A 57,671-nucleotide genomic window follows, 5' to 3' on the forward strand; every position below is an offset into this window, starting at 1 on the left:
ACATTCAGCAATCGCCAATGCTAAAGGATTTCTCCAGAACAAAGGACTTCGTCGCCAGCAGCGCCGCCGCCCTCGTCAGTGACACGGCTTATAGAAGCTACCCCAAGATGAAGTCAACAGAATTGAATCAGAAAAAATGAAAAATCTTACAAGATACTGAAAAATTTGGCGAATTAGAAATTTGCGCCGCATTCCAACCGTTAACGGAAGTTAACAGTCTGGCAGCGGGACCCACCCCTGTCGCTGGATGGAGAAATTGAAGCGGCAAGCTGTAACGTGCGGCCGTTCTTGTGCCGCCGCGTCAAAACATGCGATAGCGAAAGGACTGCGAAAACTCTCAGGAAAGTGGTTTCCCGTGCGCGTTCTTACCGATGCCTTCATTCCCGAACTGCCGAACCATTACCGCGGCAAGGTGCGGGAGAATTACGATCTGCCAGACGGCCGGCGCATCATCATCGCCACGGATCGCCTGAGCGCTTTCGATCGCATCCTGACATCGATCCCCGACAAGGGCCAGGTGCTGACCCAGACCGCACGCTACTGGTTCGAGGCGACTGGCGACATCTGCCCGAATCATGTGCTCACCTATCCCGATCCGAATGTGGTCGTGGGCAAACGGCTTGATATCCTGCCGGTCGAGATCGTCGTCCGGGGCTATCTTGCAGGCACAACGGGCACGTCGCTACTGACCCTCTACAAGAAAGGTGAGCGCGCCATGTACGGGCTCCACCTTCCGGACGGATTGAGGGATAATCAGGTTCTTCCCGGACCGGTGATCACGCCGACCAGCAAGGCCTTTGACGGTGGCCATGACGAACCGCTGACGCCGAAGGAAATCGTCGACCGCGGTCTTCTGACGGTGGAGCAATGGAGAACCCTGTCCCGATACGCGCTTGCGCTCTTCGACCGCGGCCAGGAACTGGCGGAAAAACGCGGCCTCATCCTCGTCGACACCAAATACGAATTCGGCACGGATGTCGACGGCAACATCATCCTCGCAGATGAGATCCATACACCGGACTCGAGCCGCTACTGGATCGCCGACAGCTATCGGGAGGCTTTTGAGAACGGCACCCGGCCAAGGAGTTTCGACAAGGACTTTATCCGAGCCTGGGTGGTCGAACGTTGCGACCCATACAAGGACGAGATCCCGCCGATTCCGACCGAACTGATCGAGGAGACCGCCAGGGTCTACCGCTCAGCTTACGAGACGATCACGGGAAACACCTTCGTTGCGGACACCGACAGTGCGACAGTGCTTGATCGGGTCCGGAAAAACTTGGAGCCCTATTTCAGCACGCGTTGATCGGGAAATCCGTCCGATTTTTTAAAGAGGTGAGAGTGCGAAGGCCAAGGCGCAAAGCGGAAGAGACGCGGGAGGATATCCTCAACACGGCAGAAATCCTTTTCCGTGAACGCGGCATCGCCAAATGCTCGATCGCCGATGTCGCCCAGGCGCTTTCGATGTCGCCGGCCAATATCTTCAAGCATTTTCACTCGAAGGCAGCCCTGGCGGATGCCATCTGCGACCGGCATATCAGCCGCATGATCGGGCGATTCGGGACGCTTGACGAACCCGCTCCAGCGCCCGAGCGGCTTGCGATCGTCGTGCGCAAGCTGATGGAGGCACATCTTCAGGACATCCGCGAAAACCCTTTCCTGTTCGAGATGATCTTTCTGATGTCCGAAGCCGATCTGCCAAGCGGGCGGCATTACAAGGAACTGATCGAGTCCCTCTTTACCGATCTCATCCGCCAGGGCGTAGAAAGCGGTGCGTACAAATGTACCGACCCGCACGCAATAAGCCGGCATGTGGCAGCCGCTTTTGCGAGCGTGCTCCATCCTGTTCTTCTGGCCAAGGCCGACGAGGGCGAACTTTATGACCGATGTGACGGCCTTACTGGACTTGTGAATGCTGCGTTGCAAAATCCGCTTGTAAAGTGACGATTTTTAACTTACGTCACTTCCCCACCGCGGACTGTTGGCCGAACTCTTCTTTCGACCACCACTGTTCCGACCGCTCAAGACGGGGTACCTTCTCCGTCCTTCGCCCCGGCACATATCGTCTGCCGTGGCGATTACCCAAACGCCTTGCCTTGGATGACGCCATGATCGGACGCAAACTGATTCTACCACTGCTGTTTTCTGCAGCTCTTGCGGCTTGCAGCGATTCTGGCCAACAGCAATCCGCAGGCGGAGCTCCGCAACGGCCGCCGCAGCCGGTCAGCGTCGTGACCCTGCAGAAATCCGAACAGCCGCTCACGACGGTTCTTTCAGGGCGTGCGGAAGCCTTCCAGTCGGCCGACATCCGGCCGCGCGTCGGCGGGGTGATCAAGCAGATTGCGGTGAAGGAAGGCAGCTTCGTGAAAGCGGGCGATCTTCTCTACAAGATCGAGGACGACACCTATCTCGCCTCGGCAGCCGAGGCCCAGGCCGCATTGGAGCGTTCGGAGGTGAGCGTACCGGCGGCCGAGGCCAATCTTCAACGTTACGAGCGGCTGGCCAATAGCGGTGCCTCGCAAAAGGAATATGAGGACGCCCGGACGACCCTGCTTCAAGCAAGGGCCTCTGTTTCAGAGGCTCGCGCGGCTCTGCAGACAGCTCAGATCAATCTCGGCCTGACCGAAGTCCGTGCGCCTTTCGACGGGGTCACCTCGGCCACCCGATTCTCGGTCGGCAACGTCGTCACGGCGAGCCAGACCGATGCTTTGATGACTCTGCGCCAAATCAACCCGATCTATATAGAGCTGAACGAATCAAGTGTGAATCTGCTGCGTCTGAGGACAGCCATCGCCGCCGGAAACCATGATCGCAGGGAAAATGACGAGATAACCCAAATCCGCCTTACCTTGGAGGACGGCTCCGATTATCCCCATATCGGCAAGCTCGATATGTCCGAAATGGCGGTCAGCACCACCACCGGCACCGTTTCCATCCGCACCCTCTTCGATAATCCCGACAATCTCATCCTGCCGGGCATGTTTGTGCGCGCCACCATCACCGTTGGCAGGGAAACGGGTTATCTCATTCCCCAGCGCGCGGCCAGCCGGAACGCCAATGGCGAACTCACGGCGCAGTTCGTGACTGCCGACAACAAGGTCGAAACGCGCACTTTCCGCAGCAGCCAGCTTTCCGGCAACAACTGGCTGGTCACCGACGGCGTGAGCGACGGAGACAAGCTCATCGTTGATGGCCTCCAGTGGATCACCGATAACGCCACCGTCAATCCCGTTCCTGCGGAGATCGATTCCAAGGGCTTCGTCATAGAGAAACCGGTCGTCGGCGATGCCCCGACGCCGAAGTCGTGATGTCTCGCGGCTTGTTCGGCAACATCGGGATCAGGAACTAGATCATGTCCCTTTTTTTTATTCGGCGGCCGATCTTCGCATGGGTCATCTCCATCGTCATCATGCTCGGCGGCGTTCTCGCCATCAATACCTTGTCGATTTCACAATATCCGGAAATCGCCCCGCCAACCGTGCGCATCTCCGCTTCCTATACGGGCGCCAGTGCCGACACGGTTAAGAAAACGGTGACGCAGATCATCGAGGACGGCATGACTGGCCTGGATGGTCTCACCTATATGACCTCCTCCTCCACGACCGGGCAGGCCAGCATATCGCTGACCTTCGACAACAGTGTCGATGCCGACATTGCCCAGGTGCAGGTCCAGAACAAGCTGCAGCTCGTGACGTCGCAACTGCCGTCCATCGTCCAGGATCTGGGTATCGAGGTCACCAAGTCGACATCCAGTATTCTGCTCGTCGGTGCACTCGTTTCCACCGATGGCAAGCGATCTTCCGCCGATTTGGGCGATATCTTCTCGACCCAGATCGAAGATCAGGTGAAACGCCTGGAAGGTGTCGGCAGCATCAACTCCTTTGGTTCGGCCTATTCGATGCGAATCTGGCTCGACCCGTTCAAGCTCAGAAAATTCCAGCTGACGCCCGCAGACGTCACGTCGGCCATCCAGATCCAGAACACTCAGGTCTCGGTAGGGTCGGTAGGTGGCTTGCCGTCCGTCGAAGGCCAGCAGATCAACGTCACCATGACGGCCCAGAGCCAGCTGACCACCGTGCCGGAATTCGAACGAATCATCCTCAAGGTCGACACCAGTGGCGCCAACGTGCGCCTCAGTGATGTGGCGCGCGTCGAGATTGGCCAGGAGAGCTACTCCTCCAGTTCCCGCTCCAATCGCCAGCCCGCTTCGGGTTTCGCAGTCAACCTGGCAACGGGCGCGAATGCGCTTGATACGGCGGACCGCGTCAAGGCCAAGCTCGCCGAGATCGCACCGGCTCTCCCGCAAAGTGTGAAGATCATCTATCCCTACGACACCACGCCTTTCGTATCGCTGTCCATTGAAAAGGTGGTCCACACGCTGATCGAGGCTATTGTGCTCGTCTTCGTGGTCCTACTGGTATTTCTGCAGAATCTCCGGGCAACCTTCATTCCGATGATCGCTGTACCGGTCGTCTTGCTGGGAACCTTCGGCATTCTGGCGTTGACAGGATACTCGATCAATACCTTGACCATGTTTGCCATGGTCCTCGCCATCGGTCTTCTGGTGGACGACGCCATCGTGGTGGTGGAAAACGTCGAACGAATCATGGCGGAGGAAGGCCTCGGGCCGCTCGAAGCCACCGAGAAATCGATGGGGGAAATCACCGGCGCGATCATAGGCATTGCGCTCGTGCTGACCGCCGTTTTCATCCCCATGGCATTTTTCGGCGGTTCCACCGGCATCATTTACCGGCAGTTCTCCGTGACGATTGTGTCGGCGATGCTCCTGTCGGCTGTGGTCGCCATTGTGCTCACGCCCGCCCTCTGCGCGACGATGCTGAAACCGATCGACCACGATAAGAAGGGACGAGGGATCGGCGCCTGGTTCAACCGGGGCTTCGACCGGACCACGCATGGCTATGTGGGCTCCGTGGGTTACCTCCTGAAGCGTCCGCTGCGCGTGATGATCATGTTCGCCATCGTGATCGGGGGATGTGCCTGGTTCTTCACGCGACTTCCCTCCTCCTTCCTCCCACAGGAAGACCAGGGCGTGTTGATGACAATCATCCAACTGCCGAATGGCGCAACCAGTGCCCAGACGGCTGAGGTGATCGAGAAGGTCGAAAACTATTATCTCGACCAGGAAAAGGAAGGCGTCCAAGACGTCTTCGCCGTAAACGGCTTCAGCTTCACGGGCGCCGGCCAGAACAACGCCCTTGTTTTTGCGAGCCTTCGGGATTTCGACGAACGTCAGGACCCGAAGCTGGCTGCAGGCGCCATCGTTCAGCGCGCCATGCGCAATTTCTTCACGATCCGCGAAGCGCAGGTCTTCCCGCTGCTTCCTCCGGCAATTCAGGGCATGGGCAATTCCAGCGGCTTCTCCATGTATCTGGTCGATAGCGGCAATCACGGCTCGCAAGCCCTCGTGACGGCGTCCAAACAACTTGTGCAGGCCGCCAACAGCGGCAACAAGATCACCGCCATGCGCAGCAACGACCGCGATCAGGAAAGCCAGGTAAAGCTCCTGCTGGACCAGGAGAAGCTGAGCGCCATGGGAGTTTCGATTTCCGACGCCAATTCCATGCTGACGACCATTTTCGCCGGCAGCCGGGTGAACGACTTCACGCTGAACAACAAGATCAAGAAGGTCTACGTGCAAGCGGATGCGCCTTACCGCATGCAGGCGGAGGATCTGAAATACTGGAATGCCCGCAATTCCGGCAACGAGATGGTTCCGTTTTCCTCCTTCACGGAAGCAACCTGGGTCAACGGCCTGCCTTCCATTTCCGCCTTCAATGCCGTCACGGGGTTCTCCATGGAGGGGTCGGCCGCACCGGGTGTGAGCTCGGGCGACGCCATGAACGAAGTGGAACGCCTGGTATCCGAGATGGGGGGCGGCTATTCGGTAGCATGGCAGGGAATTTCCTATCAGGAGCGGCTTTCTGGCTCGCAGGCGCCGATGCTTTACGCGCTGTCGGTCCTGATCGTCTTTCTTTGCCTCGCAGCGCTCTACGAAAGCTGGTCGATCCCCTTCTCGGTTATCCTCGCGGTTCCGATCGGCGTGCTCGGGGCACTGACCGCGGCGCACTTCCTCGGGCAGTCGAACGACGTTTACTTCAAGGTCGGTCTTCTGACGACCATCGGTCTGGCGGCGAAGAATGCGATTCTGATCGTTGAATTTGCCAAGGATCGACAACAGGGGGGCATGGGCCTTATGGAAGCGACACTCGAAGCGGCTCGCCTGCGTCTGAGGCCGATCATCATGACGTCGCTTGCTTTCATTCTGGGTGTTGTCCCGCTCGCCATAGCCACCGGCGCCGGCTCCGCGGCGCAGAACGCGATCGGCGTCGGGGTGCTGGGTGGTATGCTTTCTGCAACACTCCTCGGAATTTTCTTCGTTCCCTCCTTCTTTGTTGTCGTTAGACGGTTATCAAACCGTGAAAAAGCGTAGCATAAGGATTATGTCGTTAACGGATTTGGTCTTCTAATACCGTCAGGAACAATCGAATCGCTCCTGACGGAGCAATCGGAAGCGGCATGAATGTCTGACTTCCAAGCGTTTAGGGCACTGGGACAGAAAAATGCTATCCACTCGAGTTGTTGCTCCTCTTATCACCGCGCTTCTGCTTTCGGGTTGCGTCGTCGGTCCCGATCACACGCCGCCGGAAATCTCCCTGCCGGGAAAGTTCGCCGAGGCCGGCGCTGCCAGCAACGGTGACGTGTCGCAGGTTGCCTGGTGGACCGCCTTCAATGACAGCCGCCTGAATGGCTATATCCAGACGGGCCTTGGGCAGAACCTCGACGTTCTCCAGGCTCTGGAACGAATCAATGCTGCACAGGCCAATGTCATCGTTGCAGGTGCCGGCGGGCTGCCTGCCCTGGACCTTGGAGCCTCTGCAAGCCGAAGCGGCAGCGAGGACATTGGAGGGCCTCTCAGCCCGTCGTCGTCCGGTCCTCAGACGACGGCTGGAGGCGATTTGACTGCGTCCTGGTTCCTCGATCTTTTCGGCCTTTATCGCCGCTCCAAGGAATCGGCGCTCGCAAGTCTCGACGCTGCCTATGCCAGCGCAGACGTGGCGAGACTGACGCTTCTGTCACAGGTCGCGTCTGCCTATATCGACGTCCGCTATTATCAGGAGCGCATCGCGATCGCTCGGCAGAACCTCGATTCGCGGCGGGAAACATTGAACCTCACCAAGCTTCAGCTCGAAGCCGGGGCGGCCTCCAGACTCGACGTTGTCCAATCGGAAGGTCTCGTCAATTCGACGATCGCGGAAATCCCGGGCCTCGAGACCCAGTTCCGCCGCGCCACCCATCGCATCGCCACGTTGCTTGGATTGCCGGCATCCTCCCTCGTTGCTGAACTTCAAAAAGGTGCCCGTCAGCCGGTCGCCCGCTTCAATGCAAGAGCAGGCATCCCCGCTGATCTTATCCGCAACCGCCCGGACATTCGCGCTGCAGAACGGCAGCTCGCCTCGGCCGTTGCCGAGATTGGCGTGGCCGAAGCGCAGCTTTATCCGTCCATCACGCTCGGCGGTTCGATCACTCCGTCCTACACCAGAATCTCCGCCGGTGAGAGCGGCGTTCTCGGCTGGTCCTTCGGTCCGCAGCTCAGCCTGCCGATCTTTGACGGCGGCCGCCTGAGGGGCAATGTGAAGATCGCCGAATCGTCGGCACGAGAATCCTATCTTGTCTGGAAGCAGACCGTTCTCGATGCAGTTGAAGAGGTCGAGAACGCGCTTGCCGCCGTGGCTCGCGACCGCCGCACGGTCGAAGCCTACCAGGCGACGGTGAAGTCTTATCAGGAAGCGTTGCAACTCGCGACTGCAAGCTATCGTGACGGCGCATCCTCGCTGCTCGACGTACTCGACGCGCAGCGCGAGGTCTCGACCGCGCAGGCAAGCCTTGCCCAGGCCGTGCAGCAGGTCGCACAGGACTATGTCACCCTCAACGTCGCGATCGGCGGCGGCTATGCCTTCGGCAAGACGGATGCCAAGGTCGCCTCTGTTGTCGTGAAGAAATAGATTCCACTGATATCCTGATAACAACAAAAAACCTCCGGAGCACTGCTCCGGAGGTTTATTATCATGTGCTGACAGGCCGGGGACGATCAGCTCTTGGCGCGTTCGACGTAGGAATTGTCTTCCGTCGCGATGACCACGCGGGTGCCAGCATCGATATGCGGAGGGACCATGGTACGGACGCCGTTGGAAAGAATGGCCGGCTTATAGGACGACGAGGCCGTCTGACCCTTCACGACCGGCTCGGTTTCAACAATCTCGAGCGTGACGTGGCGCGGCAGCTGCAGAGCCAGCGCCACGCCTTCATGCATGGAAAGGATGCAGGTCATGCCTTCCTGGAGATAAGCTTTCTGATCGCCCATCGTCTCCGCATCGACCACGACTTGATCATAGGTCTCCGGGTTCATGAAGTGGAAGCCTTCGCCGTCTTCGTAGAGATACTGAAAGTTCACATCTTCCACGAAGGCGCGCTCGACCTGCTCGGTGGTCCGCCAGCGCTCCGACACCTTCACGCCATCGACGATGCGGCGCATGTCGACCTGGGTGACGGGCGTGCCCTTGCCGGGATGGAAGTTCTGGGCGGTAAGAACGACATAGAGCTTGCCGTCGACTTCGAGGACGTTGCCCTTGCGGACGGAGGAGGCGATGACCTTGACCATGATATTCCTTATGGTGCGTACTGGCTTGTAACTGCCGAAAATGCATCGTAGAGGACCGGGCGGTAACTAGCCCGCAAGACGGCCCTCGTGATCGAGTATCTGTTTTCCGGCCGGAACTACTCCAAAACCGCGCAAAGTGGAAGCCTTGCCGGGAAGAACCGGCGAAGAAAGCCGTAAATGAGCTCATCCAGACCCGCCATATCCCGCTCGCCCTGGTGGACGCCGGCAAACCACGCGGATCGCCGGCCCTTCCTGATGGGACGCAATGCGATCCAGGTGGCGCTGCGCGGATTTTTCAGCGAACGGGATTTCGTCGAAGTCGATGCGGCCACGCTGCAGATCTCGCCGGGCAACGAGACACATCTGCATGCTTTCGCCACGGAGGCAATCGCGATCGACGGCGCACGGGCATCGCTCTACCTGCACACCTCGCCCGAATTCGCTTGCAAGAAGCTGTTGGCGGCCGGCGAGAAGCGGATCTTCACCTTCGCACATGTCTACCGTAACCGCGAGCGTGGGGCCTTGCATCACCCGGAATTCACCATGCTGGAATGGTACCGCGCCGGCGAGAGCTACGAACAGCTCATGGCCGACTGCGCCGACATGCTGGCTCTTGCCGCGGAGACCACCGGGACGGATCGTTTCGTCTTCCGGGGCATGGAGGTCGATCCCTTTGCCGAGCCGGAGCGCCTGTCGCTCGCCGAGGCGTTCGAGCGATATGCGGGCATAGACCTCCTCGCCTCCGTCACCGCAAGTGGCGAAGCCGACCGCGGTCTGCTGGCGGCTGGTTTGAAGCGGACCGGAATTCGCTTTGCCGAAGACGACACCTGGGCCGATCTCTTCAGCAAGGTGCTGGTGGAGAAGATCGAACCGCATCTGGGACAGAGCCGGGCGACGATCCTTTGCGAATATCCGGTTTCGGAAGCGGCACTCGCCCGCCCCTCCGCCCGTGATCCGCGCGTGGCGGAACGTTTCGAACTCTATGCCTGCGGTGTCGAGCTTGCCAATGCCTTCGGCGAGTTGACGGATGCCGGCGAACAGCGCCGCCGCTTCGAGCATGAGATGGCCGAGAAGTCCCGCATCTATGGCGAGCGCTATCCGATCGACGAGGATTTCCTCGACGCGCTGGCGACCATGCCGGACGCAAGCGGCGCGGCCCTCGGCTTCGACCGGCTCGCCATGCTGGCAACGGGCGCCACCCGCATCGACCAGGTGATGTGGGCGCCGGTCGCGGAGGTCTTTTCGTGACAGCAGCCCGCTCATTGAAAACGCCGGAAGAGCTGATGGCCACCGGCCTGGTCGAGCCCGGAAAGCTCGACGGCATCCGCGCCGTTGCGGACCGCTACGCGATCGCGCTGACGCCGACCCTGGTATCGCTGATCGACAGGGCTGATCCGAACGATCCGATTGCCCGGCAGTTCGTTCCCGATCCCGACGAATTGCTCGCGACGCCGGAAGAACGCGCCGACCCGATCGGCGACCACGCGCATAGCCCGGTCAAGGGTATCGTGCATCGCTATCCGGACCGCGTGCTCCTGAAGGCGGTGCATATCTGCCCGGTCTATTGCCGTTTCTGTTTCCGCCGTGAAATGGTCGGCCCCGAGGGCGACGGCACGCTTTCGCCGGAGAAACTGGCGGCAGCGCTTGGCTATATCCGCGAGCACACAGAAATCTGGGAAGTGATCCTCACCGGCGGCGACCCGCTGGTGCTTTCGCCACGCCGGCTTGCCGCCATCATGCGGGGGCTTGCCGACATTGCGCATGTGAAGATCGTCCGCTTCCACACCCGCGTGCCGGTTGTCGAACCGGACCGCGTGGACCGGGAACTGATCGAAGCGCTGAAGGGCAGCGGCAAGGTGGTCTATGTGGCGCTGCATGCCAATCATCCGCGCGAGATGACGCAGCCCGCCCGCGCCGCCTGCGCGCGGCTGGTTGATGCGGGCTTTCCGATGGTAAGCCAGACGGTGCTTCTGCGCGGCGTCAACGACGATCCGGCGGTGCTGGGCGAGTTGATGAAAGCCTTCGTCGAGACGCGGATAAAACCCTACTACCTGCACCATCCCGACCTTGCGCCGGGCACCGGCCATTTCCGGCTGGATATCGCGGAAGGGCAGAAGATCGTTGCAGCCTTGCGCGGAAAGATTTCGGGCCTCTGCCAGCCGACCTATGTGCTCGACATTCCGGGCGGCCACGGCAAGGCCGTCATCGGCGAAAATGCTATCCACCGGCAAGGCGGCTGCTATTCCGTCAGCGATTTCCGCGGCGAGGAGCATGCCTATCCTCCAAGATGACACGGCTCATCCTTCACGCGACCGATTCTGCCCGTGTCCTGAGATCTCGGAGAGCCCACACGAATGCGGAACCTCAAGTAATTTAATATGTGGCTCCGCATTCGCGTGGCCTTCGGCGTTCTTTCGGGGTGTCCAGCCCCTACAGGTGATCCTCTCGCCTCGCTGCGTGGTCTTGTTTACGACTTCCTTTCGGGAAGTCTCACCACTTGCACGGCTCAACCGAACCGGACATGGCTGCCCGGGGGAGGCTTGATAGGAGCGCCCGCCTTTCGACGAACTCTCCATGGCTTTCACCTCTTCCACCTTCCCGCACGTTACGGTTCCAATGGAAGCGCCGGCTCCCGCCTGCCCGCGAACGTCTCGCGAAACACTCCGGCGACGGAAGCAGGGCAATTGTAGGCATAGGATCGCAAGGCGGGGATACGGAAAGGGTTACGTGATTGATGGAACTGAGCCGAGCCTATGTTTTCTCCACCAACTTCTGTCGAGGCGGACCATATCCCCCCTGGCCTGCCGGCCAGGGGGCAGGTTCGTGCTGTCTGGCTTGTGCTTGGATCTCGAGTCAAGCACAGACGAGAATACCTCTGCCGGAAGACCGGCAGAAGCTTTGATGCATCAATCCTTTCCGACCGGCATGTAGAGATCGCCGCCGTCACGGTATTTCGCGGCCATGGCCTCCAGCCCCTCCTTCTGCGCCTCGGCGCGGATGTCGTGCGAAATCCGCATGGAGCAGAATTTCGGGCCGCACATGGAGCAGAAATGCGCCACCTTGTGCGCCTCCTTCGGCAGCGTCTCGTCATGGAAATTGCGCGCCGTTTCCGGATCGAGCGACAGGTTGAACTGGTCCTCCCAGCGGAACTCGAACCGGGCGCGCGACAGCGCATCGTCGCGGATGCGGGCGGCCGGATGCCCCTTGGCGAGATCGGCCGCATGCGCCGCAATCTTGTAGGTGACGACGCCGATCTTCACGTCGTCGCGGTCCGGCAGGCCGAGATGTTCCTTCGGCGTGACATAGCAGAGCATGGCCGTGCCGAACCAGCCGATCATCGCCGCCCCGATGCCGGAGGTAATGTGGTCGTAGCCCGGTGCGATATCGGTCGTCAGCGGCCCCAGCGTGTAGAAAGGCGCCTCGCCGCAAACCTTGAGCTGCTTGTCCATGTTCTCCTTGATCTTGTGCATCGGCACATGGCCGGGGCCCTCGATCATCACCTGGCAGTCCTTCGCCCAGGCGATCTGCGTCAATTCGCCGAGCGTTTCCAGCTCCGCGAACTGCGCCGCATCATTGGCGTCCGCGATCGAGCCGGGACGCAATCCGTCACCGAGCGAGAAGGAGACATCATAGGCGCGGCAGATGTCGCAGATTTCCTCGAAATGCTCGTAGAGAAAGCTTTCCTTGTGGTGATGCAGACACCACTTGGCCATGATCGAGCCGCCGCGCGAGACAATGCCGGTGACGCGGTCGACCGTGAGCGGAATGTAGGCAAGCCGAACGCCGGCATGGATAGTGAAGTAGTCGACGCCCTGTTCGGCCTGTTCGATCAGCGTGTCGCGAAAAACTTCCCAGGTGAGGTCTTCGGCAATGCCGTTCACCTTTTCGAGCGCCTGGTAGAGCGGCACGGTGCCGATCGGGACCGGCGAATTGCGGATGATCCATTCGCGGATATTGTGGATGTTGCGGCCGGTCGAGAGGTCCATGACCGTATCGGCACCCCAGCGGATCGCCCAGACCATTTTCTCGACCTCTTCCGCCATCGACGAGGTGACGGCCGAATTGCCGATATTGGCGTTGATCTTCACCAGGAAGTTCCGGCCGATAATCATCGGTTCGGTCTCCGGATGGTTGATATTGGCGGGGATGATCGCCCGGCCGGCTGCGACTTCCTGGCGCACGAATTCCGGCGTCACAAAGTCTGGCACGTGCGCGCCAAAACTTTCGCCATCGCGGGCAAGTGCTTCCTTGGCGGCCTGCCGTCCGAGATTTTCCCGGATCGCGATGAACTCCATTTCCGGCGTGATGATGCCGGCCCGCGCATAGGCAAGCTGGGTGACGGCCAGGCCCGCTTTCGCCTTCAACGGCGCATTGCGGACCGGGAATTCCGGTGTCAGGCGATCGCCGGTGACAAAGCCGTTGTCCTCCGGCTTGACGACGCGTCCCTCATAGATCTCCACGTCGCCGCGGGCCTTGATCCAGCTTTCGCGAAGACGTGGCAGGCCGGATTCAATGCTGATCGTCGCGCCTTCGGCCGTATAAGGACCAGATGAGTCATAGACCGTCACCGGCGGTTCGCCAGAGGTGGGGTGCAGCGCGATCTCGCGCATCGGCACGCGGATGTCGGGATGAAGGGCTCCGGGCTTCAGGACCTTCTTCGAGGCGGGAAGCGGGCCGGTGGTGACGACCGGGGTAAGCTTGGTGGTCGCGATATTCATGGTTGAGGCTCCAAGGTTTGACGTTTGGAGACCCAGTCCGGTGTTGGAATGATGGAAGAACGCCTTGAGCCGGAGCGGGAATCCCGCCATTGAGCCGTGAGTGTCCGCACCGTCCCTACGCCAGTATGAACTGGATCAGGTTCAACGGGTCACTGCGCCACAATCGGCAAAGCCGTATTGCCCAGCAGTATCTCAGCCCCTTGCCGGGACCCCCCTGGTGAATCCGGACATCAGAAACCGGAGCCGCCCTCCTGTCAAGTCAGTTCGGACAGATGCCGATCGATTGGATTTTAGCGAATCCCGCTGCCTGATTTTTAGGATGTTTCTTACCGGAATCTTATGCTTTCCAGCCTAAACCTCCCACCAGCGATGAACGCTTGAGTTCCAATTATCGGGAGACGTCGAGATGAACGAGACCATTCGCGAACTGCTGGCCAAACTGGGCAATCTGCCGGTCGCCGTGACCGAGCTGGAAGATGGCGCCGATCTTTATGCGGCGGGCCTTTCTTCCTTTGCATCGGTGCAGCTCATGCTGGGCCTCGAAGAGGCCTTCGACATCGAGTTTCCGGACAACCTGTTGAACCGCAAGTCCTTTGCCAGCATCTCGGCGATCGAGCAGACGGTATCCCACATCCTGAAAGCCAAAGAGGCCGCGTGATGAGCCTTGCCGCTGTCGCAACCGATATGAGCCTCGGCGCACGCGCCCATCGCGTGGCGAGGGTGGCCGCCGATTTCGCCGATTCCGTCGACCGCGAAGGCCGCTTCCCGAAGGAAGCCGTTGATGCCATGAAGGCCGAACGCCTGCTTGGCATCCAGATCCCCGCAGCCTTCGGCGGCGAGAGTGCAACAACGCAGGAGCTCGCGGAGGTCTGCTCCATTCTGGGGCAAGCCTGCGCCGCGAGCGCCATGGTCTTCGCCATGCACCAGATCAAGGTTTCGAGCCTTGTCGAACACGGCGCCGAAAGCGAGTGGCACAGGGATTTCATGCGCGAGCTTTGCGCCCGCCAGTTTCTCGTCGCCTCGGCAACGACGGAGGCGGGCATCGGCGGGAACTTGCGCAATTCCATCTGCGCCATCGAGATCGACGGCGACACCTGCCGGCTCGAAAAGGATGCGACGGTGATTTCCTACGGGGCGCACGCCGACGCAATCATGGTCACCTCCCGCGCCCGTGCCGATGCCGCCCCGGGCGACCAAGTGATGACCGTCTTCAGGAAGAGCCAGTATACGCTCGAAAAGACCGTCGACTGGGATACGCTCGGCATGCGTGGCACCTGCTCGGATGGTTTCATCTTCAAGGGCGAGGCGCCCGCGGCACAGGTCTTTCCGAAGCCTTTCGCCGAAATCGCCGCACAGTCCATGCTCGCAAGCTCCCACCTGCTGTGGAGCGCCGTCTGGTACGGTATCGCCGCCGATGCGGTGCTTCGCGCCCAGGCCTTCGTGCGCGCCGCCGCCCGCAAGGCGGGCGGCTCACAGCCGCCCGGCGCGCTGCGGCTCGCAGAAACCTCGAACCTGCTGCAACTCCTGAAGGCCAACATCCTCTCGGGCCTCAGAGCCTACGAGGATGCCAAGGCGGACCCGGACCAGCTTTCCTCCATGGCGTTCTCGATCGCCATGAACAACGTCAAGCTCGCCTCCTCCGAGACGATCCTGACGATCATCAACCAGGCGATGATCATCTGCGGCATCATGGGCTACAAGAACGGCACGCCCTACAGCCTCGGCAGGCATCTGCGCGATGCCCATTCCGCCCAGTTGATGATCTCCAACGACCGCATCCTCGGCAACACGTCGACCATGCTGCTCGTGCAGAAACCGGACACCAGCCTTCTCGGCTGACGCCCACTTCGTCAAATGAATTGCCCTTCAAATGAATTGATTGAGGTGAAGCCAATGGACATGCAAGTTTCCTTTCTCGACCGCCTGTTCGATGCAGGCCTTCTGATCGAGACCGGCGTCGATGGTCTTTACGGCCGCAGCGGCCAGTTTGAGGACGTCATCGCCGCTTTCGAGCGCCTAATCGACAGGGTGGGTGGCGCCGATGGCGCCGAGGCCATGCGCTTTCCGCCGGGCATGAACCGCGAATTCTTCGAAACCAGCGGTTACATGAAGAGCTTCCCGCAGCTTGCCGGCACGGTGCATTCCTTCTGCGGCAGCGAGCTCGACCACATGAGCCTCCTGAAATGCATGGAAGTCGGCGACGACTGGACCAAGGGTCAGGAAGCGACCGATATCGTGCTGACGCCGGCCGCCTGCTACCCGCTCTACCCGACGGTCGCACGCCGCGGCAAGCTGCCGAAATCCGGTGGCCTCTACGACCTGCAGAGCTATTGCTTCCGCCACGAACCCTCCAAGGATCCGGCCCGCCAGCAGCTTTTCCGCATGCGCGAATATGTCTGCATGGGGACCGAACAGCATGTGACGGACTTCCGCCAGCGCTGGATGGACCGCGGCGTCGAGATGATGAAGTCGGTGGGCCTCGACGTGGCGATCGACATCGCCAACGACCCGTTCTTCGGTCGCGCCGGCAAGATGCTGGCAAACAACCAGCGCGACCAGAACCTGAAGTTCGAGCTGCTGATCCCGATCACCTCGACCGCCAAACCGACCGCCTGCATGAGCTTCAACTACCATCAGGACGCGTTCGGCACGAAATGGGGCCTCTACCTGGAAGACGGCTCGACGGCGCACACCGCCTGTGTCGGCTTCGGCCTGGAGCGCATCGCGCTCGCGCTCTTCCACACCCACGGCCTCGACGTGAAGGCGTGGCCGGAAAGCGTTCGCGCCGTCCTGTGGGGTTGACGCGATGACATCGGTCTTTCCCGGCCTCGACCCGGTCAGCTACGTGCCACATGCGCTCCACTCGGCGGAACGCATGTGGCCGGAAACCAATTGCTACGTCGACCTCTGGATCGAAGTGCTTTCGGCGCAAAATCTTCCGCCGGAAGCCATGCTGGGCTTCACCCTGACCCAGGATTTCGAAGGCGACCAGTTCACCTTCTTCAAGGTGCCGCTGGAGGACCTTGAAACGCTCTACGGCATACGGGTGACCGAGCTGGCGATCTTCGACCGGCCGGAACGGCATGTGGCGGAGCAGATTGCCAGAGGTCGACTGGCGCTGATGGAGCTCGACAGCTACTACCTGCCGGACACGCGCGGCGTGACCTACCGCCAGGAGCACGGCAAGACCACGGTGGCGATCAACCGGCTCGATCTCGAAAATCGCGAACTTGACTATTTTCACAATGGCGGCTTCTTCACGCTCGGCGGCGAGGATCTCGAAGGCCTGTTCCAGATGGGTGCCGGGACTGACCCGCTTCTCTTCCTGCCCTACACGGAATTTGCCAAGTTTCCCGCGGCCTACCCCGATATCCGGGATACCCGCGAAACGGCGTGGAAGCTGCTGCGCCATCACTACGCACGCCGGCCGGATGAAAACCCGATCCTTGCCTTCGCGGATGTCTTCCCGGCGCAGGTGGAGCGTGTGGCAGAGCGCGACTTCGGCTTCTTCCACAAATACGCCTTCAACACGCTGAGGCAGGTGGGTGCGAATTTCGAGTTGCTGGCGAGCCACCTGGATTGGCTGAATGGCCGGGCCTTTGCAGAAGCCCGAGAACAGGCGCTGAAGATCGCGCAAGTTGCGAAATCGACCCAGTTCCAGCTTGCCCGCGCGGTGACCCGCAAGAAGTTCTCGCCGCTCGCAACCGCGCTCGACCCGGCTATCGAGGCCTGGGACGTGCTGATGGCTGATCTGGCGCTGACGGCAACCGAGAACCGCGAGGCGGCGTGAACACTCTTTCGCTGATCGGTGCTGAAACCAGTCTTCTTGACGAAGGCTGGTCGCTGGTTGTGACCGAGTCCGGCGCTCATACGCTGCCGGGCGAGCTTCCGTTCATGTTCGAAGACATTCCGGCAATCGTGCCGGGCACGGCGGCCGCGGCCTTGGAGGCGGCCGGGCGTTTCGACAGCGACAACCCCGCGCCGCTGTTCGACAAGGATATCTGGTATCGCCGCTCCCTGGCGGGAGAAACACCGGGGCCTGTAATTTTGCGCTTCGCCGGTCTTGCGACCGTGGCCGAGGTTTTCCTCGACGATCGCCTGATCCTGTCTTCTCAAAGCATGTTCGAAAGCCATGACGTGCCGGTGAACCTTGCGGGCCGCGAAACGCTGTTTATCTGTTTTCGGGCGCTGAAACCGCATCTGGAAAAGAGCGGTCCCCGCGCCCGCTGGCGGCCACGGCTGATGAACAGCCAGGGCTTGCGCCTCACCCGCACCACCGCGCTCGGCTTCATGCCCGGCTGGTGCCCGCAAGTGCAGGCGCTCGGCCCCTGGCGGCCGGTTTCATTGATAACACCGGGCAGGACGCGGATTTCCGATCTCGGTTTCTCAGCTGGGCTCCGGGATGGCGAAGGCGTTCTCAAAGTCAGCTTTGCCTACGAGGGCCTGGCGCGTGATTTCCGCCTGGTCTGCGACGGCCGGGAAGCATCCTTCGTGTTCGCTGAAGGAAAATATTCCGCCGAACTACGCCTGCCCGGCATAGAGCCCTGGTGGCCGCACACGCATGGCGAGCCTGCGCTGCATGACGTGACACTACAGATTGACGGCGAGAGATTTCCGCTTGCCCGGACCGGTTTCCGGACTGTTTCCGTCGATCGTGGCGAAGACGGCAACGACCTGGCACTGATCGTCAATGGAGAGAAAATCTTCTGCCGCGGCGCGGTCTGGACGTCCGCGGATATCGTGAAACTGCCGGGCGACCGCGAAAGCTATGAGCCTTGGCTCAGGCTCGCCAAGGACGCGGGCATGAACATGATCCGCATTCCCGGTATCGCGACCTACGAAAGCCCGGATTTCTTCGCGCTTTGCGACGAACTGGGACTGATGGTCTGGCAGGACTTCATGTTCGCCAACTTCGATTATCCGGCCGGTGATCCCGATTTCGTGATTCACGTGAAAAAGGAAGTGGAGCAGTTCCTTCACGTGACACAGGCATCGCCCTCGCTTGCTGCGCTTTGCGGCGGCAGCGAGATCTATCAGCAGGGCGCTATGCTGGGACTGCCGGAGCGCATCTGGAAAGGCCCGCTTTGCGAGGAAACCCTGGCGGACCTCGCCGTCGAACATAGACCCGACCTGCCCTATGTCGCCAATTCTCCGTCCGGCGGCGCACTGCCCTTCTTTCCCGATGCGGGTGTAGCGCATTATTATGGCGTCGGTGCCTACAAGCGCCCGCTGGAAGATGCACGCCGGGCAAATGTCCGTTTTGCGGCCGAATGCCTCGCCTTCTCCAATCTTTCCGCCACGGAAACGCTCCAAGACGGCAAGGCCGGCATTCCGCGCGATGCCGGCGCCGACTGGGATTTCGAGGATGTACGCGACCATTATCTTTGCGAGCTTTACGGCGTCGATCCACAAAAGCTCCGGTGCGATGATTTCGATCGCTATCTAGCGCTTTCCCGCGCCGTGACCGGTGAGGTGATGGAGGCGACCTTTGCCGAATGGCGGCGGCCGGGTTCCACCTGCAACGGCGCGCTCGTCTTCACCCTCCAGGACGTCATGCACGGACCGGGTTGGGGCGTGGCCGACGTCGACGGACTGCCGAAACCCGCCTGGCATGCGCTGAAACGCGCCTTCCGGCCGGTACAGATCATGTTCGCCGACGAGGGCACCAACGGGCTGGACATGCATCTGTTAAATGAAACCGGCGGTACCCTGCCGGTCGTGCTCGAAGTCACCTGCCTGCGCGACGGCAGGATGCAGGTGGTCACCGGCCGGCGTGAGCTGATCCTTTACGCCCGGCAGGCCGAAAGCATCGCCTGCACCGATCTCTTCGGCGCCTTCTTCGATGCCAATTATGCCTATCGTTTCGGCCCGCCCTCCCATGACGTGACCGTTGCTCGGCTCAAACATGCCGAAACAAGCGAATTGATCGCCGAGGCCTTTCATTTTCCGCTGGGACGCGCGAAGGCGCTGCATGATGCCGGCATTTCAGTATCGCTGGAGGAGGAGGATGGTGCCTTCTGGCTGCAGCTTTCGACGGATTGCTTTGCACAGTCGGTCAGTATCGATGCCCTGGGCTGCCGTGCCGGCGACAACTGGTTCCATCTTGCGCCGAACGCACCGAAACAAGTGCGGCTTGAAGCCTTGCCCGGGGCCACCGGCCGGCCGGGCGGCACGGTCCGCTCACTCGGCAGCAACCGCGTCGCGCGTTTCTGACCGGTTGGTATCGACCGCCGGAGCGAAGCGAAAAGCCATCTTCCTCAACATGTCGAGATAGATCTCGCGAGCGTGATCCGGCGTCAGGTTGTGATCCGCGTCGGGAATGATCGTCGACGACACATTCGGGAAGCGCGAGAGACCCGACCCGTCACGATCGAAATAGAAATCGTATTGCTCGAGGCCAAGATCGTTCTCACTGTAGATCAGTGAAACCGGCATGCCACGCTGGTGAAGCGCACGAAAAGCGCCATAGATCGCCCGCCCCTCGGGGAGAACGGCGCGGAAAACATGCAGGAGCTTGCTCCTGATCCGGTTGCCGATACCTTTGGCGATATTACGGGCCGCGGCCGGGACATCGACCTCGCCCTTCAGGATTCGCCTGAACGTTTCGGTCCGGAACGCGCGCTTGCCATAATCGTCAAGACTGCGCGTGCCGTTGATGATCGCATCCTCGACCGACCGGCCGGGACGCCAGCGAAAGACGGCCGGATTGACCGAGACGTTGCCGGCAATACGCGGCTCGACAAGCGATGCCTGGAAACCGAGATAGGCGCCGCTGCAGCGGCCGGATGTCACGACCGGCGTCAACTCGCGGGCTTCGAGGAAGTCGATCGCTTCCGATACATCGGCATTCTGGCTTGGATGATAGAGCACCTGTTCCGGCCGTCCGGGCACGGGCGGGCTGTCGCCTGCACCGGCGGTGTCGAAACGCAGCGACGCGATGCCGGACCGGGCAAGCGTCCGGGCCATCATAGCGGTCATGCGCCCCCAGCCGGCATGCCGGTCATAGGCCGAGGTGAGAAAGAGTACCGTCGCGCCCGCACGACCGTGCAGCGGCTCGCAAAGAACCCCGGATAGCCGGCTGTTGGAACCGAACCGGACGGGCGTTTCGGCAAAGCCGTCGCCGGCAAGCGGCGCAATTGCCGCCCTTTGGCTTTCTCTCACGGAATGCGGCTCGACGGGAAGCGCGGCGATCCAGTCGACCAGGTTCTCCGCAACCGGCAGCGGTAGTTTAGAAATCGCCGGATTGGAGACCAGTCTCTCGTAACCTTGGAATACCTGCTCGATCACATCGGCGCCGAGCCCGCGAAGATGAGTCGCGAAGTCGTGGTCCGCAGGCCGATCGGCCCTTCCGACAACCAGTGTGCACAGGGCCGGCACCCGGTCAATCGTCATCAGATTGACCTTGCGAACCTCCTCGGCGACCTCGGCCGGCATCGTCAACGATGCAATCGAGACGCCCGCCTTCTGTCGCTGCTCCTCGGGAAGGCCCAGATTCTCGTCCACCACCCTGGACCAGACGGCAAGTTCGCGGACATGCAACCGACCGGACACGACCGGCGCAAGATAGGCAATGGCTTCGAGACCTTCGATCTCTTCAGCGGCCTTCGTGGCGACGACTGCACCGAGACCTTGCGAAACGACGACAATGCGCTCGCAGCCGGAGAGAGCCTTCAGATGAGCGCTCGCCGCGACGAGGCCGTCGGACCAGACGCCAAGACCATTCTTGAAATCCACGCCATCCAGCGCGTCACCCGTGCCGGGATAGTCGAAGCGAAGGCTGGGGATGCCGCGATCGGCAAGCTTTTCGGAGATGATCCGCCAGAACTTGCGCGTGCACATTTCCTCCAATCCCCAGGGGCTGGCGAAGAGCACGGCGAGACCGGACGGCTTGGTGCCGGCGCAAGCAGGCGCGAAAAGTCCGATCGTGCCGCCAAAGGTCAGCGGCTCGGAGGCTGGGCGTGGAATGAGACCTGATGCTTCCCGAGCAGGTCGGGATTTCAGTCGAGCGTCCGTCATGGTCGTGCCGGTAATTGAATCACTGCCGGCAGCAATACGCTGAGCCTCCCTTGCGAAGCCTTAAGGAATTTCTTGCAATTTTATCGATTGCCGACGGAATGTACCGAAAAGAGGCTGTCGAGCAGGCGTCCGCGACCTGCTCCGTGGCCTTCAGCACAGTCAATAGCTCTCCGAATAGGTCCGGGCGGCGACAATACGCGCTCGGACGGCGCAAAAGGAATGGAATTTTGACCAGCTGTCCCTAAGGTCGGCGTTATGACAAACGCCTATAAAAAAAGCCGAGACATGGAACGAATGAAGCGGGCACCTGTACACACACGGACATCGATCATCAGCTCATCTTGTCATTTTTCCCTTTCATTTTGGTCTAGGTATTGTCCTGCACCATCATTATGTATACACGAACTAGCCATTGATGGCGGAGGAGGGAGATTTTAGATGAAGAACTATGTCCTGACGGTCACCTGCAGATCCACGCGCGGGATTGTTGCTGCGATATCCGGTTTCCTTGCCGAAAAGGGTTGCAACATCATCGACAGTTCGCAGTTCGACGACCTCGACACCGGCAAGTTCTTCATGCGCGTCAGTTTCCTTTCCGAAGAGGGGGCTGAACGGCCGGCCCTCGTCGAGGAGTTCAAGTCGGTTGCCGACAGGTTCGCGATGGACTGGGACATCTTCGATGCCGAGGACCGCATGAAGGTGCTGCTGATGGTCTCCCGCTTCGGCCATTGCCTCAACGACCTGCTCTACCGCTGGAAGATCGGCGCGCTGCCGATCGACATCGTCGGCGTCGTGTCGAACCATTTCGACTACCAGAAACTGGTGGTCAACAACGACATCCCCTTCCACCACATCAAGGTGACGAAGGAGAACAAGCCGCAGGCGGAAGCGCAGTTGATGGACGTGGTCGAGTCGAGCGGCACCGAGCTGATCGTACTCGCCCGCTACATGCAGGTTCTGTCAGACAGTCTGTGCAGCAAGATGTCGGGCAGGATCATCAACATCCACCATTCCTTCCTGCCGTCCTTCAAGGGTGCCAACCCATATAAGCAGGCCTACCAGCGCGGCGTGAAGCTGATCGGCGCGACGGCCCATTATGTCACCGCCGATCTCGACGAAGGTCCGATCATCGAGCAGGACACGGTGCGCATCACCCATGCGCAGTCGCCGGACGACTATGTGTCGCTCGGTCGGGACGTCGAAAGCCAGGTGCTGGCCCGCGCCATCCATGCGCATATCCACCACCGCACCTTCATCAACGGCAACCGCACCGTCGTCTTCCCCCCAAGCCCAGGCTCCTATGCATCCGAGCGCATGGGATAAGCTCGGACAAAGCCCTATGGACGTGCGGTTCTGCCGCACTATCCTCTTCGGAAGCGCCATTTCCGGAGAGGTTCATGTCCGACGTCATGCCCGACCTCATCGATGTTTCGTCAACCGGTCCGTCGATCGATGCGGTGGAGGAGATTCTCCGCGAGCAATATGGGCTTTCAGGGCAGGTTTTTCCGATCGAGGGGCGGAAGAATCCTTACTTTCTGATCGACAACGGCCACATGCGCTACCTCCTGAAGGTGGCACCCGCCGACTGGCCTCTCGATAAGATCGAGACCGAACATGCCCTGATGCGCCATATCCTGCGCGAGCCGGACGGGCCGCGTGTTCCCGAGCCCGTCTCCACCAAGGATGGAAGCGACACGGTCGTCCTGCCGCTTGCCGGCGAGGACCGACGCATCCGCCTTCTGACCTTTCTCGATGGCACCTCGCCACAGGCAGACGAGAAACTGTCGGATGAGGCGATTGCGGCCTTCGGTGCGATCTCTGCCTCGCTTGCAAAGAGCCTCGAAGACTTCGAACATTCAACCCTGGAACAGGAGCCGGAAAGCGACCTGCGCAAGGCCGGTCCGCAAACTGTATCGCTCTTGTCCGCAGTCGCCGACCAGGAGACGCGCGACATCATCGCCAAGGCCATGGTGACGGCATTGCGGCGCATACAGCCGCTCGCTCCGGGTTTGCGCACCGCTGTCACACACCAGAACCTCGACGCCGATGCCGTCATCGGCGAGGTGACCGATGGCGTCTGGCTTCCGACAGGCCTGACGGACTTCACCGGCCTTTCCAACGGCTGGCTCGTCGCCAGCCTTGCCAATAGCTGCGCCTATATGCTCGCAAACCGCGACGGTGACTCCTCTGCCCTCCTGCCGGCAATCCGCGCCTATCATGACATCTATCCACTGACGCTCGCAGAGCTTGAGGCGCTCTGGCCGCTCATCGTCGCCCGGACCGGAATCCTTGCAGCCAAAGCCGAGAATAGGCGGGTGCAATCCCCGGACGATCAACTGGTGCAAGAGGATGCGGAAAAGCGCCGCGCCGTTCTCCATGCGGCGACCTCCGTTTCCCCTTCATGGATGTTTGCGGCCATACTCGATGTGACGGAAATGACGAAACCTCTGCCGGAGATCGGCCGCCTTTTGCCGGACATCGATCCGGATATGCTCCGGCTCGTCGACCTCAGCGTTACAAGCCCGCTGCTTTATGGCGGCAACTGGACCGATCCGGAAAACGATTGGAGACTGCTGGCTCGCGTCGCGTGGGAAACCGGTCGCGGAAGCACGCGCTACGGCGAATATCGCCTTTCGAAAAGCTCGACCGACCCTCTGCAGGAACCGGAGAGCTTTGCACTGCATATCGACGCATGCGTGCCGGCCGGGACAACAGCGGTGGCACCTTTTGCAGGAACGGTGAAACGCGCTGGCCCGCGGCTTGTCTTTTCCGGCCTTGAGCTGACACTGCATGTCGAAGGTCTCGAATGCGAAATTGCCGAAGAGACCAAGCTTGACGCAGGCGAACCGCTTGGAGCGGTCGCCGGGGCGGAAAATTCCGTCGGCGGGGTACGTCTGCGCTTCTGCCGGGATCCGGATCTTGTGCCGCCGCACTTCTGTATTCCCGGCAAGGCGGGAACATGGTCCCATCTATGCCCGTCCCCGGCAGCCCTGCTCGGCACCGATGCCGATGCGCCGGACCCGAAGCATCCAGACCAGCCCGTTCGAGGCTGGAAGGAGTATCTCTTCGATGGCACCGGGCGTAGTCTGCTGGACCTCACCGGCAACGCCCCTTTGATGGGTCACGGTCATCCGGGCGTGGCGGCTGCAGCCTACCGGCAGCTCCTGCTTCTGAACACCCCGCCCTCCGGCCCATCGGAAGCAGAACAGCATCTCTCCCAGCGCCTCGAGGATCTGGCGCCTGAGGGGCTCATGACCGTGCTTGTCCTCCCCAGCCATCGCGATGCGCTCGATCATGCTCTGAACGTCGTCCGTGCCCATACCGGCAGGCACGACATCGTCGGTGTCGTCGGCCTGGTGCCTGAAGACGCTGATGATGCGATGCTCCTTTGTACCAACAGCAGGGAAGAAGCCGCGGCGGCGCTGGAAGAGGACGGCAAGGCCGGGCTGCTGCTGACCGGCTTTCCTCATCCGGCCGACAGCCTCTCGGAAATATTGAACGCACTGGCCCGCAACGAAGGTCTCCTCGTCATCGATGAGACCAGCACGGGCTGGGGAAGGTTGGGCCACCATGCTTGGGGTTTTGAAGCATCCGGCCTCCGGCCCGACCTCGTCATTGCCGGCCTTCCCGGAGAAGATATCGCGGTTCTTTTCATGCGCGAGACGATCGCCACGTCCCTGGAACTCACGGCGGGCCGGGTCAGTCCGGTCGCCTGCACGACGGCCGCAACGGCTCTCGAGATCAGCGAGGAAGAGGCGCTTCGAGAAAACGCTCGGCTCGTCGGCGATCATCTGAAAACGGCGCTGCAGGAACTCGCCGCCCATTATCCGGCGATTCGCGCGCTGCAGGGCATGGGACTGTGCCTGGTCCTTGTATTCGAGGATGACGCCAAGGCCAAGGCAATCGGCCAAGGCTTGCGAAAAGACGGCATTCTGACCGCTTCGAACGGCCGCGTCGAACTCGTGATAGCCCCGCCGCTGTGCTTCAGCCGCGAAAGTGCCGATCTCCTGGCTGCTCGTCTGAAGGCGCTCCTCTCGGAAAGTTGAGCCTTTCGCGGACCGGAAATTCCCGAACCTGGTTCTTGCGTGAGCCGGAAGGCTTCCTATTTAAACGGTGACGGACGATGGCCGTGGAGTTGCGAATGAAATTTCACAATTCCGCCCTTTTCCTGTCATGAGTCGGAAAAAAATTCTAGTTACACTGATTTTTGTTGATAGCGCTGTGGGACTCACCTACAGTCAATCATCATCCGGTCGGGTGAGCCTGATCGGTTTTTCACGCAACACCAAAAGGGAGAGTGACATGCTTATACCTGTTTTCGTCGCCGCCTTGGGTGAAGGTGCGTCCAAAATGATCGGCACGGATCGCCGCTCCCTTCCGTGCTGTCGAATGTAACGCTTTCGGTTCAATCGTTCCTGAAAATTTTCATTCGCCAGAGCTGTATTTAAGCAGCCACTGCGGGAGTCTGCCATGCAGAAGCAAGTTATTGAATTCGGCGGGGAACCCGTCGGTATCGTCATTCCGGATGAGGATCGGCTGAAGTTCATCGCCGTGAAGTTTCACGTCATCGATCTCGATGAGCAGCGCTTCAACTCTGCGGACGAAGTGCGCCTCGCGATTCGCGATCTTGTCCGTTCGCGCAACTTGGCGCCAACGGCACATGTCTGAGATCCTATTGATATTTCGGCAAAAGGCCGCCTTCGGGCGGCTTTTTTTGTTTCCCTATCAGAAAGCAGTGAAGGTGATCGTCGTAAGCGAACGCTCGATGCCGGGAATGGATGCGACCTTTTCGTTGACGAACCGGCCGATCTCATCGCTGTCCTTGATGTAGATCTTCAGAAGCAGGTCCCAATCGCCGCTGGTGGAATAGAGTTCGGAAACGAGTTCGGTCTTGTAGATGGCATCGGCGACTTCATAGGTCTTGCCGGGCTTGCAGCGAAGCTGGACGAAAATGGGTTTCATGGACGTCTTCCCGTCGGTCGGATCGCCTGCGCGATCAATGATGGACATACCCGACTATTGGCCGATGCGTCCGCCGTTCGCAAGCATATCCTGCTCGACCTCCTGGATGATCCAATCCCGGAAGGCAGCAAGTGGCGGATAAGTGGCGCGATCGGGCGGGTAGGCAAGGTGGTATTGCCCGGTTTCCATGATCTGCCCTTCCACAGCCGCTACCAACAGCCCCTGATCCAGTTCCCGGCTGATCAGGAAACGCGGCAGGAGCGCTGCGCCAAGCCCCGCGGCAGCCGCTTCGACCATGGTCATGAACTGGTCAAGCAGCATGCCATGCAGCGCATCGAACGGGACCTTGTTTTTCGTGAACCACAACTCCCAGGCATCTGGCCGCGTATTGAGATGCAGGAGCGGCGCCTTCAACACATCCGCCGGGGTTTTAAGACTATGCCGCTTCTTGAAATCAGGGCTGCAGGCCGGCAGCACTTCTTCTTCCATCAGGAAGGTGAGCGCCGCGCCTGGCCAGCGGGCCGCGCCGAAATGGATGGCAGCATCGAGCGTATCGAAGCGAAAATCGAACGGCTCCAGCCGGGTGATGAGATTCACCACAATGCCCGGATGCGCATCGAGAAAATGCTTGATCCGGGGCGTCAGCCAGCGCGTACCGAAGAACGGCAGGATGGCAAGGTTCAGCGTTCCGCCGGAAGGGTTGGCCTTGAGATTGAGCGAGGCATTGGAAATGCGCCTCAACGCCTCCCGCACCTCGCGGGCATAGCCGTCGCCTGCGAGCGTCAGCCGGATCGTCTGCCGTTCGCGCAGGAAAAGCGCCACGCCGAGCTGATTTTCCAAGGCCGAGATCTGGCGGCTGACGGCACTCTGGGTGAGGCCGAGTTCATTCGCCGCCGCCGTGACGCTGCCGGTACGCGCTGCCGCTTCAAAAGCCGAAAGCAGCGAAAATGAGGGAAGGAAGCGCCGAGGCGGCAGCATGTCATTCCTCCAGCGAATGACCTGTTGAGAACATGTCGATATTCATCGATAACAGCTCTCTGTAAAGAGGGGGTGAGTGACGCCTCCGGACAATCCATCATGCTGAACGATCCCCGCTCTCACGGCCTCTGGGAAAAGACCGCGCCCTATCCGCCCCTTACGCCACGGCTGGAAGAAGCCGTCTCCACCGACGTGGCGATTGTCGGTGGCGGCTATACCGGCCTCTCGGCTGCGCTGCATCTGGCCGAGGCTGGAGTGAATGTCCGGCTGCTCGAGGCAACCGAGATCGGTTTTGGCGGTGCGGGTCGCAATGTCGGCCTTATCAATGCCGGCATGTGGGTCATGCCGGACGACTTTTTGAAGGAACTCGGGCCTGCCTATGGCGACAAGGCGCTCGAACTGCTTGGCAACGGTCCCTACCTCGTTCGGGAACTGATCGAGAGGCACGGCATCGCCTGCGAACTGGAAAAGAACGGTACATTGCATTGCGCCGTAGGCCCGGACGGTATGAAGGAGCTGGAGGAACGCGCCCGGCAATGGCAGAAACGCGGCGCGCCGGTGACCCTGCTCGATGCTACTGAGACGGAACGGCGCATCGGTACGAAAGCCTATGCCGGATCGCTCCTCGATATGCGCGCCGGCACGCTGCAACCGCTCGCCTATGTGCGGGGATTGGCGCATGCGGCGGTGAAAGCCGGTGCGAAGCTCCATACCGGCAGTGCCGTCATCAAAACCGGCGAGGCGAATGGCAAGAAGATCCTCAAGACTGAACGGGGTGAGGTATCTGCCGATTGGATCATCGTGGCGACCGACGCCTACAGCACCGGCCCCTGGGAACAGGTGCGCCGTGAGCAGGTGCATCTGCCCTATTTCAATCTCGCTACCACGCCGCTCAGTGACAGTCTTCGCCGCTCCATTCTGCCCGGCCGCGAAGGCTGCTGGGACACCAGGGAAATCCTCTCCTCCTTCCGCATGGATCAGGCCGGCCGGCTGGTCTTCGGCTCGGTCGGCGCGTTGCGCGGCACCGGTATCGCCGTTCACAAAGCATGGGCGAAGCGCTCGCTTGCACGCCTCTTCCCACAGATTGGCGAGGTGGAGTTCGAAGCGGAATGGTACGGTCAGATCGGCATGACCGACAATGCACTGCCGCGTTTCCACAAATTCAACCACAACGTGATCGGTTTTTCCGGCTACAATGGCCGCGGCATCGCGCCCGGCACCACTTTCGGAAAACTGCTTGCCCGGCATATTCTCGGCGAGGTTTCCGAAGCCGACCTCCCACTGCCGCTGACCGAACCGAAAGAACCGGGCTTTCGCGCGCTGAAGGAAGCCTATTACGAGGCGGGCGCGCAAATCGCCCATTTCGCCGGCGAACGCTTCTGATTGCCAAACCGCCGCCGATTTCTAAGATTGACCGAAATTCGATTCCGGAGACTGACATGACCCTTGCCACTCTCGATCTCGCTGCTGAGGTAAAAACCATCTTGGGCGATCTCGGCGTAAAAGCCGAAAATTATACCGGCGGCACCCTTGCCGTCCGTTCGCCGATCACCGGCGCCGAAATCGGCAAGCTGCCGGAAGAGACACCTGCCAGCGCAAGACAAGCCATCGAAGCCGCCCATAAGGCTTTCCTCGAATGGCGGCTGGTGCCGGCTCCGAAGCGCGGCGAGCTGATACGTCTCCTCGGCGAGGAATTGCGCGCAACCAAGACCGCGCTGGGCCGGCTGGTTTCGATCGAGGTCGGCAAGGTGATTTCCGAAGGCCTGGGCGAAGTGCAGGAAATGATCGACATTTGCGATTTCGCGGTCGGCCTCTCCCGCCAGCTCTACGGCCTCACTATCGCCACCGAACGCGCCGACCACCGCATGATGGAAACCTGGCATCCGCTGGGCGCGATCGGCATCATTTCCGCCTTCAACTTCCCCGTCGCCGTCTGGTCCTGGAACGCGGCGCTCGCCATCGTCTGCGGCAATTCCACCGTCTGGAAACCGTCGGAGAAGACACCATTGACGGCGCTCGCCACCCAGGCGATCTTCGACAGGGCGCTGACCCGTTATGTCGCCGAAGGCTACACCGCGCCGAAGAACCTTTCGACCGTGCTGATCGGCGGCCGCGAGATCGGCGAGATTCTCGTCGACCATGAGAAAGTGCCGCTCGTCTCCGCCACCGGCTCGACTGCTATGGGCCGCACGGTCGGCCCGCGGCTGGCGCAGCGTTTCGCCCGCTCGATCCTCGAACTTGGCGGCAACAATGCCGCGATCGTCGCCCCGACGGCCGATCTCGACCTGACGCTCCGCGGCGTCGCTTTCGCCGCCATGGGTACGGCCGGCCAGCGCTGTACGACGCTGCGCCGTCTCTTCGTGCATGACAGCGTCTACGACGCGCTGGTGCCTCGCCTGACGAAGGCCTATCAGTCCGTCACGATCGGCAGTCCGCTGGAGAACGGCACACTCGTCGGCCCGCTGATCGACAAGGCGGCCTATGAGAAGATGCAGAAGGCGCTGGAAGCGGCGAAATCCGAAGGCGGCAAGGTGACCGGAGGCGAGCGCGTCCTCGGGAACGAGGCGGTCGACGCCTATTACGTCCGCCCCGCGATCGTGGAAATGCCGGCCCAGACGGGTCCGGTCAAGGACGAGACTTTCGCGCCGATTCTCTATGTGATGAAATATTCGAGTTTCGAAGAGGCACTGGACCTGCATAACGATGTGCCGCAGGGTCTCTCCTCCTCGATCTTCACCAATGACATGCGCGAGGCCGAGACCTTCGTTTCCGCCCGCGGTTCGGATTGCGGCATCGCCAACGTCAATATCGGTCCCTCAGGCGCCGAGATCGGTGGTGCCTTCGGTGGTGAAAAAGAAACCGGCGGTGGCCGCGAATCCGGCTCCGATGCCTGGAAGGCCTATATGCGCCGCGCCACCAACACGCTGAACTATGGCCGCACCCTGCCGCTGGCGCAGGGGGTCAAGTTCGACATCGAGTGAACCCATGGCCGCGCCCCTGAACCTCTTGACCGACATTGAAGGTGTGGCCGTCGGCCATGCCACCGATCTTGCGCTGGGTTCAGGCGTGACGGCGATCGTCTTCGACGAACCGGCAGTCGCTTCCGGCTCGGTGCTCGGTGGCGCGCCGGGCGGTCGGGATACTGCACTGCTCGACCCGTCGATGACCGTTCAGGCGGTCGACGCCTTCGTGCTGTCCGGCGGTTCGGCCTTCGGACTGGACGCGGCGGGCGGAGTGCAGGCGGGGCTTCGTGAAATCGGCCGTGGCTTCCAGGTCGGCAACGTCCGTGTACCGATCGTACCGCAGGCAATCCTGATGGATCTCCTGAACGGCGGCAACAAGGACTGGGGTCGGCATTCTCCCTATCGGGAGATGGGCTACGACGCCTTCAAGGCCACTGCGAAAGGCGCTTTTACGCTCGGAACTATAGGAGCCGGCACGGGTGCCTCAACCGCGACATTCAAAGGTGGGCTCGGTTCGGCGAGCGCAAGAACCTCAGCCGGCCACACGATCGCGGCCCTGCTCGCGGTCAACGCCATGGGCTCCGCGACTGTCGCCGGAGGCCCGCATTTCTGGGCAGCTCCGTTTGAACAGAACGAGGAGTTCGGCGGCTTCGGCCTGCCGCAAAAGTTCACCGAAAGCCATTCGGCCCTGCGGCTCAAAGGCGTCAACCTGAAGGCCACGACGATCGGCGTCGTAGTGACCGATGCCGTCCTGACGAAAGCGCAGGCGCATCGGCTTTCGATCATGGCGCATGACGGATTGGCGCGCGCCGTTCTGCCGGCGCACCTGCCAGGCGATGGCGACACGATCTTTTCCGCCGCGACGGGGACAAAACCGCTGGACGACATGACGGCCTTTGCCGAACTCTGCCATCTCGCAACGATCGTGACCGCCCGAGCAGTGGCCCGCGGTGTCTATGAGGCAACCGCCTTACCCGTGCTCAAGGCACAGGCCGCATGGCGCGACAAATTCGATTCGCCGGCTAAATAGTTTTCAGAGCGTCTTCCAGTCTTCGCCAGCCATTTTTGTCGGGAAGCCCTATCCTGAGATCATCCGGCCGTTCTTCGAAGCGGCGAGTGACGATGCCGCGCTCACCCAAATGCCGGAAAATCGCCTGCGCGCGCGCGTCCCGAACGAAGCGGAATAGCGATGTACCGCCGAAGACCGGAATGCCAGCGCCAATCAGGAGGATATCAAGATTCGTGGCATCATCGCGCAATCGTTGTCGCATCATCGCCTGCCACCGACCGTCGGCCAGCGCTTCGCTGGCAATATGCAACGCCGGACCGGAAACGGCCCAAGGGCCGAGCTGGCCCTCGATCCTTCGGGCGATATCCGGACGAGAGATCGCAAAACCGAGCCTCAGGCCCGCCATGCCGTAAAATTTGCCAAAGGACCGCAGCACGATAAGTCCGCCGGCATCGACCGCATCCGCTGCGCTCGCGGCTTCCGAGACGTCAACGAAGGCTTCATCGACGACCAGCAATCCGCCTTTTGCTCGCATGATGGCTGCAAGCGCCAGAAGATCACTCTTCGAGACGATTCGGCCGGTCGGATTGTTGGGATTGACGATGACGGCAAGATCTGCGGAAGCTAGCCGATCCAGATCGTCGGTTTCGGTCACCTCAAAACCGGCCATCCGCGCAGCGCGGGCGTGTTCGGCATAGGTCGGAGAAAGGATCGTAGCCTTCCCGCCTTGCCCAAGCAGGCTCGCGAGGATCGGCAACAGGATCTGCGTGCCCGGCCCCGCCGCCATATGGGCAGCCGAGGGCGCGCCATAGGCTTCCGCTGCGATCGCCTTCAGCCTTTCTGCCAGTGCGGGGTCCGGCAGGCGTGCAAAGGCATTGTCGGGCAAAGGGGAATGCGGATAGGAATAAGGATTGATACCGGTGGAAAGATCGATCCAGGGTTCGGGCGCGTGCGGAAACAGCGCCCGTGCACGGGACAGATTGCCGCCATGCGCTATCGGACCACCAATCTCAGATGCAGTCACCGGCATGTTCCTTCTCGCATTTTTCGCCCTGATCATAGAGCGCATCTTCGGTTATCCAGACTGGTTGTTCCGGGTGATCGGCCACCCGGTCACCTGGATGGGCTGGCTGATATCCCGTCTCGATAACGATTGGAACCGCGAGGCCGATGATTCCGCCACGCGCAAGCGCATGGGCGTGCTTGTTCTGTCGATGCTGCTCGGCGTGACAATCGCCGTGGCGCTGGTGATCGAATACGGACTTCTGACAATCCCCCTGGGAGCGGCTCTGCTGTGTCTGATAGCCGCCAGCCTGCCGGCTCAGAAAAGCCTTGAAAAGCATGTCGAAGCGGTTGCCGACGCGATGAAGGATGGCGGGCTCCAAGCCGGGCGCAAGGCCGTCTCGATGATCGTCGGCCGCGATCCGGAAAAGCTCGATGAGGCCGCCGTCTGCCGTGCAGCGATCGAAAGCCTGGCGGAGAATTTTTCCGATGGCGTCGTGGCGCCGGCTTTCTGGATGGGCGTCGGCGGCCTCGCGGGCGGTGCGGCCTACAAGGCAGCCAATACCGCCGACAGCATGATCGGCCACCGCAATCCGCGACACGAAGCCTTCGGCTGGGCGGCCGCACGTTTCGACGACCTCATTAATCTGCCGGCCTCGCGGCTGAGTGCGTTTCTGTTCGTGCTGGCGGCTTTTTTCGTCGACAAGGCTTCGCCTAGGAATGCGATCAAGGCCATCTTCCGCGACGCACGCCACCATCGCTCTCCGAATGCCGGTTGGCCGGAAGCGGCGATGGCCGGCGCACTCGGCATAGCGCTTGCAGGGCCGCGGAGCTATGGCGGGCAGATGATCGAGGCGCGTTTTATGGGCGAAGGCGGGCGCTCGGAACTTACCCAAGACGATATCCGCCGTGCGCTGAAACTCGCCCGCGTCGCGGACGCGCTCCTTATCGGCCTTTTCGGCTTCCTGGCATGGGTCATCTGGCAAGCGTGAGCAATCCATCGAGATCGAGATGCCGTTCCATATGGGCGGCCAGCCGGTCGAGCACATTATCCACCCCGGCCTGATAATCCAGGACCGACGCCGCGCCGCCAAGCCGTGTCAACCAGACCGACCTCTGCCGGTCATCCGAAAAAAGCCCATGAAGGTAGGTGCCCCAAACCCGGCCATCCGCCGATATCGCACCATCCGGGTTACTGTCGATCACCGAGAACGGGCGTCGACAATCGGCCCCGGACGTCCGGCCGATATGCATCTCATAGCCGGATAAAGGAACTCCATCGAAGCTTTCGCCCGAAACTGCTTCCAGGCGCTTATCGGTGGACAAGACGGTCTCGACATCCAGCAGGCCAAGCCCTTCGACCGAAGCGGGTGATCCTTCGATGCCATCCGGATCGGAGATCCGTTTGCCCAGCATCTGATAACCGCCGCAAAGGCCGAGTACGCGCCCACCGCGACGAACGTGAGCAGCGATATCCAAATCGAAACCGGACTCGCGAAGCGCAGCCAGATCGGAGACGGTCGCTTTCGAGCCGACCAGCAGCACGAGGTCGCAATCCCCCGGAATGGCCGCGCCGCGCCTGACACGGATGAGATCGACCTCCGGCTCCGCTTCCAGCGGGTCAAGATCGTCGAAATTGGAGATATGCGGCAGGATCGGCACTGCGATGCGGATTCTCGCGCCGGACTTGCGAGCGAAGGACTGGTTGAGCCCGAGCGCATCCTCCGCCGGCAGAAGCGCTGCATCAGCGAAATGCGGCAAAAGCCCGATCGATCGCCAGCCGGTCAGTTCTTCAATCATCCGCATGCCTTCGGCAAACAAGGCCGGATCGCCCCGGAACCGGTTGACGATGAACCCGCGGATCATCGCCGCATCTTCGGGATCGAGCACAAGTTTCGTGCCGGCAAGGCTGGCAATCACGCCGCCGCGGTCGATATCGCCGATCAGCACGACGGGCACATCCGCCGCCCGAGCAAACCCCATATTGGCAATGTCATTGCGGCGGAGATTGATTTCCGAAGCGCTACCGGCGCCTTCCACCAGCACCAGATCGGCCTGGTTGCGGAGAAGGTCGAAACTTTCCTGCACCCGCGGCATCAGTTTCCGCTTGAGGCCCTGGTATTCGGCGGCCTTGGCATTGCCTTCGACCTTGCCCTGCACCACGACCTGCGCGCCGACGTCGCTCTGAGGCTTCAGAAGCACAGGATTCATATGTACGCTGAGCGGTACGCCGGCCGCACGCGCCTGCAAGGCCTGCGCCCGTCCGATCTCGCCGCCATCCGCCGTGACTGCCGCGTTGTTCGACATATTCTGCGGCTTGAAGGGCATGATTTTCAGCCCGCGCAGCGTAAAGGCGCGGGCGAGCCCGGCCACCACCAGCGACTTGCCCACATCCGAACCCGTACCCTGAAACATCAGCGCGCGAGCGGTCATGCCGTTAAAACTCGATGCCGGACTGGGCCTTCACGCCCGCCTTGAAGTGATGTTTGACCAGCGTCATCTCTGTGACCATGTCCGCCGCCTCGATCAGCGCCGGCTTGGCGTTGCGGCCGGTGACGACCACGTGAAGGTCCGGCCGCCGCGCCTGAAGTGCTGCGACCACCTTGTCGAGATCGAGATAGTCGTAACGAAGCGCGATATTGAGTTCGTCGAGAATGACGAGTCCGATCGTCTCGTCAGCCATCAGATCCAGAGCCTTCGCCCAAGCCTTTTCGGCGGCTGCGATGTCCCGGGTCAGATCCTGCGTTTCCCAGGTGAAGCCTTCGCCCATCGTGTGCCAGACGACCCGGTCGCCGAACAGCGCCAAGGCAGGCTGCTCGCCGGTCGACCAGGCACCCTTGATGAACTGCACCACGCCGACGCGGCGATTGTTGCCGAGCATGCGCAGCGCCAGACCAAAGGCGGCTGTGGATTTGCCCTTGCCGGGACCGGTGTGGACGATGAGAAGACCCTTTTCGACGGTCTTCCCGGCGACTTCCTTGTCCTGCGCTGCCTTGCGGTTCACCATCTTGGCGCGATGACGTTCGACCGATGCCTCGTCGATCCCCTTCACCGCGATACGAGCTCCCCATCAGACCGCGCTGCGATCTCTTCCCCTGTACGGAAGCGTTCGCGTATCATCCCGGTCAACGCACCGAGTACAGCCCAGAACACCAGGTTCGTGGCGTAGACCGCATTCACGAAGCGGGCGTAGAGCGCTGGTGGCACAGCCGTTTCATGGCTGGGCGGCAGCGGCGCGCCGACGATATGTGGCGCGATCAGCAGAACGATCGCCAGCGCGGCGAATACGGCTGAGCGCGTATAGGCAAGGAGGCCAAGGCCCGTTGCAGTGCAGACTGCGGTCGAAATCCACCAGATCTGACGGGGGCCAAGCTCAGCAGCCGGCATGCCCGGAAGTTCCGGTGGGAGGCCGAGCCCTGGGGCCAAACTGACAGTCAGGAAGCCGGCAATACCGAACATCAGCCCGCCGCGCCAGCCTTTGAGACCGCCCAGGGCTTCCGAAACCGCGATCAGAACAAGACCGAAACCGATCGCAGCCAGCATGTCGGCGGCGGCCGTATAAATGAAGCGCTCGAAGCCATCGGCCGGCATCCATGCTTCTTCGTCATGGTGATCTGCCGCCGGAGCGACAGCGCCGGCAGGCGCGGCCTCGTGACTATGGCCGGCCTCTTCGCCACCCGCATTCTCGTAGGTCTCGGCTTGCAGGATCAGCGGAACAGTGGAAAAGCTCTGCATGATGGTGAGCAGCAGTCCGGACAATAGCCCGGCGATCACCGCCGTGAAGACGATGTTACGAAACAACGACATGGGAAACTCCCCTCAGTGGCAGGGGAAAGCGAAGGAATGACGCGAATCGTGCGCGGCATTGTGCACGACTTCCATATGCGAGAAGCCGACGAAACCGACGACGAAGAGCCCCAGCAGGGCCGTCATGCTGAGCGGGATGATCTTCGAGGAGGAAATACCGACTGCCGTCGAAGCGGTTTTCGTTGCCATTGCCTTGTCCTTTCGCCCTCCACCCGAGGGCCGTTGAAGTTTTTTCTCGCCTTTGGCAGGTCTCCTGGCTCGCGGATCAGGCATCTTGCGCCCGCCTTCCCGGATTGCTCCAGTGGCATCATGGACGAAGACTTTCCGCTTACAGTTGCGGGGGCAGCCGCGGGTTTGACGGCAGATCCGTCGCACCGCATTCCCTCAAATACCCTTTCGGGACACCATAGGCTGGCTCACTATAGACGAAATCGGCCTTACGGCAATCGCCTTTGCGACGCATTGACATAAGCATGCGACCGGGCTTACTTGAAAAGAGATGGTCCCTTTCCGGCAACGGGGAGGGCTAAGAGAGAATGCGGTGAGATCCCTTTCGCGATCAATGCCGCGGCTGCCCCCGCAACTGTAAGCGGCGAGCCATTGCCTATAAGCCACTGGGAAGCCGGGAAGGCAGGCAAATGGCGGTGACCCGCAAGCCAGGAGACCTGCCATCTGATGTTTTTGCTTCACCGGGCGGGGTGCTCCGGAGGAAGTTCTCGATCACCGCAGGCGGTTTCAGCCCTCTGCTCCGCGCCCCGATTGTTTCGACCCCGGCGGGAACGCGGCTGACCGATGAGTGACCACCGACCAGATGATCCGGCAGATGTGACGATTTTCGTCTGTACCAATTGCCGTGATGTCTCCGACAGCGACGTTCGGCCGGGCATAGCGCTGATTGCAGCGCTCCGTGAAGCAGCGGCCGGTAAGCCGCTCGCGGTCAAGCCCGTCACCTGCCTTGCCAATTGCGAAAAAAGCCCCAGCGCCGCCTTCAATCACCGCAACGGTTGGTCCTATGTCTTTGGCCATCTGTCCCTCGAAAATGTCGAGGACGTCATCACCGGCGCGATGATGCTGGCCGAGGACGAGCGCGGTTTCCTTCCTCTACGCGGCCGCCCGACATGTCTGCGCGGCAAGGGCATGACAGCCCGCATCCCACCCTTTCATCATCACGAGGACATGCCATCATGAGCGTCAGCTTCGACCGCGTTCCCTGCACCGTCGTCACCGGGTTCCTGGGGGCCGGAAAGACCACGCTGATCCGCAGCCTGATCGGGAAACTCGACGGCAAGCGACTGGCGATCATCGTCAACGAATTCGGTGATGTCGGCATCGACGGCGGGATACTGAAGGGCTGCGGCATCGAGAGCTGCCCGGAAGACAACGTCATCGAGCTTGCCAACGGCTGCATCTGCTGCACTGTGGCGGACGACTTCGTACCGGCGATCGACCAGATTCTTTCACGCGAGCCGCGCGTCGACCACATCCTGATCGAAACCTCCGGCCTTGCGCTGCCGAAGCCGCTCGTTCAGGCTTTTCAGTGGCCGGCCGTCAAGGCGCGTGTCACGGTGGACGGCGTTATCGCCGTTGTGGATGGTGTGGCACTGGCCGAAGGCCGCGTTGCCGACGACCATGACGCGCTGGAGGCCCAGCGCCAGGCGGACGGCTCCATCGACCACGACGACCCGGTCGAGGAAGTGTTCGAGGACCAGGTCGCCTGCGCCGACATGATCGTTCTGACCAAGAGTGATCTCCTCGATGCGACAGGCCTTGCGACCGCCCGGGACCGCGTCGCAGCGCATCTGCCGCGCGCCGTGAAGATCGTCTCGGCTGACAATGGCGCTATCGATCCGGCCGTGCTGATCGGGCTTGGCCTCGCCGTCGAAGACGATATCGAGAACCGCAAGACCCATCACGATGACGAACTCGACCACGATCATGATGATTTCGACAGCTTTGTAGTCGATCTCCCGGCTGTTGCCGATGCTGACGAATTGGCTGCCCGCATTTCGGCGACGGCGGAGGCGGAGAACGTACTGCGCATAAAAGGCTTCGTGGAAGTCGCGAACAAACCGATGCGCCTGCAGGTCCAGGCGGTAGGATCGCGCGTAAACCACTATTTCGACCGAGCCTGGGCGCCCGGTGAGGCGCGGATAAGCCGCCTTGTCGTAATCGGCGAAAAGGGCATCGACCGCGCCGCGATCGAAAGGATGCTGGCCGCGTGATGGCAATTCCAGGAAAGGTGTGAAGCGGTTTTCCGTTGGCAATTGCCGAGGGAAAACAGAAACCCAGAGAGAAGGATGCACATACTCGCCACCACATCGTCGTCGCTCGACGACCTGATCGACCCGATCGACCTGAACCAGTCGCCGGCCGATGTGGTGGTGCTGTCCTTTTCCGGCAGCGATCTGAACGGCATTTCCGCCGCATGGGGCCAAGGTCAGCCGACCCTGCGATTGACCAATCTCGCTGATCTCAGGCATCCCATGTCTGTCGATCTTTGGATCGAAAAGACGGCGGCACATGCCAAAGTTATTCTCGTGCGCATCCTTGGCGGCTATGATCGCTGGTCATATGGTGTCGAAGAGATTTCGCGGCTGGCGCGGCTCAAGAAGATCGCGCTCGCGCTTCTGCCCGGCGAATGCAGTATCCGCGATGAAAGACTCGCTGCCGCCTCGACTGTTTCCGAAGAGGCACTTGCCGGCATTCTTACCTGTTTCCGCGAGGGCGGACCGGACAATATGCGTCTGCTCGCAAAGCGTTTGGCCGCGCTGGCGAATGACGAGCTTGAAATCTTGCCGCAAGCCGCACCAATGTCGAAGATAGGCTATTACAGGCCGGGCAGCGGAATCGTCGGCTTGGACGATCTGATCGCGGATTTCTCACCAGACGCCCCGCGACTGCCGGTCCTCTTCTATCGTTCCATGTTGTTCGCGAACGACACCGCACCGATCGATGCGCTGTTCGAAGCGCTGGTTGAACGCGGTTTCGCGCCGATCCCGATCTTCGTCAGCGGGTTGAAGGACGCCGAGGCGATAGACTTCGTTGAACAGGCGATGATCGAAATCCAGCCTGCGGCGATCATTGCCACCACCGCTTTTGCCAGCGGCGCGAGCGACAACGGCAAGACGATCTTCGATCGCGCCGGCGTGCCAGTTTTCCAAGTTGTCATCGCTACGACCCGACGCGAGGGCTGGGCGGAAAGCCGCCGTGGTCTCAATCCCGCAGACCTCGCCATGCATGTGGTCCTGCCGGAACTCGACGGGCGCATATTGGCCGGCGCGATCTCTTTCAAGGCCGGCAGTGATTCCGCCAACCTTCTTAACGGGCCGGAGCCGGACCGAATCGAGCAGGTCGCCGAGCGCATCGCCGCTTTTCTGCGCCTGAAATCTACGCCGCGACCCGCCCGAAAAATCGTTATCCTGATGCCGGACTATCCGAGTGCACCCGGCCGCACAGGCTATGCCGTCGGGCTGGACGTGCCGCAGAGCGTGCTGTACATGCTGCGCAAGCTTTCGATAGCCGGCTATTCCATCTCTGACATACCGGTGACCGCGCGAGACCTTCTTGACCTGCTAAACCAGGAAACCGGTTCTTATCCGCTCTCCGCCTATCGGCCGGCTCCGGACGCGGAAAACGCCTGGGGGCCGCCCGACGCAGAACTTGAAGAAGGCGCCTTCCGTTTCCGTGCAGCGAGTTTCGGCAATATCACCGTAGCGCTGGCACCGGATCGCGGCCGCAACGCCGACCGCCGGGCCGATTATCACGACCCGGATCTGCCGCCACGCCATGCGCTGATAGCCTTTGGCCAGTGGATGCGCGAGACGCTCGGCGCGCATGCGATCGTGCATGTCGGCGCCCATGGTACGTTGGAATGGTTGCCGGGCAAGACGGTTGCACTGTCGAAGGATTGCTTTCCGGAGATAGTGACCGGGGGCCTGCCGGTCATCTATCCCTTTATCGTTTCCAATCCGGGCGAGGCAGCGGTCGCCAAGCGACGGATTTCCGCCGTCACCATCGGCCACCTGCCGCCGGTTCTGACCGATGCCGGATTGTCCGACGAACAGAAGAGGCTCGAACTGCTGGTCGATGAGTATGCCCAGGCAGACGGGCTCGATCGCCGCCGTCGTGACCGGCTGGCAAAGCTGATCGTCGAGACGGCCCGCGATACCGGCCTGGCTTCCGAAGCCGGCGTTTCCCGCGACGATGACCCAGACACGGCGTTAACCCGCATCGACGCCTTTCTCTGTGATCTCAAGGATTTCGCGATCAAGGACGGCCAGCATGTCTTCGGCGAGGTGGCGGAAGGTGACCACGATCCGTTACGGATCCTGAGTGCCGAAACCGAGCGGCGGGCCTTGATCGACGCGCTCGACGGCAAGCATATCCGCCCCGGCCCGTCCGGTGCTCCAGCGCGCGGCCGCCGCGACGTCATGCCGACCGGCCGCAACCTCTTCGCCAGCGATCCGCGCACGTTGCCGACGCCGACTGCCTTCGAGCTTGGCAAACGCGCCGCGGACGAGATTCTTCGGCGCTACCTGCAAGATCATGGCGACTGGCCCAAAAGCCTCGTTTTTGATCTCTGGGGCAGCGCTTCCCTGCGTAGCGGTGGCGAGGAAGTCGCCCAGGTTCTGGCGTTGATGGGCGCAAAACCGATACAGGATACGGCAACGGGCCGCGTGACCGGGATCGACGTCCTGCCGCCGGCAGCGCTCGGCCGTCCGCGTGTCGACGTGACGCTCCGTATCTCCGGCCTGTTTCGCGACATGTTCCCGGCGCTGATCGCGCTGCTGGACGCCGCCATGCGGGCGATCGCGGCCCGAGAGGAAGCACCGGGCGACAACCCGCTGGCCGAGGAAGCCGACAGGCTTGGCCATGTGCCGCCTCGCATTTTCGGTTCTGCCCCCGGCACCTACGGTTCCGGCATCGAGGAAAAGCTCGCAGACGGCACATGGAATGAACGCGAGGAACTCGGCCGCATCTACCTCGACGCGACCAGCCATGCCTTCGGCGGGGCGGAGGGTGAGGCTTCGGCCATGCCCGGGCGCTTCGCCGCACGCGTTGGAAGCGCCGACCTGCTTGTCCATACCGGCGACGACCCCGGCCGTGATCTTTTGGACGGTTCGGCGGACGTTGCTTTCATCGGCGGGTTTTCCGCGGCGGTCGCGGCACTTGGCGGCAAGGCGGATGTGATCGCGCTCGACACCACCGATCCACAGAAGCCGAAGGCCCGCTCGCTCTCTGAAGCCGTGACCCGTGTGGTGCGCGCCCGCGCCATCAATCCTCGCTTCATTGCCGGCCAGATGCGCCACGGGCCGCGTGGTGCGGCCGAACTGGTGGAAACCGTCGATCGGTTGATCGGCTTCGCCGAGACTACCCGTACCATCCCGCAGTCGCTGATCGACGCAACCTACGATGCGTATCTCGGTGACGAAGCAGTACGCGACTTCCTGCTCTCACAGAACCCCGAAGGTGCGCGCTACATGGGCGAACGTTTCCGCTCGGTGCTCCGCCGCGGCCTTTGGCACCCGCGCCGGAATGCGATCGACGCCGAACTCGAGATGTTGACAAGGAGGTCGGCATGACCGTTCCCTCGCTCGACCGCAAAGCTTTGGACATGAGGCGTGGCGCCTGCCCGGCGCTTTCCGCTCCGATGATGACCGGTGACGGGCTTCTGGCCCGCATCGCGCTGATCGATGCGATTTCGGCGGGGCAACTGGCTGAGCTCTGCAGGCTGGCACAGCGTCACGGCAACGGCATCCTCGATATTTCCGCGCGGGGAAATCTCCAGGCTCGCGGATTAACGGAAATCTCCGCTACGATCTTGGACACGGAAGTCCGGGCGCTGAATCTTCCCTTGCGTGAAGGACTTGCGGTCGAGGCTCCACCCTTCGCCGGCCTGGATGAAACCGAAATCGTCGATCCGAGACCGGTTGCCGAAGCAATCCGGCAAGCTGCGCGCGGTATCGAGGGTCTCGCGCCAAAGATGTGCCTCGTGGTAGACGGGCATGGCAGATTGCGGCTCTCCCATCTGCTGGCGGATATCCGGCTGGTCGCCGTTCGATCCGGGGAAAGCATCCGCTGGAAACTGCTGCTCGGCGGGCCGGAGGCAACAGGAAAGATTTGCGGAATATTCAACGAGGCCGACGCCATCGCGACCGCCATTTCTTTGCTTCGGAAGCTCGCAGCAATGGGAAACAGAGCACGAGGCCGCGATCTTGCAGACGGGCTTCCGGTGAATACGGACGTGCCGCCCCCGGTCTCGCCCTTCGGCCGATTTGCCCTTTCGAACGGCGTCTATGCCATCGGCCTCGGTCCCGCGTTCGGCCAGGCAAAGGCTGAAAGCCTCATCATGCTCTCCGAAAGGACAGAGCAACTGGGGATCAAATTCCTGAAACCCGCCTTGGATCACTCGCTATTGTTCTTTGGAACGCATGAAGCCTGCAAAGCGCTCTCCGATTTCGCAGGTCAGAATGGCTTCATCACGTCCTCCGCCGACCCGCGGGGACATATCGCCGCCTGCCCGGGAAGCCCGGCCTGCACGTCGGCGACGATCGCAACCCACGACATTGCGTCTGAGGCCGCAGCCGAATGTGCCGACCTGCTCGACGGGTCGTTCAAGCTGCATGTGACGGGCTGCCCGAAAGGCTGCGCCCATCCGGAGCCCTCTGCATTGACGCTCTGCGGGACGGCCGATGGCATTTCCCTGATCGGGCGGGGCAAGGCAGCCGAGCCGCCCTTTGCCTCCGTCTCATTTGCCGATACCAACGCCTCTCTTCGCCGCATCGCCGATTTCGTTCGGACCGAACGACGCGAAGGGGAAAATTCCGCCGCCTGCCTAGCCCGACTCGGAACCGATCGGCTCGCTGCGGCCGTAACGTCAGGACGACCATGAACAACTATGACTATATTCGCGAAGGCGACTCGATCTACGAAAAGTCGTTCGCGATCATCCGCCAGGAAGCCGATCTTTCGGCCTTTTCCGCCGAGCAGGCCGAAATCGCCGTACGGATGATCCACGCCTGCGGGCTTGTCGAGGCGGCGCAGCAATTCCACTTTTCGAAGGATTTCGTCGCCCAGGCGCGCGGCGCGCTTTATGACGGCAGGCCGATCTACTGCGACGCCGAAATGGTCGCGCATGGCATTACCCGCGCCCGGCTGCCTGCCGATAACGATGTGATCTGCACGCTGCGAGACAGCCGCACCATTGAGCTCGCAAAGACGATCGGCAACACCCGCTCAGCCGCCGCATTGGACCTCTGGGATGAAATGGAAGGCGCGCTTGTGGCGATCGGCAATGCGCCGACGGCGCTCTTCCGCCTGCTCGAAATGCTGGATGCCGGCGCGCCGCGCCCGGCCGCGATCATCGGCATGCCGGTCGGCTTCGTGGGGGCGGCGGAGTCCAAGGAAGCGCTGACGGAATCAGCACTCGGCATCCCTTACGCCATCGTACGCGGGCGAATGGGCGGTTCAGCGATGACGGCGGCCTGCGTCAACGCGCTTGCGAGGGCTGGCCTTTGAACGCGGCGGTCCTCAAAGGCAAGCTTACCGGTGTCGGCACGGGGCCGGGCGATCCGGAACTGCTGACGCTGAAGGCGGCGCGTACCATCAGCGAGGCGGATGTCATCGCCTTTTTCTGCAAGAAGGGCAGCACGGGCAACGGCCGCGCCATCGTCGAAGCGCATGTCCGGCCGGGCACGCTGGAACTGCCGCTCGTTTATCCGGTAACGGTTGAGACTAACAAGGACGAGGCAGAGTATCGCGGCCCGATCGCCGAGTTCTTCGACCGCTCGGCGAATGAGATCGCCGCCTACCTTGACGCAGGCAAGAACGTAGTGGTGCTCAGCGAAGGCGATCCGCTGTTCTACGGCTCCTACATGCACCTGCATGTGCGGCTGGCGAGCCGTTATCAGGCGGAAGTCGTGGCGGGCGTCACCGCCATGTCCGGCTGCTGGTCGATGACGGGCCTGCCGCTGGTTCAGGGCGACGACATCTTGAGCGTGCTGCCGGGCACGCTGCCCGAGGAAAAGCTGGCCGAACGCCTGGCAAACACGGACGGCGCCGTGATCATGAAGGTCGGCCGCAACCTGCCGAAGATCCGCCGTGCGCTCGCGTCGGTTGGGAAACTGTCCGGCGCGCTCTACGTGGAACGCGGCACGATGGCGAACGGTGCGGCCCAGAAACTGGAAGAGCGTGATGAGAGCCCGGCGCCCTATTTCTCGATCGTGCTGGTTCCCGGCTGGAAGGCGCGGCCGGGAGACGACCGATGAGCGGTTCGCTGACAGTCGTCGGCCTTGGGCCAGGCAATCCGGATCAAATGACGCCGGAAGCTTTGGCGGCCGTGGCGGCAGCGGAGGATTTCTTCGGCTATTTTCCCTATATTGACCGACTGAACCTTCGACCGGACCAGCGGCGCCATGCATCCGACAACCGCGAGGAACTGGCGCGTGCCCGGGCCGCTTTGGAGATGGCCGCCAATGGCGGCAAAGTCTGTGTCGTCTCCGGCGGCGATCCCGGCGTCTTCGCCATGGCGGCGGCGGTTTGCGAAGCAATCGATGAAGGCCCGGTCGAATGGCGCAGTATCGATTTTTCCGTCGTGCCGGGGGTAACGGCCATGCTGGCGGTAGCAGCCAGGGCCGGCGCGCCGCTGGGGCATGATTTCTGCGCCATCTCGCTCTCCAATAACCTGAAGCCCTGGGAAATCATCGAGAAGAGACTGATTGCGGCAGCAGAAGCCGGTTTCGTCATGGCCTTCTACAATCCGGTCAGCAAGGCGCGGCCGCACCAGCTCGGCGACGCCTTCGCCCTGCTGCGCCGGCATTTGCCGGGTGAGGTTCCGGTGATCTTCGGCCGGGCAGCGGGTCGGCCGGACGAAGCGATCCGGATCGTGCCCCTTTCGGAGGCCGAAAGCGGCATGGCCGACATGGCGACCTGTGTGATCGTCGGGACGCCGGAAACCCGGATCATCGAGCGGGAAGGCCAGCGGCCGATCGTTTATTCGCCGCGTTCTTTCAAGGGCGCCGGGACATGATCGAGCCAGGCAAGCATCTCTTCCACGGTCTCCACCGACGGCACATCCGGCAAATCCGGACGGCGCGCGAGGATCACCTCGATACCGAGCGCACGGGCGCCGGCGATCTTGCCGTAGCTCGAAGGCCCGCCGCTGTTCTTGGCAACGATCACCTCGATGCCCTGCTCTTTCAGCAAGCGTGTCTCATCCGTTTCGGCAAACGGGCCGCGCTCCGTCAGATAGATCGCATGCGGCACAGCAAGCGGCGGTTCAACGGGATCGACGCTGCGGATGACGTAATGATGCTGCGGCGCCGCCTCAAAAGGCAGAAGTTCCTGCCGGCCGAGGGTGAGGAAGACTTTTCTCGGGCTTTTGCCCAATGCCGTGACAGCCTCACGGACACTGGCGACTTCAATCCAACGGTCACCCTGCAGCCGGCGCCAGGGAGAACGGCGGAGCGCAATCAAAGGCACATCCGCCCGCTTCGCAGCCTCGGCCGCATTGCGGGAGATCTGCGCCGCATAGGGGTGGGTTGCATCGATCAGGATCGTGATACCCTTGTCCCGCAGATAGGCAGCCAGGCCTTCCGCACCGCCAAAACCGCCGATCCGTACCGGCACGGGCTGTTCTGCCGGAGCGCGCGTGCGACCGGCCAGCGAAAGTTCGGTCGTGAAGCGCGGATCGCCGGCGAGCTCTGCCGCCAGTTTTCTGGCCTCCGCCGTGCCGCCGAGAATGAGGATGGAGTGTTTCACTATGCCTCCTGAATCAGCAGATAAAGCTTTAAACCAAAGCCGCTGGCTGTCCATCGTCGGCATCGGTGAGGACGGCGTGAAAGGTCTCGGCGAGAGTGCGCGCTCCGCAATTTCCTCCGCCTCGGTCGTCTTCGGCGGCAAGCGGCATCTGGAATTGGCCGCACCCTTGATCACCGGCGACGCCCGCACTTGGCCGACGCCGTTCGATCCGACAATGCGCGATGTCATGGTACTGCGTGGACAGAACGTTTGTGTGCTGGCATCGGGGGATCCTTTCTTTTTCGGAGTCGGCGCCACACTTTCGCGGCAGGTTCCAGCAGAGGAATTCATCACCTATCCAGCACCCTCGTCCTTTTCGCTGGCGGCATCCCGGCTCGGCTGGCCTTTGCAGGAGATCGAAACCGTGTCGCTGCACGGCCGGCCGCTCGACCTCATCCGACCGTTTCTGCATCCCGGCCGGCGGATTATTGCACTGACGTCGGATGAAAAAGCGCCAGTGGAACTTGCCTCTCTCCTGACAGAGACGGGTTTCGGTCCATCACACCTGACAGTGCTGGAGGCTTTGGGTGGAGAGGACGAGCGCATCCGCTCTGCGGTCGCAAATGAATTTGCATTGCTGGCTATCAATGTTCTCAATGTTGTCGCGGTCGAAGTTAAGGCAGAAGCTGGCGCACGCATTCTGCCGCGCGCCTCCGGTTTGGATGACGCACTTTTCGAGCATGACGGGCAGATCACCAAGCGGGAAATCCGAGCCCTGACGCTTTCGGCGCTCGCCCCCCGGCGCGGCGAACTGCTTTGGGACATCGGCGCTGGTTCCGGCTCGATCGGTATAGAATGGATGTTGGCCGATCCTTCGCTGAAAGCCGTCGCGATCGAGGCCGATCCGGAACGGGCAGCACGCATCAAGCGAAATGCTTCTGCTTTCGGTGTGCCGGGGCTTAAGATTGTCGAAGGTGAAGCACCGGCCGCACTGGCCGGTCTTCCCATGCCCGATGTGATCTTCATCGGTGGCGGGGGCAGTGAGATGGGCGTGTTCGATGCGGCCATCGATGCGCTGAAACCCGGCGGGCGGCTGGCCGCCAACTCCGTGACTTTGGAAATGGAAGCGGTCCTCCTCGCCGCGCATGCCCGCCTGGGTGGCGAACTGATCCGGATCGAGATGTCGCGCGCCGCGCCGATCGGCAGCATGACCGGCTGGCGGCCGGCGATGCCGGTCACCCAATGGCGATGGACAAAACCGGGAGAACAGAGATGATCGTCGCGGGACTTGGCTGCCGGAAAGGCACGTCAGCGGAAGCTGTGCTTTCCGCACTGGATGCCGCCTGCATCGAGGCTGGTATTTCACGTGAATCAGTAACGGCGCTGGCTACCGGCGAAATCAAGCGGCATGAACCGGGCATTGTCGATCTGGCGACCAAGCTTGGCCTGCCCATGCATATTCTTGACGAGCGCGCGCTGAAACAAGCCGAAAATCGAACGAAAACCGTGTCGAAACATAGCCTTGCGCAGACTGCGACACCAAGCCTTTCCGAAGCGGCAGCCCTCGCTCTCGCCGGGGAGACTTCGGAACTTATCGTGCCTCGGCTCATCGCCAATGGCGCCACGTGCGCACTTGCCCGTTCGAAGGACCATCCATGACCGTGCATTTCATCGGCGCCGGCCCAGGCGCCGCCGACCTCATCACCGTTCGCGGCAAGGACATTCTCGCCCGGTCGCCGGTCTGCCTCTATGCCGGTTCGATCATGCCAAAGGAACTGCTCGACTATTGCCCGAAGGATGCGCGGATCGTCGACACAGGCTCCCTCTCGCTCGACGATATCGAGGCGGAATACGTCTCCGCCCACAAGGCGGGCAAGGACGTGGCACGGCTGCATTCCGGCGATCTCTCCGTCTGGAGCGCGATGGCCGAACAGATCCGCCGACTGGAAAAACACGGCATCGACTACACGCTGACACCCGGCGTGCCGTCATTTGCCGCGGCGGCAGCCGCGCTCAAGCGCGAACTCACCATCCCGGAAGTAGCACAGAGCCTTGTTTTGACTCGTGTCTCCGGGCGTGCGTCGAAAATGCCGGAAGGCGAGACGTTGGCGGCTTTCGGGGCGACGGGCGCCACGCTGGCGATCCATCTCGCCATCCACGCCCTTGACCAGATCGTCGCTGAACTAATGCCGCTTTATGGACCGGATTGTCCGGTGGCAATCGTCGTGCGCGCCTCCTGGCCAGAAGAACGGATCGTTCGAGGTACGCTGGCCGACATAAAGGCGAAGCTTGCTGAAGAACCGGCAGAGCGCACGGCACTGATTTTCGTTGGCAAGGGGCTTGGCTCGACGGATTTTACCGAAAGCCAGCTTTACAACGCCGACTATGTACGCCGCTTCCGGCCCGGCTGGCCTCAGACGGACAAAGGCAGAGATTCCGAATGATCCGACGGTGTGAATGGCGTTTGGCCCACCAACCGGCCCTCGCGATTGTAGACCAGGATTTCCAGAGCGATCTGCGGATCGCGGAGCGCCTTGGCAGCCGTTTTCCAGGCGAGAGCCGCAATATGGTCGCCAAGCGGCAGCCCGCTTCTGCCCGCGAGTGTGAAGGCTTCGGCAACCGTGTTTGCAGCCGCAATCCGCTCGACAAGCTCAGGCGCAGCGCCGGCTTCGGCCGCGACCTTGGCGAGAGCTTCGAGATCGGCAAGGCCGCGCTTGGAATGGACATCGAGCATGCCTTGGGCGAGCTTGGTCATCTTGGCCACGCCTCCTGCAATCGTGACCTTCGGCACGGGATGATCGCGCAGGTATTTGAGCATGCCGCCAACGAAATCGCCCATGTCGATCAGCGCAATCTCGGGAAGTGCGTGGTGCGCCTGCACGGCCTTTTCAGAGGTATTGCCGGTGGAACCCGCCACATGGGCGAGGCCCGCGGCACGGGCCACATCGATGCCACGCCAGATGGAATGGATCCAGGCCGAACAGGAAAAGGGAATGACGATCCCGGTCGTACCGAGAATCGAGATACCTCCGAGGATGCCGAGCCGGCCGTTCAACGTCTTCTCGGCGATCTTCTCGCCGTCCGCGACAGAGATTTCCACTTCGAAATCCGTTTCGTCGCCAGCCACCTCGGCTATCGCCTGCGCAATCATCTTTCGGGGCATGGGATTGATCGAAGGCTCACCGGGGGGCAAAGGCAGGCCCGGCCGAGTTACGACGCCGACGCCCTTGCCGGCCTTGAAGCTGATGCCGCTGCCGGCAGCACCGCGTCGCACGGTGCTCATGATGAGCGCCCCGTGAGTGACGTCCGGGTCGTCGCCGGCGTCCTTGACGATGCCGGCCTTGGCGAAACCTTCACCCGTTTCCTCCATGGCCAACGCGAAGCTCGGCCGCTGGCCACCCGGCAGCGTCACCTCCACCATGTCCGGAAATCTGCCGGAAACGAGCGCAAGGCAGGCAGCCTTGCTGGCCGCCGCCGCGCAGGTTCCCGTGGTCCAGCCACGGCGCAGGTTCTTGCCATCCGCTTCCATGGCCGTTTCTATAGCCCGACCGGCGAATGCCGGCAAAAGGTTTGCATATGCATCTGAATGAAAACATCGAAGCCGTCATAGAGGCGCCCGTCTTTCAGCCAGGCCATGTCTGGCTCGCAGGCGCCGGACCGGGCCATCCGCGCTACCTGACTTTGGAAGTCGCGGATGCGATCGGCAGGGCGGACGTGATCGTCCACGACGCCCTGGTCTCCGAGGGCGTGCTGTCGCTGGCGAAAACGGCGGACCTGATCTTTGTGGGAAAACGGGGTGGCAAACCATCCGTGGCGCAGGACGACATCACCACGAAACTGATCGAACTCGCACAGGCGGGAAAACGCGTGCTGCGGCTGAAAGGCGGCGATCCTTTCGTCTTCGGCCGTGGCGGTGAAGAGGCGGAAGCGCTTGCTCGAGAGAACATTTCGTTCCGTATCCTGCCGGGCATGACTTCGGCACTCGCGGCCCTGGCAGCGGCAAATATTCCTGCCACCATGCGCGGCATCAGCCGCGCGATCACGCTTGCTACAGGACATGCAGCCGGCACGCCCGGCGACCTGGACTGGAAAGCGCTGGCGAAAACCGGCGAACCGATCGTCGTTTATATGGGAGTGAGCACGATCGGTACGATCGCGCGGCTGCTGATGGAGGGCGGTTTGCCATCCGAAACGCCGGTGGCCGTGCTGATGGCCGCCACCACGCCGGAGGAACGCTCGATGACGGCGACGCTTGCAACGGTGGAAGCGGAGATCGAGCGGCAGCATTTTGCCGCACCGGCTTTGATCGTCATCGGCAGGATCGTCTCGATGCAGACAGCCCTTTCAGGTCGGAACCGATGACTGGCCGCGCACTCATCATCGGCGCGCCGCGCTCCGGCTCCGGCAAGACCAGCGTCACGATCGGCCTGCTGCGTGCCTTTGCCCGTCGCGGCGTGAAAGTGCGCGGCATCAAAACGGGACCGGACTATATCGATCCCGGCTTCCATGAGGCCGCAACTCATGTGCCCGGCCTCAACCTCGATAGCTGGGCCATGGCGCCGGATCTCCTCCGGTATCTCGCGCGGCAACAGGCGGATGATGCGGAACTGCTGCTGATCGAAAGCGCCATGGGCCTTTTCGACGGCATCGTCAGCGAAAAAAACCGCTCCGGCGCAGCCTCCGATCTCGCCCGTCTCTTCGGCCTGCCGGTCCTGCTGGTACTGGACGTTTCCGGCCAGTCGCAGACTGCCGCAGCCATCGCTTACGGTTTCACGCATTACGATCCGCAGGTGAAGATCGCCGCCTGCATTCTAAACCGTGCCGGCAGCGAACGGCACAGAAAGCTCTCCGGCGATGCGATCGAGGCGATCGGCCTGCCGGTCGTCGGCACGATCCTGCGCGACCCGACATTGATCCTGCCGGAACGGCATCTCGGCCTCGTACAGGCAAGCGAACACCCTGAAATGGATGCGCATATCGAGCGGCTGGCGGATGCCATGGAAGCCTCGCTCGATCTCGATGCGATCTACGCTGCGGCAAAACCCTTCGACATTCCTCCCGGCTCGCCGGCAAAGGCTCTGCCGCCGCCCGGGCAACGCATCGCGCTGGCGCGGGATGCTGCCTTCACCTTTCTCTATCCGCACCTCCTGCGCGGCTGGCGAGAAGCCGGCGCGGAGATCGTGCCATTCTCACCGCTGGCCGACGAGGCTCCGGCCGCCGACTGCGATATCTGCTGGCTGCCCGGTGGCTATCCGGAGCTTCATGCCGGCAGGCTGGCAGCCGCCGAAACCTTCAAAGAAGGCCTCAAGCGCTTTGCGGAGACGAAACCGGTTCACGGCGAATGCGGCGGCTATATGGTGCTCGGCGAGGTGCTGGAAGATGCGGACGGCGCGACCCACGCCATGACCGGTCTGCTTTCCCATCGCACCAGTTTCGCCAAACGAAAGATGAACCTTGGCTACCGGCAGGCACGCCTGCTCGGCCCCTGCGCGATAGGTCAGAAGGGCGAGACCGTACGCGGCCACGAGTTTCACTATGCGCGGGTGATTTGCCACGGAACCGACCCGCCTCTCGCCATGATTGCAGACGGCATCGGCAGTGAAATCGGTCCGTCCGGCGGTTGGCGCGGGAATGTCACCGGCACCTTTTTCCATGCCATTGCGGGCATCTGAGCAAAATTTCTCTGCTTGAGCAAATGTCAATTTTTCGCAACCGATAGATGGTTGCCAAAACTGTCGTATCGACGGCAATTAATGTCGTATCGAAGGCACCACCCGCGCAGTAAACGCGCCCTTAATCATCCAAAGCCTCGCAGAAGGCCTTCGATCTAACGCAGGATAGCCCTGAGGCAAAGAGCTCAAGACATGAGCCGGGGTCTGCAGAAGAAAGGAAGATATGTCGGCGGCAACCGAACCATTTCCCAGGATCGATAGGATGAAGCGCCAACCGTTACGGAAGAGGAAACCGTATCGCACGGTGCCTGGCATGAAAGCAGAAATCTGCATCAGATAAGAGAGGAACAGGGGAATGACCGATTTTACAAGATATCTCGCCGGCCGGGTGACGGCAGGCGGCATGAGCCGCCGCGAATTCATGGGCCGCGCCATGGCCGCTGGCATGACGTTGGCCGCAGCCAGCCATCTCTTTGCGACGAGCGCTTCCGCGCAGGAGCCAAGGAAGGGCGGTCATTTCAAGCTCGGGCTTGAAGGCGGCGCTGCAACTGACTCGATCGACCCCGCCAAGGCTACGTCTCAGGTCATGTTCATGGCTGTGCGCACCTGGGGCGACACGCTGGTCGAGACCCATCCGGAAACCCGCGCGCCGATCCCGTCGCTGGCCGAATCCTGGTCGCCGTCTCCGGATGCGACCGTCTGGACCTTCAAGATTCGCAAGGGCGTGCAGTTCCACGATGGCAAGGAGATGACTACGGACGACGTGGTTGCCACTTTGAAGCGTCACAGCGACAGCAAGACGGAATCCGGCGCGGCAGGCGTCCTGAAATCCATCAAGAACATCGAGAACAAGGGCGGCGACCTGGTTGTCACGCTCGACTCCGGCAACGCCGACCTGCCGGCAATCTTTACCGATTACCATCTCGTCATTCAGCCCAATGGAGGAATCGACAACCCGACGGCCGGCATCGGAACCGGGGCTTATAAGGTTACCACCTTCGAGCCGGGCGTGCGCATGACTTTCGAAAAGAACCCCAACGACTGGCGTTCCGACCGCGGCTTTGTCCAGACGGTGGAAGTCATCAACATGAACGATGCGACCGCCCGCATCGCCGCCCTCTCTTCCGGCCAGGTGCATTTCATCAACCGCGTCGATCCGAAAACCGTCTCGCTGCTGAAGCGTGCGCCCAATGTCGAACTCCTGACGACGTCCGGCGGCGGTCACTATGTGTTCATCATGCATTGCGACAAGGCGCCGTTCGACAACAACGACCTGCGGCTCGCACTGAAATATGCGATCGACCGCGAGGAATTGGTCACGCGCATCCTCGGCGGCTACGGGAAGGTGGGCAACGATTTCCCGATCAACGATACCTATGCGCTCTTTCCCGAGGGCATCGAGCAGCGCAAATACGATCCCGACAAGGCAGCCTTTCACTATAAGAAGTCGGGCCATAGCGGCTCCATTCTTCTGCGCACGTCCGAGGTTGCTTTCCCCGGTGCGGTCGACGCATCGGTCCTCTTCCAGCAGAGCGCGAAGAAGGCCGGCATCACACTGGAGATCAAGCGCGAACCGGGCGACGGCTATTGGTCAAACGTCTGGAACGTCCAGCCATTCTCCGCCTCCTATTGGGGCAGCCGCGCGACCCAGGACCAGTTCTATTCCGGCGCCTATCTTTCCACCGCCGACTGGAACGACACGAAGTTCAAGAACGAGAAGTTCGACAAGCTCCTCATCGCCGCCCGCGGCGAGCTGGACGAGGCCAAACGCAAGGACATGTATCGCGAGATGGCGATGATGGTGCGCGACGAGGGTGGCACCATCCTGCCGATGTTCAACGATTTCGTGAATGCTGCGACCAAAAAGGTGAAGGGCTATGTCAGTGACATCGGCAACGACATGTCGAATGGCTATGTCGCAACCCGCGTCTGGTTGGACGCCTGAATTCTGAGACCGCGGTTCGCCGCTTGACCGAGGCATCGCGGGTCTTTCCGCGATCCTCCTTCCGTTTCAGAACGAGGCTTCCCGCCGATGTCCAACTCCACCGAAACAGACAGCCTGCCCGGCCAGAGATTCAGGGAGCGGTTTCCACTTCTCGCCCTGGTCATCGAGCGCATGCTTTTGTCGATCCTGCTCCTCTTCGCCGTCTCGGTGCTGATCTTCGGCGGTGTCGAGGCGCTCCCCGGCGATTTCGCGACCACCTATCTCGGCCAGTCCGCGACACCCCAGGCGGTCGCCAATATCCGCTCTGAACTCGGGCTCGACCGGCCGATCGTCACCCGATACTTCGAATGGCTTGGCGGTGCCGTCCAGGGTGATTTCGGCACGTCCTGGGCAAGCAGAAACTCGGTTTCGGAACAGGTGGGCAAGCGGCTTGGCAACTCGCTCTTTCTCGCCGGTTTCGCGGCGGTGATCGCCGTGCCGCTGGCCGTCGGGCTCGGTATGCTGTCCGTGCACTTCCGCAACCGCATGCCGGACAAGATCATCAACGTTATCTCGCTCGCTGCGATCTCACTGCCGGAATTCTTCATCGGCTATCTGCTGATCCTCTATTTCGCCGTCAATTTCGGCGTCGCGACTTTCCCGGCCACCGTCTATGACGGAATGGATTTCCTCGATCGAATCAAAGCCATTGCGCTGCCGACCGCAACGCTGGTGCTTGTGGTGCTCGCCCATATGATGCGCATGACGCGGGCGGCGATCCTTTCCGTCATGTCCTCGGCTTATATGGAAACCGCCGAGCTCAAGGGGCTTTCCGCCTGGCGTGCGATCGCCAGGCACGCCGCACCCAATGCGCTGGCGCCGATCATCAATGTCGTGGCGCTGAATCTTGCCTATCTGGTGGTCGGCGTCGTCGTGGTGGAAGTGGTCTTCGTCTATCCTGGGATGGGCCAGTACATGGTCGATGCCGTGACCGTACGTGACATGCCCGTCGTGCAGGCTTGTGGGCTCATTTTTGCCGCCGTCTACATTTTCCTCAACATGCTGGCCGATATCCTTGCGATCATCGCCAACCCGCGCCTGAGGCATCCGCGATGAGGCTGAGAGAAATCCCCATCACCGCCTGGGTCGGTATGTTCGGCATTGCCATCGCCTTTTTCTGCGCCCTTTTCGCGCCGCTGGTCGCACCCTATGGCGAGACGGAGGTGGTCGGCGGCGTCTGGCAGGAGGCGGATGCGCAGTTCTTCTTCGGGCTGGACAATCTCGGGCGGGACATTCTCTCCCGACTGATCTACGGCGCCCGGACCACGCTGTTCGTAGCGCTCGCGGCGACGGTCATCTCCTTCTCGCTCGGGATCCTTTTAAGCTTCATAGCCGCGGTATCCGGCGGCATTATTGATACGGCATTTTCCCGTTTCAACGACCTGATGATGTCGATCCCGACGCTGATCTTCGCACTCGTCGTGCTCGCCGTCCTGCCGCAGCATCTGATTGTGCTCATTCTCGTCATGGCGATCCTCGATTCCACTCGCGTCTATCGCCTCGGACGCGCTGTGGCACTGGACGTTGCGGTGATGGAGTTCGTGGAAGCCGCCAAGCTGCGCGGCGAAGGCACGACCTGGATCATCTTCCGCGAAATCCTGCCGAACACGCTATCGCCACTCCTGGCGGAATTCGGCCTGCGCTTCGCGTTCTCCATCCTCTTTCTGTCGACGCTTTCCTTCCTCGGCCTCGGCATCCAGCCGCCGGCGGCGGATTGGGGAGGCATGGTGAAGGACAACAAGGACGGCATCATCTTCGGTATTCCGGCGGCACTCGTGCCCGGTGCGGCGATCGCCGCACTCGCCGTCTGCGTCAACCTCGTCGTCGACTGGTTGCTCAAACGAACCTCCAGCCTCAAGGGAGGTCGCGGCGATGCCTGAGCTTCTGTCCGTCCGCAACCTCAGAATCGAAGCGGTGAGCCATCCGCCCGGCGAGCCGCCGAGGCGCATCACGATTGTCGACGGTGTCTCCTTCGACCTTCAGAAAGGCAAGGTGCTCGGCCTGATCGGCGAATCCGGCGCCGGCAAGTCGACGATCGGCCTTTCCGCTCTCGCCTACGGCCGCGGTGGTGCCGAGATTACCGGCGGCGAGGTTATCCTCAACGGCACCGATCTTCTGACCCTCGACAATACCGGCATCCGTAAGGTGCGCGGTGCCCGCGTCTGCTACGTGGCGCAATCGGCCGCCGCCGCCTTCAACCCGGCCCATCGGCTCGGCGATCAGGTGATCGAAGCCTCGGTCAGGCACGGGTTGATGACGAAGGAAGAAGCCAGGAAACGGGCGCTCTACCTCTTCGGCGTGCTCGGCCTACCGAGCCCCGAAACCTTCGGCAACCGGTTTCCGCATCAGGTCTCGGGCGGCCAGCTCCAGCGCGCCATGACGGCCATGGCGCTCTGTTCGAACCCGGAACTGATCATCTTCGACGAACCGACGACCGCGCTCGACGTCACAACCCAGATCGACGTCCTGGCTGCAATCAAGCATGCGATCGAAGAAACCCATACAGCGGCGCTCTACATCACCCACGACCTTGCGGTGGTCGCGCAGATTTCCGACCACATCATGGTCCTGCGCCATGGCAAGACGGTGGAATACGGCTCGGTCCAGCAGATCATCGAGGCACCCACACAGGATTACACGCGTGCGCTTGTAAACGTTCGCCAGACGGCACGCATGGAAGCCTCCGACCAGACAAGCCCGCTCCTGAAGAGCGATAATGTCAGCGCGCAATATGGCAATGGCTTCAAAGTGCTGCACGGCGTTTCGCTGCATCTCTGCAAGGGCCAGACGCTGGCAATCGTCGGCGAATCCGGTTCCGGCAAATCGACGCTCGCGCGCGTCATCACTGGCCTCCTTCCGCCGAGCGAAGGCAAGATCACCTTCAATGGCAAAACGCTGGCGCCGGCCTTGAAGAATCGCTCGCGCGACGATCTGCGCCGCATCCAGCTCATCTACCAGATGGCGGATACGGCGATGAACCCGCGCCAGACAGTGCGCGACATCATTGGCCGGCCCCTGACCTTCTATGACGGACTGCGCGGCGCTGCGAAAACAGCGCGAGTGAAGGAACTGCTCGAGCAGATCGAGATGAGCAACGGTTTCATCGACCGCTACCCCGCCGAGCTTTCCGGCGGCCAGAAACAGCGTGTCGCAATCGCGCGGGCGCTGGCCGCCAAGCCGGAACTCATTCTCTGTGACGAGCCCACCTCCGCGCTCGACCCGCTGGTGGCGGAAGGCATACTGAAGCTCTTGATGAAATTGCAGGAAGAGGAAAAGCTTTCCTACGTCTTCATCACCCATGACATCGCGATCGTCCGGGCAATCGCCGATTCCGTCGCGGTCATGCATCGTGGCCGGTTGGTGCGTTTCGGACCCAAATCCCAGGCGCTCTCGCCGCCCTTCGACGATTATACCGATCTGCTCCTGAAATCCGTGCCGGAAATGGAGATAGGCTGGCTGGAACGGGTACTTGACACGCGACGCATGGAAAGTGCCGGGAATTGAATCCGCTGTTCTTGAAAGTGCACACCAAATGACTGAACGTTCCTTCTCCGTCATCGAAAACCAATGGATCACGCTGAGGGATGGGACGCGCCTTGCCGCCCGTATCTGGATGCCGGATGGGGCCGAGGCCGATCCCGTGCCCGCAGTCTTCGAATTCCTGCCATACCGCAAGCGCGACGGAACAAGCGCCCGCGACGAGTCGACCTATCCCGTTTTTGCGGCAGCGGGCATTGCCGGCGTGCGAGTCGATATCCGCGGTTCAGGCGAATCCGGTGGCGTCATCGACGGCGAATATACGGGGTCGGAACTCTCGAACGCCTGTGAGCTGATCGCCTGGATCGCAGAACAGCCGTGGTCGAACGGCAATGTCGGCATGATGGGTATTTCCTGGGGGGGCTTCAACAGCCTGCAGGTCGCCGCCCTCCGCCCGCCGGCCCTGAAGGCGGTGATTTCGATCGCCTCCACGACGGACCGCTACAACGACGATATCCACTACAAGAATGGGTGCCATCTCTCCGCCCAGCTTTCCTGGGCGGCAACCATGCTCGCTTATCAGTCCCGCCCGCCGGATCCCGAGCTAGTCGGCAATCACTGGATGGAAATGTGGATAGAGCGGCTGGATAACGAGCCCTTCTTCA

48 protein-coding genes and 3 riboswitches (1 of these 51 running past the window's edge) are annotated in these 57,671 nt (G+C 61.6%); of the genes, 36 read left to right on the top strand and 12 right to left on the bottom strand.

Going from position 1 to position 57,671, the window contains the following annotated elements:
* Positions 1 to 355 precede the first annotated feature (355 nt).
* The 5 genes from J2046_RS26225 to J2046_RS26245 all read left to right on the top strand — a co-directional run bounded on the left by J2046_RS26225 (position 356) and on the right by J2046_RS26245 (position 8,024).
* Complete coding sequence (locus J2046_RS26225) at positions 356 to 1,306, top strand: phosphoribosylaminoimidazolesuccinocarboxamide synthase (protein WP_210056855.1); 951 nt, start codon at positions 356 to 358, stop codon at positions 1,304 to 1,306.
* Positions 1,307 to 1,341: 35 nt separating this feature from the next.
* On the top strand, positions 1,342 to 1,944 hold the full coding sequence (locus J2046_RS26230) for a TetR family transcriptional regulator (RefSeq protein WP_325169790.1): 603 nt from the start codon (positions 1,342 to 1,344) through the stop codon (positions 1,942 to 1,944).
* Positions 1,945 to 2,108: 164 nt separating this feature from the next.
* On the top strand, positions 2,109 to 3,308 hold the full coding sequence (locus J2046_RS26235; protein ID WP_210056857.1) for an efflux RND transporter periplasmic adaptor subunit: 1,200 nt from the start codon (positions 2,109 to 2,111) through the stop codon (positions 3,306 to 3,308).
* Between the two features lie 44 nt (positions 3,309 to 3,352).
* Positions 3,353 to 6,451 (top strand): efflux RND transporter permease subunit, encoded by a 3,099-nt coding sequence (locus J2046_RS26240; RefSeq protein WP_210056859.1) that lies wholly within the window; start codon positions 3,353 to 3,355, stop codon positions 6,449 to 6,451.
* Positions 6,452 to 6,581: 130 nt separating this feature from the next.
* Complete coding sequence (locus J2046_RS26245) at positions 6,582 to 8,024, top strand: efflux transporter outer membrane subunit (RefSeq protein WP_210056861.1); 1,443 nt, start codon at positions 6,582 to 6,584, stop codon at positions 8,022 to 8,024.
* An 86-nt stretch (positions 8,025 to 8,110) separates the two neighbouring features.
* On the opposite strand, the gene efp is transcribed toward J2046_RS26245, so the two are convergent.
* Positions 8,111 to 8,680 (bottom strand): elongation factor P, encoded by a 570-nt coding sequence (gene efp, locus J2046_RS26250; RefSeq protein WP_210056863.1) that lies wholly within the window; start codon positions 8,678 to 8,680, stop codon positions 8,111 to 8,113.
* Positions 8,681 to 8,857: 177 nt separating this feature from the next.
* On the opposite strand from efp, the gene epmA reads away from it, so the two are divergent.
* Together epmA and J2046_RS26260 are read left to right on the top strand one after the other, a co-directional pair.
* Complete coding sequence (epmA, locus tag J2046_RS26255) at positions 8,858 to 9,928, top strand: EF-P lysine aminoacylase EpmA (protein ID WP_210056865.1); 1,071 nt, start codon at positions 8,858 to 8,860, stop codon at positions 9,926 to 9,928.
* On the top strand, positions 9,925 to 10,971 hold the full coding sequence (locus J2046_RS26260) for a lysine-2,3-aminomutase-like protein (RefSeq protein WP_210056866.1): 1,047 nt from the start codon (positions 9,925 to 9,927) through the stop codon (positions 10,969 to 10,971). Before epmA ends, J2046_RS26260 begins: the two co-directional genes overlap by 4 nt.
* 615 nt (positions 10,972 to 11,586) lie before the next feature.
* On the opposite strand, the gene thiC is transcribed toward J2046_RS26260, so the two are convergent.
* Positions 11,587 to 13,398: a phosphomethylpyrimidine synthase ThiC gene (gene thiC, locus J2046_RS26265; protein WP_210056868.1), complete on the bottom strand. Its 1,812-nt coding sequence runs from the start codon at positions 13,396 to 13,398 to the stop codon at positions 11,587 to 11,589.
* Between the two features lie 94 nt (positions 13,399 to 13,492).
* Positions 13,493 to 13,624, bottom strand: a riboswitch (TPP riboswitch).
* Positions 13,625 to 13,804: 180 nt separating this feature from the next.
* On the opposite strand from thiC, the gene J2046_RS26270 reads away from it, so the two are divergent.
* Genes J2046_RS26270 through J2046_RS26290 form a run of 5 tightly spaced genes read left to right on the top strand, consistent with a single transcriptional unit; the run spans position 13,805 to position 19,611 of the window.
* On the top strand, positions 13,805 to 14,056 hold the full coding sequence (locus tag J2046_RS26270; RefSeq protein ID WP_037154331.1) for an acyl carrier protein: 252 nt from the start codon (positions 13,805 to 13,807) through the stop codon (positions 14,054 to 14,056).
* Positions 14,056 to 15,237: an acyl-CoA dehydrogenase family protein gene (locus tag J2046_RS26275; protein WP_210056870.1), complete on the top strand. Its 1,182-nt coding sequence runs from the start codon at positions 14,056 to 14,058 to the stop codon at positions 15,235 to 15,237. The genes J2046_RS26270 and J2046_RS26275 overlap by 1 nt, the downstream gene beginning before the upstream one ends.
* A 54-nt stretch (positions 15,238 to 15,291) precedes the next feature.
* Positions 15,292 to 16,200, top strand: coding sequence for an amino acid--[acyl-carrier-protein] ligase (locus tag J2046_RS26280; protein ID WP_210056872.1), 909 nt, complete (start codon positions 15,292 to 15,294; stop codon positions 16,198 to 16,200).
* Between the two features lie 4 nt (positions 16,201 to 16,204).
* Entirely contained in the window at positions 16,205 to 17,188 is a 984-nt protein-coding gene (locus tag J2046_RS26285; protein WP_210056874.1) for a DUF1839 family protein, read from the top strand.
* Complete coding sequence (locus J2046_RS26290) at positions 17,185 to 19,611, top strand: glycoside hydrolase family 2 protein (RefSeq protein WP_210056876.1); 2,427 nt, start codon at positions 17,185 to 17,187, stop codon at positions 19,609 to 19,611. The genes J2046_RS26285 and J2046_RS26290 overlap by 4 nt, the downstream gene beginning before the upstream one ends.
* Here the strand turns inward: J2046_RS26290 and J2046_RS26295 are convergent.
* Positions 19,579 to 21,414, bottom strand: a complete 1,836-nt coding sequence (locus tag J2046_RS26295; protein ID WP_210056878.1) for an alpha/beta hydrolase — start codon at positions 21,412 to 21,414, stop codon at positions 19,579 to 19,581. The genes J2046_RS26290 and J2046_RS26295 overlap by 33 nt on opposite strands.
* A 438-nt stretch (positions 21,415 to 21,852) precedes the next feature.
* Between J2046_RS26295 and purU the strand changes: the two genes are divergently transcribed.
* The 3 genes from purU (at position 21,853) to J2046_RS26310 (ending at position 26,082) form a co-directional block, all read left to right on the top strand.
* Positions 21,853 to 22,737: a formyltetrahydrofolate deformylase gene (purU, locus tag J2046_RS26300; RefSeq protein ID WP_210056880.1), complete on the top strand. Its 885-nt coding sequence runs from the start codon at positions 21,853 to 21,855 to the stop codon at positions 22,735 to 22,737.
* A gap of 74 nt (positions 22,738 to 22,811) precedes the next feature.
* Positions 22,812 to 25,460, top strand: a complete 2,649-nt coding sequence (locus tag J2046_RS26305; protein WP_210056882.1) for an aminotransferase class III-fold pyridoxal phosphate-dependent enzyme — start codon at positions 22,812 to 22,814, stop codon at positions 25,458 to 25,460.
* Between the two features lie 424 nt (positions 25,461 to 25,884).
* Complete coding sequence (locus J2046_RS26310) at positions 25,885 to 26,082, top strand: hypothetical protein (protein WP_037154310.1); 198 nt, start codon at positions 25,885 to 25,887, stop codon at positions 26,080 to 26,082.
* 57 nt (positions 26,083 to 26,139) lie between these two features.
* Here the strand turns inward: J2046_RS26310 and J2046_RS26315 are convergent, their stop codons facing one another.
* Both J2046_RS26315 and J2046_RS26320 read right to left on the bottom strand, forming a co-directional pair.
* Positions 26,140 to 26,376, bottom strand: a complete 237-nt coding sequence (locus J2046_RS26315; protein ID WP_210056885.1) for an Lrp/AsnC ligand binding domain-containing protein — start codon at positions 26,374 to 26,376, stop codon at positions 26,140 to 26,142.
* 54 nt (positions 26,377 to 26,430) lie between these two features.
* Entirely contained in the window at positions 26,431 to 27,354 is a 924-nt protein-coding gene (locus J2046_RS26320) for a LysR family transcriptional regulator (RefSeq protein WP_210056886.1), read from the bottom strand.
* 99 nt (positions 27,355 to 27,453) lie between these two features.
* Here J2046_RS26320 and J2046_RS26325 point away from each other — a divergent pair, with 99 nt between their 5' ends.
* From J2046_RS26325 to J2046_RS26335, 3 genes are read left to right on the top strand one after another with little or no spacing between them, the layout of a single operon-like run.
* Positions 27,454 to 28,737: an NAD(P)/FAD-dependent oxidoreductase gene (locus J2046_RS26325; protein WP_210056887.1), complete on the top strand. Its 1,284-nt coding sequence runs from the start codon at positions 27,454 to 27,456 to the stop codon at positions 28,735 to 28,737.
* Between the two features lie 56 nt (positions 28,738 to 28,793).
* Complete coding sequence (amaB, locus tag J2046_RS26330) at positions 28,794 to 30,335, top strand: L-piperidine-6-carboxylate dehydrogenase (protein WP_210056888.1); 1,542 nt, start codon at positions 28,794 to 28,796, stop codon at positions 30,333 to 30,335.
* 4 nt (positions 30,336 to 30,339) lie between these two features.
* Entirely contained in the window at positions 30,340 to 31,347 is a 1,008-nt protein-coding gene (locus tag J2046_RS26335; protein ID WP_210056889.1) for a P1 family peptidase, read from the top strand.
* On the opposite strand, the gene cobD is transcribed toward J2046_RS26335, so the two are convergent.
* Positions 31,340 to 32,356 carry a threonine-phosphate decarboxylase CobD gene (cobD, locus tag J2046_RS26340; protein ID WP_210056890.1) on the bottom strand — a complete coding sequence of 339 codons (1,017 nt, stop codon included), beginning with the start codon at positions 32,354 to 32,356 and terminating at the stop codon, positions 31,340 to 31,342. The two genes, J2046_RS26335 and cobD, sit on opposite strands and share 8 nt — an antisense overlap.
* Between cobD and cbiB the strand changes: the two genes are divergently transcribed.
* A complete protein-coding gene (gene cbiB / locus J2046_RS26345; protein ID WP_210056891.1) occupies positions 32,355 to 33,320 on the top strand; it encodes an adenosylcobinamide-phosphate synthase CbiB in 966 nt (321 codons plus the stop codon). The genes cobD and cbiB overlap by 2 nt on opposite strands.
* Here cbiB and J2046_RS26350 read toward each other — a convergent pair.
* From J2046_RS26350 to J2046_RS26365, 4 genes are read right to left on the bottom strand one after another with little or no spacing between them, the layout of a single operon-like run.
* Positions 33,304 to 34,761, bottom strand: coding sequence for a cobyric acid synthase (locus J2046_RS26350; RefSeq protein ID WP_210056892.1), 1,458 nt, complete (start codon positions 34,759 to 34,761; stop codon positions 33,304 to 33,306). The two genes, cbiB and J2046_RS26350, sit on opposite strands and share 17 nt — an antisense overlap.
* Positions 34,762 to 34,765: 4 nt before the next feature.
* A complete protein-coding gene (gene cobO, locus J2046_RS26355; protein ID WP_210056894.1) occupies positions 34,766 to 35,380 on the bottom strand; it encodes a cob(I)yrinic acid a,c-diamide adenosyltransferase in 615 nt (204 codons plus the stop codon).
* Positions 35,377 to 36,135 (bottom strand): CbtA family protein, encoded by a 759-nt coding sequence (locus J2046_RS26360; protein WP_210056896.1) that lies wholly within the window; start codon positions 36,133 to 36,135, stop codon positions 35,377 to 35,379. Before J2046_RS26360 ends, cobO begins: the two co-directional genes overlap by 4 nt.
* Before the next feature lie 12 nt (positions 36,136 to 36,147).
* Positions 36,148 to 36,324, bottom strand: a complete 177-nt coding sequence (locus tag J2046_RS26365; RefSeq protein WP_037154283.1) for a CbtB domain-containing protein — start codon at positions 36,322 to 36,324, stop codon at positions 36,148 to 36,150.
* Between the two features lie 37 nt (positions 36,325 to 36,361).
* Positions 36,362 to 36,559, bottom strand: a riboswitch (cobalamin riboswitch).
* 59 nt (positions 36,560 to 36,618) lie between these two features.
* Positions 36,619 to 36,822: riboswitch (cobalamin riboswitch) on the top strand.
* A gap of 105 nt (positions 36,823 to 36,927) precedes the next feature.
* Between J2046_RS26365 and J2046_RS26370 the strand changes: the two genes are divergently transcribed.
* The 7 genes from J2046_RS26370 (at position 36,928) to J2046_RS26400 (ending at position 45,163) form a co-directional block, all read left to right on the top strand.
* Entirely contained in the window at positions 36,928 to 37,323 is a 396-nt protein-coding gene (locus J2046_RS26370; protein ID WP_210056898.1) for a DUF1636 family protein, read from the top strand.
* Complete coding sequence (gene cobW / locus J2046_RS26375; RefSeq protein ID WP_210056900.1) at positions 37,320 to 38,357, top strand: cobalamin biosynthesis protein CobW; 1,038 nt, start codon at positions 37,320 to 37,322, stop codon at positions 38,355 to 38,357. The genes J2046_RS26370 and cobW overlap by 4 nt, the downstream gene beginning before the upstream one ends.
* Before the next feature lie 75 nt (positions 38,358 to 38,432).
* Positions 38,433 to 41,717 carry a cobaltochelatase subunit CobN gene (cobN, locus tag J2046_RS26380; RefSeq protein ID WP_210056902.1) on the top strand — a complete coding sequence of 1,095 codons (3,285 nt, stop codon included), beginning with the start codon at positions 38,433 to 38,435 and terminating at the stop codon, positions 41,715 to 41,717.
* On the top strand, positions 41,714 to 43,027 hold the full coding sequence (cobG, locus tag J2046_RS26385; protein ID WP_233470306.1) for a precorrin-3B synthase: 1,314 nt from the start codon (positions 41,714 to 41,716) through the stop codon (positions 43,025 to 43,027). The genes cobN and cobG overlap by 4 nt, the downstream gene beginning before the upstream one ends.
* Positions 43,024 to 43,653, top strand: coding sequence for a precorrin-8X methylmutase (locus J2046_RS26390; RefSeq protein ID WP_210056904.1), 630 nt, complete (start codon positions 43,024 to 43,026; stop codon positions 43,651 to 43,653). The genes cobG and J2046_RS26390 overlap by 4 nt, the downstream gene beginning before the upstream one ends.
* Positions 43,650 to 44,402, top strand: coding sequence for a precorrin-2 C(20)-methyltransferase (locus J2046_RS26395; RefSeq protein WP_210056906.1), 753 nt, complete (start codon positions 43,650 to 43,652; stop codon positions 44,400 to 44,402). Before J2046_RS26390 ends, J2046_RS26395 begins: the two co-directional genes overlap by 4 nt.
* Positions 44,399 to 45,163 (top strand): precorrin-3B C(17)-methyltransferase, encoded by a 765-nt coding sequence (locus J2046_RS26400; RefSeq protein WP_210056908.1) that lies wholly within the window; start codon positions 44,399 to 44,401, stop codon positions 45,161 to 45,163. The genes J2046_RS26395 and J2046_RS26400 overlap by 4 nt, the downstream gene beginning before the upstream one ends.
* On the opposite strand, the gene J2046_RS26405 is transcribed toward J2046_RS26400, so the two are convergent.
* A complete protein-coding gene (locus tag J2046_RS26405; RefSeq protein ID WP_210056910.1) occupies positions 45,127 to 45,894 on the bottom strand; it encodes a cobalt-precorrin-6A reductase in 768 nt (255 codons plus the stop codon). The two genes, J2046_RS26400 and J2046_RS26405, sit on opposite strands and share 37 nt — an antisense overlap.
* Position 45,895: 1 nt before the next feature.
* On the opposite strand from J2046_RS26405, the gene cbiE reads away from it, so the two are divergent.
* Genes cbiE through cobM form a run of 3 tightly spaced genes read left to right on the top strand, consistent with a single transcriptional unit; the run spans position 45,896 to position 48,317 of the window.
* The gene (gene cbiE, locus J2046_RS26410; protein ID WP_210056912.1) at positions 45,896 to 47,149 is read left to right on the top strand and encodes a precorrin-6y C5,15-methyltransferase (decarboxylating) subunit CbiE; all 1,254 of its coding nucleotides are present in this window, start codon (positions 45,896 to 45,898) and stop codon (positions 47,147 to 47,149) included.
* Positions 47,146 to 47,532, top strand: a complete 387-nt coding sequence (locus tag J2046_RS26415; RefSeq protein ID WP_210056914.1) for a cobalamin biosynthesis protein — start codon at positions 47,146 to 47,148, stop codon at positions 47,530 to 47,532. Before cbiE ends, J2046_RS26415 begins: the two co-directional genes overlap by 4 nt.
* Entirely contained in the window at positions 47,529 to 48,317 is a 789-nt protein-coding gene (cobM, locus tag J2046_RS26420; protein ID WP_210056916.1) for a precorrin-4 C(11)-methyltransferase, read from the top strand. The genes J2046_RS26415 and cobM overlap by 4 nt, the downstream gene beginning before the upstream one ends.
* Here the strand turns inward: cobM and J2046_RS26425 are convergent.
* Positions 48,287 to 49,402, bottom strand: a complete 1,116-nt coding sequence (locus J2046_RS26425; RefSeq protein WP_210056918.1) for a cobalt-precorrin-5B (C(1))-methyltransferase — start codon at positions 49,400 to 49,402, stop codon at positions 48,287 to 48,289. The two genes, cobM and J2046_RS26425, sit on opposite strands and share 31 nt — an antisense overlap.
* Positions 49,403 to 49,449: 47 nt before the next feature.
* Here J2046_RS26425 and cobA point away from each other — a divergent pair, with 47 nt between their 5' ends.
* The 7 genes from cobA to J2046_RS26460 form a co-directional block, all read left to right on the top strand.
* A complete protein-coding gene (cobA, locus tag J2046_RS26430) occupies positions 49,450 to 50,235 on the top strand; it encodes a uroporphyrinogen-III C-methyltransferase (RefSeq protein ID WP_210056920.1) in 786 nt (261 codons plus the stop codon).
* Positions 50,232 to 51,545 (top strand): cobyrinate a,c-diamide synthase, encoded by a 1,314-nt coding sequence (locus tag J2046_RS26435; protein WP_210056922.1) that lies wholly within the window; start codon positions 50,232 to 50,234, stop codon positions 51,543 to 51,545. Before cobA ends, J2046_RS26435 begins: the two co-directional genes overlap by 4 nt.
* 355 nt (positions 51,546 to 51,900) lie before the next feature.
* Entirely contained in the window at positions 51,901 to 53,490 is a 1,590-nt protein-coding gene (locus tag J2046_RS26440; protein WP_210056924.1) for an ABC transporter substrate-binding protein, read from the top strand.
* 87 nt (positions 53,491 to 53,577) lie between these two features.
* Positions 53,578 to 54,585, top strand: coding sequence for an ABC transporter permease (locus J2046_RS26445; RefSeq protein ID WP_210056926.1), 1,008 nt, complete (start codon positions 53,578 to 53,580; stop codon positions 54,583 to 54,585).
* The gene (locus J2046_RS26450) at positions 54,582 to 55,409 is read left to right on the top strand and encodes an ABC transporter permease (protein ID WP_210056928.1); all 828 of its coding nucleotides are present in this window, start codon (positions 54,582 to 54,584) and stop codon (positions 55,407 to 55,409) included. Before J2046_RS26445 ends, J2046_RS26450 begins: the two co-directional genes overlap by 4 nt.
* Positions 55,402 to 57,033, top strand: coding sequence for an ABC transporter ATP-binding protein (locus J2046_RS26455; RefSeq protein ID WP_210056930.1), 1,632 nt, complete (start codon positions 55,402 to 55,404; stop codon positions 57,031 to 57,033). Before J2046_RS26450 ends, J2046_RS26455 begins: the two co-directional genes overlap by 8 nt.
* 28 nt (positions 57,034 to 57,061) lie before the next feature.
* A protein-coding gene (locus J2046_RS26460) for a CocE/NonD family hydrolase (RefSeq protein WP_210056932.1) crosses the window boundary here: on the top strand, positions 57,062 to 57,671 show its 5' portion. It continues 1,391 nt past the right edge of the window; 610 of the gene's 2,001 nt are visible here — the first part of the coding sequence; its start codon is at positions 57,062 to 57,064; its stop codon lies off the right edge, out of view.

The sequence above is a fragment of the Neorhizobium petrolearium genome, assembly GCF_017873175.1.
Taxonomy (GTDB): domain Bacteria; phylum Pseudomonadota; class Alphaproteobacteria; order Rhizobiales; family Rhizobiaceae; genus Neorhizobium; species Neorhizobium petrolearium.

Coding starts and splice junctions, on each gene's coding strand:
- J2046_RS26235 (WP_210056857.1), top strand. CDS start 2,109: ATGATCGGACGCAAACTGATTCTACCACTGCTGTTTTCTGCAGCTCTT.
- J2046_RS26450 (WP_210056928.1), top strand. CDS start 54,582: ATGAGGCTGAGAGAAATCCCCATCACCGCCTGGGTCGGTATGTTCGGC.
- J2046_RS26285 (WP_210056874.1), top strand. CDS start 16,205: ATGACATCGGTCTTTCCCGGCCTCGACCCGGTCAGCTACGTGCCACAT.
- J2046_RS26245 (WP_210056861.1), top strand. CDS start 6,582: ATGCTATCCACTCGAGTTGTTGCTCCTCTTATCACCGCGCTTCTGCTT.
- J2046_RS26445 (WP_210056926.1), top strand. CDS start 53,578: ATGTCCAACTCCACCGAAACAGACAGCCTGCCCGGCCAGAGATTCAGG.
- J2046_RS26320 (WP_210056886.1), bottom strand. CDS start 27,354: ATGCTGCCGCCTCGGCGCTTCCTTCCCTCATTTTCGCTGCTTTCGGCT.
- cobM (WP_210056916.1), top strand. CDS start 47,529: ATGACCGTGCATTTCATCGGCGCCGGCCCAGGCGCCGCCGACCTCATC.
- cobG (WP_233470306.1), top strand. CDS start 41,714: ATGACCGTTCCCTCGCTCGACCGCAAAGCTTTGGACATGAGGCGTGGC.
- J2046_RS26400 (WP_210056908.1), top strand. CDS start 44,399: ATGAGCGGTTCGCTGACAGTCGTCGGCCTTGGGCCAGGCAATCCGGAT.
- efp (WP_210056863.1), bottom strand. CDS start 8,680: ATGGTCAAGGTCATCGCCTCCTCCGTCCGCAAGGGCAACGTCCTCGAA.
- thiC (WP_210056868.1), bottom strand. CDS start 13,398: ATGAATATCGCGACCACCAAGCTTACCCCGGTCGTCACCACCGGCCCG.
- J2046_RS26390 (WP_210056904.1), top strand. CDS start 43,024: ATGAACAACTATGACTATATTCGCGAAGGCGACTCGATCTACGAAAAG.
- amaB (WP_210056888.1), top strand. CDS start 28,794: ATGACCCTTGCCACTCTCGATCTCGCTGCTGAGGTAAAAACCATCTTG.
- purU (WP_210056880.1), top strand. CDS start 21,853: ATGAAGAACTATGTCCTGACGGTCACCTGCAGATCCACGCGCGGGATT.
- cbiB (WP_210056891.1), top strand. CDS start 32,355: ATGTTCCTTCTCGCATTTTTCGCCCTGATCATAGAGCGCATCTTCGGT.
- J2046_RS26370 (WP_210056898.1), top strand. CDS start 36,928: ATGAGTGACCACCGACCAGATGATCCGGCAGATGTGACGATTTTCGTC.
- J2046_RS26310 (WP_037154310.1), top strand. CDS start 25,885: ATGCAGAAGCAAGTTATTGAATTCGGCGGGGAACCCGTCGGTATCGTC.
- J2046_RS26325 (WP_210056887.1), top strand. CDS start 27,454: ATGCTGAACGATCCCCGCTCTCACGGCCTCTGGGAAAAGACCGCGCCC.
- J2046_RS26455 (WP_210056930.1), top strand. CDS start 55,402: ATGCCTGAGCTTCTGTCCGTCCGCAACCTCAGAATCGAAGCGGTGAGC.
- J2046_RS26440 (WP_210056924.1), top strand. CDS start 51,901: ATGACCGATTTTACAAGATATCTCGCCGGCCGGGTGACGGCAGGCGGC.
- cobN (WP_210056902.1), top strand. CDS start 38,433: ATGCACATACTCGCCACCACATCGTCGTCGCTCGACGACCTGATCGAC.
- J2046_RS26435 (WP_210056922.1), top strand. CDS start 50,232: ATGACTGGCCGCGCACTCATCATCGGCGCGCCGCGCTCCGGCTCCGGC.
- J2046_RS26270 (WP_037154331.1), top strand. CDS start 13,805: ATGAACGAGACCATTCGCGAACTGCTGGCCAAACTGGGCAATCTGCCG.
- J2046_RS26360 (WP_210056896.1), bottom strand. CDS start 36,135: ATGTCGTTGTTTCGTAACATCGTCTTCACGGCGGTGATCGCCGGGCTA.
- J2046_RS26415 (WP_210056914.1), top strand. CDS start 47,146: ATGATCGTCGCGGGACTTGGCTGCCGGAAAGGCACGTCAGCGGAAGCT.
- cobW (WP_210056900.1), top strand. CDS start 37,320: ATGAGCGTCAGCTTCGACCGCGTTCCCTGCACCGTCGTCACCGGGTTC.
- cobA (WP_210056920.1), top strand. CDS start 49,450: ATGCATCTGAATGAAAACATCGAAGCCGTCATAGAGGCGCCCGTCTTT.
- J2046_RS26350 (WP_210056892.1), bottom strand. CDS start 34,761: ATGACCGCTCGCGCGCTGATGTTTCAGGGTACGGGTTCGGATGTGGGC.
- J2046_RS26365 (WP_037154283.1), bottom strand. CDS start 36,324: ATGGCAACGAAAACCGCTTCGACGGCAGTCGGTATTTCCTCCTCGAAG.
- J2046_RS26295 (WP_210056878.1), bottom strand. CDS start 21,414: ATGACGGACGCTCGACTGAAATCCCGACCTGCTCGGGAAGCATCAGGT.
- J2046_RS26240 (WP_210056859.1), top strand. CDS start 3,353: ATGTCCCTTTTTTTTATTCGGCGGCCGATCTTCGCATGGGTCATCTCC.
- J2046_RS26280 (WP_210056872.1), top strand. CDS start 15,292: ATGGACATGCAAGTTTCCTTTCTCGACCGCCTGTTCGATGCAGGCCTT.
- cobD (WP_210056890.1), bottom strand. CDS start 32,356: ATGCCGGTGACTGCATCTGAGATTGGTGGTCCGATAGCGCATGGCGGC.
- epmA (WP_210056865.1), top strand. CDS start 8,858: ATGAGCTCATCCAGACCCGCCATATCCCGCTCGCCCTGGTGGACGCCG.
- J2046_RS26275 (WP_210056870.1), top strand. CDS start 14,056: ATGAGCCTTGCCGCTGTCGCAACCGATATGAGCCTCGGCGCACGCGCC.
- J2046_RS26315 (WP_210056885.1), bottom strand. CDS start 26,376: ATGAAACCCATTTTCGTCCAGCTTCGCTGCAAGCCCGGCAAGACCTAT.
- J2046_RS26305 (WP_210056882.1), top strand. CDS start 22,812: ATGTCCGACGTCATGCCCGACCTCATCGATGTTTCGTCAACCGGTCCG.
- J2046_RS26425 (WP_210056918.1), bottom strand. CDS start 49,402: ATGGAAGCGGATGGCAAGAACCTGCGCCGTGGCTGGACCACGGGAACC.
- J2046_RS26335 (WP_210056889.1), top strand. CDS start 30,340: ATGGCCGCGCCCCTGAACCTCTTGACCGACATTGAAGGTGTGGCCGTC.
- cbiE (WP_210056912.1), top strand. CDS start 45,896: ATGCCTCCTGAATCAGCAGATAAAGCTTTAAACCAAAGCCGCTGGCTG.